The following is a 56,175-nucleotide window of genomic DNA, read 5'->3' as shown; positions in this document are numbered from 1 at the left end:
CGACCGGCGCCGCATCGCGCGGTTGTTACGCAGCCTCGTGGTCGACCCCGGATTGATCGACGACGATCTCGTCGAGCGGTGTTACCGCTGGCGGGTCGACGAGCCGGATCATGCCGCGGCCTGGGCACGGTCGACCATCGTGGCGCGCAGCAACCTGGCCGCGTTGGGCGCGGTGGCGGTACCCGCACTCGTGGTGCACGGCCGCCATGATCGCATGGTGCCGTTGGAAGGGGCACTGCAACTGATCAGCCACCTGCCGTCCGCAGATCTGGTGGTACTGAACAACTGTGGGCACTGGCCACCGTACGAACGTCCCCACAGCTTTGCCAAGGTGGTCGACGGATTCCTCACGTCGTGACCATCCGGCGGCGCGTTCCGGCAGGCGGATCGGTGCCATTGCCGACGGCCGGAGCGATGGCCGAAGCTGCACATCTGAGGCACACGCGACTGTCGTCGGGTGGCCGGGAAAGGTAAATTCATGAGTGAAGTTGTCGCACTTGGATATCTGGGTCTGCACGCGACCGACTTGGATGCGTGGCGTGCTTACGGGACTGAGATCCTTGGCCTGCAAGATGTTTCCGCGCAGAGGAACTGCGATGACCGGACGGTGCTGCTGCGCGCCGACGGACGCGGCTGGCGGCTGGCCATCCATCAGGCAGACACCGGCGGGGCCGCCTATGTTGGCTGGGAGGTCCCGAACGCCGCGGCTCTGGACGCGCTGGCGCAACGGCTGACTGCGACCGGTGTCGCGATATCCGAAGACCCGGACTGTGCCGCCGAGCGTCACGTGGAGGCTCTCGTCCGCTGCACCGATCCAGACGGTCACCGGCTCGAGTTCTTCTACGGCGCGCGTGTGCCGAAACGGCCGTTCGTCTCGCCACGGGGAATCCGGTTCGTGACCGGCGATCTCGGGCTGGGACACGTGTTCTTCTTCGTCACCGATCTCGCCGCAACCAAGGAGTTCTACCTCGACGTGCTTGGCTTCCGGCTCAGTGACACCATCGCGTTCCACGGTCGCAAGGTCCATTTCGCCCACGTGAATCCGCGCCATCACAGCCTCGCGTTCGTCGAGAATGACAAATTGGCTCCGGCACTGGGCCACTTCATGCTTGAGGTCTCCGACATCGACGACGTCGGGCGGACTCTGGACGCGGTCCATGCCGGCGGGTTGTCGCTCACCGAAACGCTCGGACGGCACACCAACGACCTGGCGATCTCGTTCTTCATGAAGAATCCGTCCGGTTCGGAGGTCGAGTACGGCTACGACGGCAGGCTCGTGGACGACGCGACATGGCGGGTTTCCAGTTACGACGCCACCAGCCTGTGGGGACACCACCGTGACTGATGCGCCATCTACCCCGGGCGGGATGGGCCGATGACCGAGACCTACGTCGTGGTCGGTGCCAGTCTCGCAGGCGCCCGTGCGGTCGAGGCGTTGCGCAGTGAAGGTTTCGACGGCCGCATCATCCTGGTCGGCGCCGAGTACCACCTGCCCTACGACCGTCCACCGCTGTCGAAAGAAGTGATCCTTGGATCGAAAGAGCCGGGTGACACCTGCATTCACAAGTCGGACTTCTACTCCCGCAACGACATCGAACTGCTGCTCGGTGTTCGGGCGCGACGTATCGACACCCACGGCCGACGCGTCGAATTGCACGATGGCGTGTCGATCCAGGCCGACAAGGTGCTGTTGTGCACCGGGACCACGCCGCGTCGTCCCGAATTGCCGGGGATGGACCTCGACGGCGTGCGGTTTCTGCGGACTGTCGACGATGCCGTCGCGATACGCGATCAGATGCGGGCCGGGGCCTCCGTGGTGATCGTCGGGGGAGGGTTGATCGGCATCGAACTCGCCGCCTCGGCGCTCGGGCTGGGCAACCGTGTGACGGTGCTCGAACGCGGCGACGCGGTGCTGAGCCGCGTACTGCCCGAACGGATCGCACGGTGCCTGGCGCACTTTCACGCCGAGCAGGGGGTGCGGATGGTGACCAATGCCCAGGTGGCTGCTATCGAAGGTGACAACCGGGTGCGCCGAGTCACGATGACCGACGGGACGACCGTGGAAGCCGACCTGGTTGTCGTCGGAATCGGCGTGGCACCCGCGGTCGACGTGGCGGTCAACTCCGGGATCGACGTGGACAACGGGATCGTGGTCAACGAGTTCTGTGAGACCTCGGTGCCCGGTGTGTACGCGGCCGGCGACGTCGCAAACTCTCCGTGCAGTCACGCCGCTGGACGAATCCGTTTGGAACACTGGCAGAACGCCCAGAATCAGGGCATCGCCGCCGCGCGCTCGATGGTGGGAAAGCGGGTTCCATACCGCGACCTGCCATGGTTCTGGTCGGACCAGGGGAAGACCAACGTCCAGGTCGCCGGGCGGTTGCACCACGAAGACCATGTGGTGTGGCGCGGCACCCCGGAATCAATGGAGTTCACGGTGTTTCACCTGCGAGAGGGCGTCCTCGTCGGCGCCGTCGGGGTGAACCGTCGCCGTGACGTGCGGATGGCCATGAGCCTGATCGACCGGCGAGCCCGACCCGAGCCCTCGATGTTGTCGGACCCCGCAGTCGATCTGCGTTCGATCGAAGACATCACGACATCTGCGGGACAACAGTGAGGGAGGAACGGTCGATGACGGCAGAGGCGAAATCTGAACGCCTGATCCGGGTTTGCGCGGTGGGGGAGCTGGGGCCCGGCGGTGTGAAACGTGTTGACGTCGATCCGCCCATCGCGCTGTACAACGTCGGCGGCACTTTCTATGCGACGGCCGACTGGTGCACACACGACAGATCGTCGTTGGCCGACGAAGGCTTCGTCGAGAACGGGCAGGTCGAATGCGGCTGGCATTTCGCGAAATTCTGTGTGCGGACAGGTGCGGTCACGGCGCCCCCGGCCACGCAGCCGCTCGCAACATACTCGGTTCAAGTGATCGATGACGCGGTCTACGTGGCGGTTTCCGGCTGAACGCGGTCCGTTCCGAAGTCCAGAACGGTTGCATCGACTGGCATTCCGCACGCTGGTTAGCTCAAAAGCAGTCCTCGAAGGTGAAGTGAAGGGAAATCATCGTGGCCGTTGACGCCGACTATCTGCATTCGTTGGTGAACTGGAAGGAAGGGAAGATCGGGCCCGAGATCTTCGTCAGCGACGAGATCTACCGGCTGGAACAGGAACGCATCTTCGGGCGGTCCTGGCTCTTCCTCGCGCACGACAGCATGATCCCGAACCCGCACGATTTCTTCGCCACCTACATGGGCGGCGACCCCGTGCTGGTGACGCGTCAACCTGACGGAAGCGTCAAGGCGTTTTTGAATGTGTGCAGACACCGCGGCATGCGAGTGTGCCGGGCCGAAGAGGGCAACGCGCGTTCGTTCATGTGCACCTACCACGGCTGGACCTATGACAGCGCAGGCAAACTCGTCGGTGTTCCGAATCTCGACGATGCCTATGACAACAAGCTGTCACTGCCTGACAACGGCTTGGTCCAGGTTGCGCAGATCGCCAGCTACAAGGGACTGATCTTCGGCAACTTCGATCCGGACGCGCCGCCGCTGGACGAGTACCTCGGTGCGCTGAAGTTCTACATCGACGGCTGGGTAGACCATGCGGAGGGCGGCATCGAAATCCTGCCCGGCGCCATCAAATGGACCATCAACGCCAATTGGAAGCTGGCGGCCGAGCAGTTCGCCGGCGATACGTACCACGCGACCACCAGCCACCTTTCATCCCTGCTGGCGTTCGGGCCGGGCTTCGACGCCAAGGACGGTGCGCACGTCTCACTGCGGGAAGGGCACGGCGAGAGCTTCCTGTTCGAGCGGCACACCCGGTTCTCGGACGACCCGCTGGGCCAATACAACGAGAACAAGCGGCGGATCGCGCGTGAGCGGGTCGGCGACCGTGCCGACATGGTCGCCAACTTCAACGCGTTCCCGAACTTCGCCGGTCTTCCTGGCTCGGCCAACATCCGGGTCTGGCACCCGAAGGGGCCGACCAAGTTCGAGATCTGGTCCTTCACCGTCGTCGAGAAGGACGCCCCGGAGGAAGCCAAACGCGCCCAGCAGATTTCGGCGTCATTCACGGAAGGCGCGGCCGGTGTCGTGGAAACCGACGACGGCGAGAACTGGGGCATGATCGGCGGCGTACTCGAGCAGGGCTACCAGGCCCGCAAGATGGAGTGGAATTACGAGATGGGTCTGGGTAGCGAGCGGGACGACCCGCAATTCCCCGGCGAATACCATGATTCGTTCTTCGGTGAGGCCGGGCAGCGTGGCTTCTACCGCCGGTGGCTGGAGTTCATGACGGCCGAGGCGTGGCCCGTGATACCTCCCGAGGAGCGCAGCGTCGCGCTACCCGCGGTCGCCATGAGTGATGTGGCAGGCGCCCGATGAGCGTCGGAGAGATGATCCAGCCCACCGGGGTCGCCGATCTCGAGCAGGTCCTGCTGCAGCACCGCGTCGAACAGTTCCTCTACCGCGAGGCGCAACTGCTCGACCACTGGCAGTGGGCCAGCTGGCTCGAACTGTTCGCCGAGGATGTGCTCTATTGGATGCCGGTGCGCCGCAATCGGCTGCGCCGTCAACGGGGCCAGGACGAGGTTCCCGATGGCATCGAGATGGCGCACTTCTACGACGACTTCTCGTCGCTGCAGATGCGGGTGAACCAGATGCACTCGGGCACCCACTGGGCCGAGGATCCGCCTTCCCGGTGCCGTCACCTGGTGACCAACGTGATCCTGCGGCCACGCTCGGAGTCCACGGGCCAAGCCGTCGAATACGACGTCTGGTCCAACTTCCTCGTCTACCGCAATCGGCTCGAATCGGAAACCGACATCTGGGCGGGCGAGCGGCGGGACGTGCTCCGAGGAACCGCCACAGGATTCAAGATCGCCCGCCGCACCATTCTGCTCGATCAGAACGTCGTGCAGTCGAAGAACCTGAGCGTGCTGTTCTAGCGCGCACCGAGGAGACGAAAAACGATGGTAGCCACCGAAATCGAGATACGGTCCGATGCAGAGCTGCATGCCGCTCTGGTTGAGCGGGCCCGCGCACTGGCGCCGGCGATCCGCGACCGCGCCGCACGCACCGAGCAGTTGCGCAGCGTGCCGCCCGAGTCGATAGCCGAGATCGTCGGCGCCGGACTGGGTGGGCGCATGCTCGCCCCGCGGCGATTCGGTGGCGACGAGTTGACCCTCGACACGATGTACGAGGTCGCGGTCGAACTCGGCCGGGCGTGCGCGTCGACAGCGTGGTGTGCGGCGCTGCTGCCGCACGACGCGCACATGGTCGGGTTCTTTCCCCAGCTTGCCCAGGAGGCCGTGTGGTCGGCCGGTCCCGACGTCTGCATCGCCGCATCGCTTGCGCCCGCGGCGACGGTTCGCAAGGTCGACGGCGGATACCGCCTGACCGGCAGGCATGGTTTCGCCAGTGGAGTCGACCACGCCTCGTGGGTCATCGTCAGCGGGCTCATCAAGGAGAGCGGCGGGGCCGCCAACCACCATTTCCTCGTAGGTCCAGGCGAGTTCTCGATCGACGACGATTGGTACGCGGCGGGTATGCGGGGCACCGGCAGCAAGACCATCGTCGTCGAAGATGCCTTCGTCCCCGACGGATTCGCGCTGGCCGCACCCTCTCTGGTGGCCGGCGATGGGCCGGGCAGTGAGGTGAACCACGGATCGCTCTATCGGCAACCCCTCGCGTTGCATGCGGGTCTGACGTTCCTCGGACCGATGGTGGGTGCCGCACTCGACGCCCATGATCACTTCGCCGAGTGGGCCAGGGGGCGCGCACCCACTGCCGCATCGGAAGTCGTCCAGGAAGCCATCGCCCGTACGGCAGCCGATCTGGAGTTGACACAACTGGCCATCAAGCGGGTTCTCGCGGACGCGAGGTCATCGGGCCGCATGGAACTCGCCGACCGGGCCGTCACCCTGCGTGACTACAACCGAGCTGCTGAACTGTTGACCGATGCCGTCGACCGGCTGTTCAAACTCAGTGGTACCTCGGGGTTCCGGGACAGCAGCCCCATGCAGCAGAAGTGGCGCGACATCCACATGATGGCCAGCCACATCTCGTTCACCCGGGCCAACTACCAGCACTACGGCCGGATGGTGCTCGGCCTCGAACGTGACCCCAAGCTGACCGTCTTCTGACGCCGGTCTTCGCAACAGCTACCGCCGAGAAGGATCAACCATGGCCGCAGTTACCCAGTTGAGTTATGTCGTCGGGACGTCCAGCGACGTCGCGTCATGGCAGGAGTACGCGACCGGCGTGCTCGGGATGGAGATCTCCCGCGACAGCGACGACAAGCTGCTGTACGTGCGTGCCGACGATCGGCACCACCGCATCGGGGTGCGGGCCGGCCACGAGGAGGACGTTGCCTACGTCGGCTGGGACGTGGCGTCGAGGGAGGCGCTCGAATCTGCCGCGGCACGTCTGGAGGACGCCGGGGTCGCCGTTACGTCGGGAAAGCCGGATGAGGCCGCCGACCGTCGCGTGATGGACTTCGTCCACTTCACCTGCCCGTACTCGGATGTCCGGATGGAACTGGTGCTGGGACACGAAATGGTGTTCCGGCCGCCGTTTCGCCCGACGAGGGACCTGGCCGGGTTCAACACCGGAGACCTGGGCATGGGACACGTCGTTCTCTATACCCCCGATCTCTACGGTGCCGCTGACTTCTATTGCAAAATATTGGGTTTCGGCGTAACCGACTTCGCCCACCTGCCGAGCTCCGAGCCGTTCGCGGTGTTCCTGCACTGCAATTCGCGCCATCACTCGTTGGCGTTCATGAACATCCCCGGGGCGCCGCGCCGCATCCAGCACGTGATGTTCGAGACGGTCACTATGGACGATGTCGGGCACAGCTACGACGTATGTGCGGATCGTGGGATCACGAGCACATCGACCGGGCGTCATCACAACGATCGGGTGTTCTCGTTCTACTTCCGCAATCCGTCCGGCTGGCACTTCGAGTACGGCTGGGGCTCCCGCACCGTCGACCCGCAGAGTTGGACACCCGAGAACTACACGCTCAAGCCAGGTTTCGCCTGGGGGCACGACGGATTGATGAGGATGGTGTGAACATCGCGATGGGAACCGCAACACGTCCGTACATCGTGGGCCTCGGCGGAACACTGCGGCCGGGCTCATCGACTGAGTCGGCGCTTCGCATAGCGCTGGATGAGGCACGGGCAGCAGGCGCGGACACCGAGCTCTTCGGTGGTGCTGACCTTGCCCGGCTTCCGATGTACGACCCCGAGTCCGAAAACGTCGACGAGGCGCTGCGATTGGTCGAGTCACTGCGTCGCGCGGACGGCGTCATCATCGCGTCGCCCGGATACCACGGATCGGTCTCGGGCCTGGTCAAGAACGCCCTCGACTACATCGAGGACCTGCGCGAGGATGGCAATCCATATCTGTCGGGCCGGTCGGTCGGTTGCGTCACAACCGCCTATGGCTGGCAGGCGGCGGTCACGACACTGCAGACCCTGCGCAGCATCGTGCATGCACTGCGCGGCTGGCCCACTCCGCTCGGTGCCGCGATCAACTCGTCTACGACTCGCATCGCCTACGGCGAGGACCCCGACGAACGGGTGGGCTTTCAGCTGCGGACCGTGGGACGCGAAGTGTGCATGCGCAGCTCGGCGACGCACCCCGCGAGCGGCCTGGCGGCGATCAGCAGCTGAGGCGCAACGGCACATCGACGACGCCCCGTCATACATCGATCCCGCAGTGAAATGCGGGACCAACCGAGGAGATCCAGCAGGCAGATGCCTGAAGACCGTTCACATACCGTCAACGCGCTCCTGGCCGCGTACGACTCTCGGGTGCCCATCGACCCGCTGTCAGAGCATGACCCTGAGTTCACCGTCGAGAAGGCGTACGAACTGCAGTTGCAGCAGGTCTCGACCTGGACCGCGATGGGCAGGGTGATCAAGGGACACAAGGTCGGGCTGACTTCGTCAGCGATGCAGCGACAGCTCGGCGTCGACCAACCGGACTACGGCCACCTGTTCGCGGACATGTTTCATCTCGAATCGGTGCCGATCGACACCCGTAGTTTCATCAGTCCCAAGGCCGGACCGGAGATCGCGTTCGTCCTCGACCGCGATCTGAGCGGGCCCGGTGTCACGACCGTGGACGCGCTGCGGGCAGTGGGGTACGTGATGCCGGCGCTGGAGATCATCGATTCGCGGATCCGCGACTGGCGAATCACCCTGCCGGACACGATCGCCGACAACGCGTCATCGGGCGGAGTGGTACTCGGTTCGACGCCGGTTGCCCTGCGCGGTCGCGACTTGCGGCTGACGGGTTGCGTGCTGTCGACCAACGGTGAGGTCGCGTATACCGGGGCCGGGGCAGCCGTGCTCGGCTCGCCGGTCAACGCACTGGTGTGGCTTGCGAACACTCTCGGCGCTCTCGGTGTGACGTTGGAGGCCGGCTCGGTGGTCCTCCCGGGTTCGCTCACCGCTGCCGTGCCCGTTACGGCGGGCACGACCGTCACCGCGTGCTTCACGGGAATCGGTTCGGTGACGGCATGTTTCGCCCAGGTGGGGGAGGCGCGGCAGTGATCACCGTAGCGATCGGCGCCGCCGCTTGTATGGAAGGGACGGTGGCATGAGTACGGAACCGGAGTGGAATGTGCAGACAGCCGCCGAGGTCCTGCTCGATGCCGAGAAGACCCGGGCGGACCGAGGACCCATCACGGGCGACTGGCCGGGACTGGATCTGGACACCGCCTACGACGTGCAGGCCGAGTTGATGGCCCGCAAGGTGGCGGCCGGGCAACACATCGTCGGCGTGAAACTCGGTCTCACGTCACGGGCCAAACAACTACGCATGGGCGTGGATTCGCCGTTGACGGCATGGCTGACCGACGCGATGAGCTTGCCGCTCGGCGTGCCCGTACCGACCGCTGAGTTGATCCACCCTCGCGTCGAGCCCGAGATCGTCTTCGTGCTCGGCAGGGATCTGACCGGTCCGGGTGTGACTGCGGCCCAGGCCATGGAATCCGTCGACGCGGTTTACGCCGGCCTTGAAGTGATCGACAGCAGATTCACCGACTTCAAGTTCACGTTGCCCGACGTCGTCGCCGACAACGCATCCTCCGCCCGCTTCGTGATCGGCGGTCGCAAGTGCCGCCCCGCCGATATCGATCTGGCGTTGGAGGCCTGTGTGCTGCAGGTCGACGGGGAGGTGGTGTACACCGCGGCCGGTGCAGCCGTGCAGGGCCATCCAGCTGAGGCCCTCGCACTGGCTGCCAACGCGCTGGGCCGGCGGGGCGTCGTGTTGCGAGCCGGTTGGACCGTGCTGACCGGCGGGCTGACCGACGCGGTGTTCATCCGGCCCGGCCAGCAGGTGAGCGCCGAGTTCACAAATCTGGGCGCCATCGTGCTCGGCGCGGTGTAGTGGCAGCGGCGGTCACAACTGGGCAAGGACGATCGCTGCGATGAGGACCGCCGCGCCCATCAACTGAAGTGGCTGCAGCGATTCGCCCAGGAACACGTAACCCAGCACCGTTGCACACAGTGGAGAAATCAAGGACAGCAGCGAGACCACGAAGGCGGGCAAGCGGGATATTCCGCGAAACCACAACGCGTAGGCGACGACAGCGCCAATGACACTCAGGTAGAGGAATGCGACCGTATTACCCCAGCTCAGTTCGGGAAGGGTTTCGTTCATCAACGTGATTGGCAGCAGCACGATCCCGCCGAAAACGAGCTGCCAGCCGGTGAACGACAACAGCGTGACATCGGACGGCCGGCCCCAACGCTTGGTCAGCACGATGCCGACGGCCATACACATGGCCCCGATAACGCCGGCCAATACACCGATGGTGTCCAGGGCGGCGCTCGGACCGAGCACGAGAAGTGCCACGCCCACGATTCCGAGCACGCACGTGGCGATGTGCACCGGTCGGATCCTGTCCTTGAGTACAACTGCGCCGAGCATCAACACGAACATCGGTTGCGTCGACATCACCAGCGCGGCCATCCCGCCTGGCAGGTGGTACGCCGCAAGGAACAGCAAGTAGAAGAATGCGCCAATGTTGAGAACGCCGAGAACCATTGCCCGCCACCACCAAATGCCGCGGGGGAGGGTTCGGCCGATCGCAAGCAGAACAATCCCCGCGGGCAGGGCCCGCACCGTAGCCGCCAGCAGCGGCCGATCGGGTGGCAGAAACTCGGTGGTGACAAGATAGGTCGTTCCCCAGATCGCCGGTGCCAACCCGGTAAGGGCGACGGTGGCCACGGAACGTTGGCCGGTCACTTCTGCGCCCTTGACACGCTTCGGCCGCATGACGTGGAGCCAGCTGGGTCGGCTTCGGGCTCAATGTCTGCCGGCAGATACGGATCACCGATGTCATCCGAACGCGGCTGACGGGCGTGGACGAAATATGCTGACATATCAACGACTTGTCGTGAGTGGCCGCCGTGTAAAGGCGATTCGCAGCGCCGGGATGCACAGCAAGTAGGCCGCGGACGCGCCTATCCACACCCATCCGTCCCACCTCTGTGCGGTTGCCGCGTAGAGGGAAGCGAACAACAGCGGACCGACGATTCCGGTCAAGCTGGTCAAGCTGGCCATGGCCCCCTGGAGTCGTCCCTGATGTCGATCATCGACCTGGTTCGTCAACAGTGTTTGCAACGCCGGCATGCCGACACCACCGAGCGCCAACAGCAGAGAGATTGGCAGGATCATCCAACCCAGCCCTGCAGCCGACAGGGCGAGCAGGCCGATGGCGTCGAGTGAAATACCCACCACGACGGCATGATTGCTACCGAGGCGAGTCGACAGCGGGCCGGACAGCGATGCCTGAGCAAGCGCGTGAATGGCGCCGAACGCGGTCAGTGAAAGCCCGACGTGAGTGGGCGTCCAGTCGAATCGATGCTCGGTGAACACCGCCCACATCGTCGCTGGAGCCTGGCCGACGAACTGCATGATGAAATACACGAACAACAGCGAAGGCAGGACCGCTCCGCCGGGTGACCGCGGCATCCGCCATCCAGGTGCCGGGGTGCCGGCCGGGATCGCCAAATGTGCGTCCGTGGTTCGAGTTTCGCGGAGTGCGAATACGGCGACGATCAGGCCGAACGAGCTGAGCGCCGCAGCCATGAGAAAGGGTAGATGCGGCGACACCGAACCGAGGACGCCACCGATCGCCGGCCCGGCGATCATGCCGCCGCCGTAGCATGCACCCATCAGGCCGTAGCGGCCCGCCCGCTGGTCACCTTCTGAGATGTCGGCCACCACCGAACCGACGACAGCAGTTGTTGCCGCAGTCAAACCTGCGATCGCCCGCCCGACGTAGAGCATCCACAGCGTGGGAATTGTGGCCATGGCGAGGTAGTCGATGCAGGCCCCTGCCAGGGAAGCCAGCAGGACCGGTCGACGTCCGAACCGATCGGACAACCAGCCGAGTATGGGTGCGAACACCAGCTGCATCGCGGCGTATATCGCGACCAGTACACCGATTTGGACCGCCACCGCCGACGGCGCAACGTGCAGGCGCAGTAATGCCGGCAGAACTGGCATCACCAGTCCAAGGCCTATCGCGTCCAACGTCGCAACAACCATCACGACGGTCAGCGTGGAGTCGCGAACAAACCGGGGAGTCACTTTATCGACGATAAATTGATCGGTGATAAGCTGTCAAAGCGATATTGAGACTTGATGGGAGGGCGCCGTGCGCCTGGATCGGCGACGGATCATCGATGCGGCGTTCGCGTTGATCGACGAGGCTGGTCTCGACGGCCTGAGCACGCATCGGCTCGCTGCCGTGCTTGAAGTCAAACAGCCCGCGCTGTACTGGCATTTCCCGACCAAGAAGGCACTGCTTGAGGCCCTCGCCCAGGAGATGATCGACCGCTATCACACCCGGCCGCTGCCGATGGCCGGCGAGAGTTGGCGCGAGTTTCTGTTCAGCAATGCGCGTAGCTTTCGTCGCGCGCTGCTGAGCGTGCGAGACGGCGCACGACTGCATGCCGGCACGCGGCCGAGTACCGGCGCAGTGGAGCATCCGGAGCGGCAGATCCAGTTTCTCACCGAGGCGGGCTTCTCGGCCGAGGCTGCGGCGTATTCGCTCATCGCGATAAGCCGCTATGCCGTCGGTGCGGTCCTCGAGCAGCAAGCCGAGAGTGAGAAGCCGGGGGACATCGACGAGAGTGCTGAGGGGCTCCCGGGATTGCTCGCGCGGCTGGAAGCCGCCGGCCCGGACGTGGAATTCGAGTTCGGTCTCACCGCGCTGATCGACGGTATCGAAGGGCAACTCGCGACGGCCGTTTCGCAGATCGGCCGACGGCGCACGACCTGAGATTCATCGATACCGCGGTGACCGCATACAGAGCGGTCCATCCGCGCAGCTCCTACCCCCACCTACCGAGCGCAGAAATTGGTCGGTCCTCGCGAGTCCGCTAAGGCGAGCATCCCACCAAGCCACCAGGTTGCCCTTGGCCGCACCGTAAGCCACCGGGTGGGGGGCTCGTCCAATCATGATGTACCGCAGGGTATCCGAACACGCATCGTCGTCTGCGAGCCCCTCAGAATCCGGGAGGACGCCGAAACCCGCCGATGACCTCCGCCAGGCACTGCACAAACCGGACCGCGGTGCGGTCGTGCAGATAAGGCGCGATCACCTGGATGCCGACCGGCAGCCCGGCGCGAGTGACTCCGATCGGTGCCACCGCGGCCGGCAGATGGTTGAGCGATGCGGGGGACACCCAGGTGAGCATCTCTCGGTACGGCCGGTCCTCGCCGTTTATTCGTAGTGTCCGCACTGTCCAGGCCGGGTCGGGACGGTGATCGTGAGGAAATGCCGCCGTCGGGCTCACCGGACAGATGAGAACGTCGATGTCGCAGAAGAACTCGGCCCAGCGACGGCGTGACAGTTGGCGACGTTCATCGAGCGCATGCCAATCGCGGAAACGGACCGTCAGCTCCGCGGCGAACCCGGCTGCGTCTTCGGCTGCCAGACCTACGAGCCTGCGGTATGCCGGATCTGGCTCGATCAGCCCGCTTTGTGCCATCAGCAACGGCCGGTAGAGCGCCATCGTCTCCTCAAGCCCGACCGGCCCTCCGCGTTCGACCACCACGGCGCCTTCGGACCTCACCGCTGCCAGCGTTGTCTCCATTGCCGCGACGAGCTCAGAGTCAACCGGGCAGAACGGGTCATCGAGCCATGCCGCGACGCGGAACTCATGCAGGTTGTGTGCCCTCGCGGGCGGCAGATCCAGTCGCCATGCGGGCATGTCGTCGCGGTCAGGTCCGGCGAGGACGTCGAGGCCCAGGTCCAGATCGTCAGCGTGCCTGCCGAGGGGGCCGAGCACCGCCATGTCGAACTCTGCCAGCGAGCCGGGACGATGTCCCGAGACGCTCCCGTGCCTGGGCACGATCCCGTACGACGGGCGCAGACCGTAGACGCCACAAAAATGGGCAGGCACCCTGATCGAGCCCGCGGTGTCACCGCCGAGCTCCAGGCCGGTCAACCCTGCCGCGAGTGCCGCCGCCGAACCGCCCGACGAACCACCGGGTCCGCGCGTCAGGTCCCAGGGGTTGTTCGTTGTCCCGTATATCTTGTTGTAGGTCTGCCAGTCTCGGGCATCGGCAGGAAGATTCGACTTCCCGAAAATGATCGCGCCCGCGTGCCTCAGCCTCGCGACGGCCTCCGCGTCGACGGTCGAAGTATGGTTTCCCCACCGTTCGGAGCCGCCGGTCGTTCGCATCCCGGCGACTTCGATACTGTCCTTGACGGTCACGGGAACACCGTGCAGGCGCCCTAGGGGTTCACCGCGGGCGACCTTGCGATCGGCATCCCGCGCCGCCGCTCGTGCGCGCTCCTCATCCTTTGCGATGATCGAGTTCACCTGAGGGTCAACACGTTCCACTCGATCCAGGTAGAGGTCGAGTAGCTCGACGCTGGACACCTCTTTGGCCGCAACGGCAGCTGCGAGCTGACTCGCGGAGCGAAATGCCAGATCCTTCACGTGAACCTCCCAAAAACCTGATCCGGCGCGCGCCGGCATCGACAGCTGTCTACGTTCGTCGAGGATTGCGTCGGCTGCCAGTGCGGTGTTCTGTCAGATGGCCCACCAGAACGCGGCGGTGCCGGATGCACCAAATGCGCTATCCTGACCGGCAATCCGAGGTGCGGCGACCCTCGAGATTGTCAGCATCGCTTACCGTGAGACGTGACATCGCCTGCGGTTCTGGGTGTTTCATCCTAGTACCGGGTGGTTGCTGCGAAACACCCCACGAGGATCGCGGACTCGTTTGACGTCTCGCAGTCGGGCGAGTGTCGCTTCGTCGAAGGCGTCGGCGGCGCCCTGTTCGGGGGTGAGGAAGTTGAACGGGACTTTACCCGTATTCACTCCTGCCAGCGTGTCGAGGTAGGCGTTGGTGCGAGTTGTCAGGGCCGCACCCATCTGTGGGTTCATCTGGGCGCCAATGAAATTGACTATGTACGGCGCATCGACAGTCCCGGCGGGAATGGCGCAGGGGCGTTGCAAGGCGCCGCCCAGGTGGCGGATCTGAACGGTCATCAGTGGTTCGATCGAACCGGTGAGCAGCGTGTCGAGAAAGCGGTCGGGCAATTCGGTGACGAGGACGCCCTGTTGCCGCGACGGGGCGGGTTCTGTGGGTTCTTCGACGATGGTGCCGATATCGGTGACGGCCAACACGCGCCGGGTGTCCGACAGGACTCCACCGATGCGATCGAGTGGGTGGAGCAGGGCGGCACCTGCATCGGCCGGACCGAGGTAGGTCGTGTCGATGCGGACGAGGGCGGGCGCGCCGGGGAAGCGGGTGAGACTGCACCATGCGGTGAGCTCATCGGGCGCCGACGCGGTGATGTCACGAAACGCCGAGATCACCGCGGCGGCCTGGCTCGCGGGCCAGATCATGGTGCCCCCGTAAAGCGATGGTGCTGGTTTGAGGGCGAATTCGACCGATGTCACGAACGCGTAGTCGCCGCCGCCGCCACACAGAGCCCAGAACAGGTCGGGGTCGGCGTGGTCGGTGACGGTCGAGCGGTTGCCGTCGGCGGTGATGACCTCGAAGGCGGTGACGCTCTCGGCTGCCCAGCCGTATTTGCGGCTGAACCAGCTCAGACCGCCGCCGAGCGTGTAGCCGGTGACGCCCACGACGGGTGAGCTGCCCGCGACTCCGGTCAGACCGGCCGGGCCGGCAAGCGCCTGAACCTTGCCCCACGAGACACCGGGCCCCACAAGGGCGATTCTGTTCGCGGTATCCACGTGGATCTCGTCGAGGGCTGCGGTCCGGACGAGGATCGTGCCGTCCAGGGAGTTGGAGGCACCGTGGCCGCTGGGTTGCACGGCGATGGGCACGCCCGCATCCCGCGCGAAGCGCACCAACGCGGCGGCATCGTCGGCGTCGGCCACGTCGACCACGGCCCGCACCGACTGATCGACCGTCAGATTCCATGGTGTCCGGGCGGCGTCGAAGCCGGCGTCGCCGTCCAGCAGGACACGGCCACGCACAGCTGAACGGAGACCGGCCACGCTGTCCGCCCGCGCGTACGGCCGCCCGACCGTCAACGCCGCCGCCGCGAGCCCGCCGCCGATGAGGAAGTTCCGGCGGGAAAACGTCGTACCCATCATTTATCCGCGGGCTCCAAGGTCTGCGAAGACGGATGCGTGCGGGAAATACGCTGTCGCAGTGTCATTTCGTCAATCTCAGCTCGTACTTCTCGTCGGGAGTCGCGACACCGGAGACGGTGAGTTCACCTCTCGCATCGGCGTACTCGCCGGTCCCACCGGTGATGGCCATGGTGAACGGCGCGAGAGTATGAGGAGTCAGGCTCCGAGCGAAGATCTGTCCGTCATCGAGGTTGATGGTCAGTTCGCAGTAAGTCATCGGCTTGTCGGGTGTGACATTGGTGAAGAAGCAGGCCCCGCCGTCGTATCCGACCTGTTTACCGTCCACCGAGAGAATGTCCGAAAAGATGTCCATGTCGCCGACATCCATACCGGGCTTACCGAAATCATGCTTCGCCACGTGATCGTTCTTCACGTCCAGCACCAGCGTGACCGGGTCGGACGACGCCTGGGAATCTGGTGCATCGATCGCAAGCCACACACCCACGCCTACCACCGCCAGACCGATGGCCGTAAGACTTCCGATGGTGACCGTTTTCGATAGTCCTGTCACAAGTACCTCCCAGATAAATGCGACGGATCACGTGTAGTCCCGCGCACGTGAACAACAATGCGGGAGAACACTTGTCGGCGTCCAACATCGAAACCTGCTGACTGTTATCACTCTCGGTGATGGAATGCGGCAGCCGAAGTGGTGGAGATGCCGAATGGGTGCGTGCCGAACAACCACGGCACCAGGATCAAGGGGTCGCGCTTGGATCCTCAGCGCGAAAGTTGCTGTCCTCCAGCCCGGTCCGCAGCAACGACCACGCGAGGCGGCGGGCTTCCGTGGCCCGCTCGTGCAGCAGACGCTGAACGGCGGGAATCGGATTCGACTTCGGCTTGCGGCCGTCGACCACACTGGCGTGAACGTCCTCGGCGACCTGGATCGCCATGAGGACGGCCTCGTTGACCCGATCCAGTGCGAGATGCAGCCGGTCGTCCTGGCTGAGCAGGTGAGCGTTGTCGAGCTCGACCGAGACATCGGTGACGACGTGACTGATCTGCTCGAAGATCACGTTCATCGCCTTCTCCCGTTCATCGCGGTCGTCGAGGTGCAGGCATCGCGCGCCCTCGCTCCACAGCGTGGCCAACATGCGCGTGTGGGCACCGATGCTGCGCGACACCTCGATCATCGCCTGCTTCTGCAGCTGCTCCAGCAGATGGCCGCGTTCGACGCGGGCCAGTTCCTGCTGCGCGGCCAACTCGGCGCGGTGCAGCTTCTGCTGAGATTCTATCTCGGCCCGGTGCCATTTCTGGGTCAGGGCGAGTTCGAGTGCGGATCGTTCGTCGGCAGCCGCGAGCTCGCGGCGCAGACGTTCGGCCGCGTCGGCGGCGTCCTGCCGGGCTAGGCGGGCGATGTTGAGGGTCTGCCACATCGTCACCATGACGACGACGAAGACGACGGCGCCGAAGAACCATTCCGACTTGCTGCCGAGTTCGCCAGGGCCCAGAAAAATGAACCACGCGATGGCGGCGCTGCCGGCGACGCCGCAGACCAACCACCCGATACCGGGCAGGCCGTCGGCCGGACGGCGCTTGCTCGGGTGTTCGCGGCCGGGTGTCACCATCGGTATCGGTTCCGTTCGGTCACTCACGTCGTCGAGCTCCGAAGGTCCGGCGGCCCTTGTCGATTCAGTAACGCCGGTCATGTGACCTCCCATCGACCGAGCCTCCCACCGTGCAGCGTTCAGATTATGGCCACCCGTGTCGATCGGCACCAGGGGTCACCTCGCCCCTACCGATGACGAGACGCGCCGGACCCGCTAATGTCATCCCGTGCTCGGTGTGAGCGGCGCTACTTCGACCGCGTCCTCGCCTGAGACGTCAATGCATTTGACTGCCTGGAGAATTGAGGGCCCATGGGACAGAACGCCTCGCTGGAAGGTGATTCGTCAGTCATCGTCAGTCTCTCCGAGGCGGCGATGCACATGTACTCGGCCGCGATCGACGCACTGCCGTTCCCGGAGGACAAGAAGTTCCACAAGCGCGCCGACGTCGTGCTCTCGGGCATGCGCAAGTTGCGTGCGGCGCTGACGGAAGCAGCGAGCAGCAATCGCCCTTCGCCGGCGGTCATCGTGGCGCTCAGCGGAGTTCGGCAACGCTACGACGCACTCATGGCGCACGCCGCCGCGGCGCCTGGCTCGTCTCTCGGGCAGCAGATCTACGTCACGCGCATCCACGCCAAGCTGTCGGCTCAGGAAGTTGCCAACGGCGCCGGCCTGCGGGACGGCCTGCTGGACGAACTCGAGGCCGGTGCCACGCCGACCGACGATGAGGCAGCGAAGATCCGCGACACCATCGCCGCCCTGGGCGGGTTGCCCGGTTCCGACCACGGCCCCGACGAGGTGGCTCCCGTGGTCGAGTTCGGGCAGCACGAGGACAACCACGTCAACGACTGGGATGACGCACTTCTCGCCGAGAACGCGAGCTGAGCGGCAAACCCTGCGCCGCAGCGGGTTTCGGGCCGGGCAGCAAACAGATCCGCGCTCAGGCTTCTGTCGGTGTCGTCCACACCTTGTCGATGCTGATCCGTAGGCGTGTGTTGTAAGCCGCCATCGCCTCGGTCAGGCCGAACTTCTCGGCGTCGGCGGAGTACTTGGCCCAGTACGCCTCGTCTCCGCGTGGATCGCTGTCGGTGGCGTCGACGGACGCGGTGCCGCCGATCGCGATGATCCCGGCGCCGTTCCCGTCGGAGTCGAGGTTGAGACTCACGCGTGGTTGCGCGGTGATGTGCCTAACCTTGGCCGCTCCCGGCATCGTGTACACGACGATGTCGGTGCCGTCGAAGTAGAACCACACGAGCCGGGGAACCGGCTGTTCGGATCTGGCGACCGTCGTCAGCCAGCCGTAGTGGTCGGATGTCAGGCGTTGGGACACTTCCGGTGTCAGCTCGGTACTCATGTCGCGAATGTAGTCTCGCGACATGACCCTCGACTTGACCGTTGACGAACTTCTCACCACCACCCGATCGGTGCGCAAACGACTCGACTTCGAAAAGCCGGTGTCGCGCGAGGTGCTCATGGAGTGTCTCGACCTGGCCCTACAGGCGCCGACCGGATCGAATGCGCAAGGCTGGCAATGGGTTTTCGTCGAGGACCCCGCAAAGAAGAAGGCATTGGCCGACATCTACCGGACCAACGCCAACCCTTATCTCGACCTGCCCAAGCCCGAGCGGGGCGACATCCGCGACGAGCAGATCGATGCGGTCACGAGTTCGGCCAAGTATCTCAACGAGAACTTCGAGAAGGCGCCGGTGCTGCTGGTGCCGTGTCTGGAAGGCCGCCCGGACGGTGCACCCGCCGGCATGAGTGCTTCGTATTGGGGTTCGCTGCTGCCCGCGGTGTGGAGCTTCATGCTCGCGTTGCGGTCACGCGGCCTCGGTTCGGCGTGGACGACGCTGCATCTGCTCGGCGACGGCGAGAAGCAGGCCGCCGAGGTGCTCGGCATTCCGTTCGACCAGTACGCGCAGGCGGGGTTGTTCCCCATCGCCTACACCAAGGGCACCGACTTCAAGAAGGCGAAGCGGCTGCCCGCCGAGCAGTTCGCGCACTGGGACACCTGGTGAGCTGACGCTTACACGGCGCCGGTGAAGCCGTGCTGGCGCCATGCTTCGTACGCGGCGACGGCGGCGGCGTTGGACAGGTTCAACGACCGCCTGCCCGCCAGCATCGGGATCCGCACGCGCGCGGTGATGTGCGGATCGGCCAGCGTCTCGTCGTCGAGCCCGGTGGGTTCGGGTCCGAACATCAACACATCGCCCGGCTCGTAGGCGATGTCGGCGAACGACGCCGCCGCATGTGCGGTGAAGGCGTACACCCGCGCCGGCATCAGCACCCGCCAGGCCGCGGGTAGATCGTCATGTACGGTCACCGACGCGAGATCGTGATAGTCGAGGCCGGCCCGGCGCAGTTTCGGCTCGGACAGGTCGAAGCCGAGCGGCTGCACGAGGTGCAGTTCGCAGCCCGTGGCCGCCACCATGCGGATCGCATTGCCGGTGTTCGGCGCGATCCGGGGTGAGTAGAACATCAGCCTGAACAAGCGCCCTCCTGGTTCATCCGCGTGATCGGCAGATTACGGCCAGCGGCGCATCGGCAGGCATTCGCCATTCGCGGCATCGCCGATCCGGTCAACCACGTCGGGCGGACACGGAGATCAGCGTGCCTGCCGATTGTCGTTGTGAGTGAAGGGAAGCGAACCCGCCCGCGGTGAATGCCTATATACAACAGCGATCACGTCAATGTTTGCTCGATTACCACACAACTGCGCTACAGCTCGGTCACGAACTCTGTCTGTTCAGTAAGAATTGTGGAAACGCTCGCGGCTGGCTGTCATACTCGTGCAATTGCCAGGCGTTTGACGCCCGCCCGAGCGTGGGCGGAAACAGCAGGAAGCCTTATGAATCACGCCCCAGGACTGAAATGCGGCCGCGCCGCCGATAGCACGGTTGGGCGCCGATGACCGCCTTCACCCAGCTGAAACAGGCAGATGGCACGCTCGTCGAATTCACCCCGACACCAGCTGCGCCGGCCAAGCGCCCCGCCCGCTGGTCACCGGCGAATTGGCCGGTTCGACGCAAAGTTATCGCGATCGTTTTGGTGCCGCTCATTCTGGCCGCCACGTTCGGTGGATTGCGGATCTACTCCAGTGCGACCGAGGCTTCCGACCTTCGGCTCGCCGCCGATCGCGCCGAATTGATCCCCGACATCAGTAACTACATGGCCGCGTTGGAAGACACACTCGTCGCGGCGACCGAGGGCGGCGACGGCCAGGACGCATTGGCCACGTTCAGCGCGCGCAAATCTGATCTTCAGCAACGGGTGGACTCGACCGAGGTCGTCGAGGACGTCAACCAAGCGGTCGACAACCTTCTCGGCAAGGGCCAGGAACTTGTCGACGCCGTGATGTCGAACTCCATCGACCTGCGTCAGCGCATCATCAGTTACGCGCCGCTGCTGCTCACCGCGGAGGCCGCGGTGACCGGGTCGGCCCACAGCGACGACCAGCAGGTGCAAGCGCAGGTCGAGGCGTTGGCCCGGGCGATCGGCGCCCGCGGTCAGATGGCGATCCAGCAGATGATGGTCAACCGCGGCGCCGATGAACCCGAGCCGGTCCTGCGCACCTCGATGATCACGATGGCAGGCACGGAGCCGTCGACGGTCGCCGCCTTGACGAAGTTGCTGGGCGGTGCCTCCGAAGAGGCTGCGACGCTGCGCGCCGAGATGGTCAAGCGCATGGCCATGATGTCGAATCCGGGGATTCCGCTCGTCGGGAATCAGGAGCTGCTGGCGTCGCTGCAGACGACCAACGCGATCGCCGAGCAGATCATCGCCGACACGACGACGGCCATCCCGGCGGCCGTGGAAGCCGAGGCGGCCGACGCGCGCAACGACGCGATCCGCGACGCGGTTCTGGTTGCCGCGGCCGTCATCAGCGCATTGGTGATCGTGTTGCTGGTCGCGCGCTCGCTCGTGCGGCCGTTGCGCACCCTGCGTGACAGTGCGCTCAAGGTCGCGCACGAGGACCTGGCTAAGGAGATCGAACGCGTGCGCGCGGGCGGGGAGCCCACGCCCATCACGCCGCTGCCGGTGCACACCACCGAGGAGGTCGGCCAGGTCGCCCATGCCGTCGACGAGCTGCACGAGCAGGCCGTGTTCCTCGCCGGTGAGCAGGCTCAGCTGCAGCTGCAGGTCTCGGACATGTTCGAGACGCTGTCACGGCGCAGCCGGTCCCTGGTCGATCAGCAGCTGAACCTCATCGACCAACTGGAACGCAACGAGGACGATCCCGACCGCCTGGAGAGTCTGTTCCGGCTGGACCATCTGGCTGCGCGGATGCGACGAAACGGCGCGAACCTGCTGGTGCTGTCGGGCTCCAAGGTGGCGCGCGAACATACCGAGCCGGTGGCGATCGACACCATCATCAATGCCGCGGCCTCGGAGGTCGAGGACTACACGCGCGTCGTGACCGCGACCGTCGTCGACGCCGAGCTCGTCGGGTCGGTGGCCGGCGACCTCATCCACCTGCTCGCCGAACTGCTCGACAACGCGCTGCGCTATTCGCCGCCGATCTCGCAGGTCCGGGTGTCGGCAGTGTTCGCGGGCAACGGCGCGCTCGTCATCGAGGTCAGCGACGTCGGCCTCGGTATGACCGATTCCGATCTGCGGGTCGCCAACATCCGTCTGCAGTCCGGTGGCGAGGTGAACCCGTACACCGCGCGGCACATGGGCCTGTTCGTGGTCGGCCGCCTGGCGACCCAGCACGGTCTGGTGGTGCGCCTGCGCAGCACGATCGCCGAGGAGCCGAGCTCGGGCACCACCGCAGGCGTGTACGTGCCCGCCGAGCTGCTGGTGCGTGACGGCGTGACAGGCGGGGCTCCGGCCGAGATGCCCTACGGCACCCCGGTGGACGCGCATGCCGGGATCGCGGCGGCCCTCTCACTCGACGCCGAGCCGGGCGGCACGGCCGAGCAGTCCGAACACCACCTCAACGGTCACGCCGCCGACGTCCCGTTCGGCCTCCTGCCGCAACGCAGCCCGGGAGCCAGCGGAATCTCGGAGATGCCTGGCAGCCTCGCGCCCGCCGAACCCGCGGCGGCAGCGGATACGCCCGAGGCCGCGGAGGAACCGGCCGGCGAATGGCCGCAGCAATGGCCCGCCGACCCGAACGAAGCCGATCGCCCGGCACCTCCCAACGCGGTGCCCACCAACACCGCGTCGTTCTTCGCCTCACGCACTGCGGCCACCAACGGCGTGCATCCGCCGGCCGAGCTGGCCGAGACGTACGAACCCGAGCAGCCCGCCGAAGAACCCGCGTCGACCTCGGGCGACGGCGACGCGATCTACCAATCGATGCTGTCGGAGTTCGCGATCGATCCGGCCACTCACGTGCGCAGCTCGGATCTGGACTGGAAGACGGTGTGGGAGAAGGGCTGGTCGGTCGCCGCCGCGGCCCAGGACGCACCCGTCGAGCAGCACACCGAAGAGGGGCTGCCGATGCGTACACCGGGTGCGCGTTTGGCGCCCGGTGGCGTGGCCGCAGTTACCGGTGTGCCAGATGAGCCGAACGGCCGTCACCGCAACGGTGGTGCTCACCGAAACGACAACGGTGCCGAGGCGGTAGCATCGGCGGACGAACCTGACAGCGGCATTTTCGCGGTGTTTCAGCCACGCGACCCCGAGGCTGTCCGTGCGAGCATGAGCAACCATTTCAGCGGGGTGCACGCCGGCCGGTTGCATGCCCGAGAGACCAGAGGAACCGATAACGAATGACCCGTCCGACGCAGCGCGATTCCCTGGACTGGCTGGTGTCCAAGTTCGCAAGCGAGGTTTCCGGGGTGTCCCACGCGGTACTGGTGTCGGCCGACGGCCTGCTGATGGCGGCCAGCGAGCACATGCCGATCGAGCGCGCCGATCAGCTCGCCGCGGTGGCATCAGGCCTTGCCAGCCTGGCCACCGGTGCCGCCCAACTGTTCGACGGCGGCTACGTGATGCAGTCCGTGGTCGAGATGGAGAACGGCTATCTGCTCTTGATGCGGGTGGGTGACGGCTCGAACCTCGCGACGCTGGCCAGCCGCTCGTGCGACATCGGCCAGATCGGCTACGAGATGGCAATCCTGGTGGAACGTGTGGGCGCCGTGGTGCAGTCGTCACGGCGTACACCCCAACCTTCGTGAGCGGCCAGTGGACGAACTCGAACCCGCCGATCGACCGAGCTTGGTTCGGCCTTACACGCTGACCGCCGGTCGCACCGACACGCGCGTCCATCTGCCGTTGGAAGCGCCGGTGGAAACGCTCGACACGCCAAACGATCCGCGTTGGCCTGGGCGCGATGTGCGCGGTCAGATCGTAGAGTTATGCACCGACAGTCCGTCGGTGGCAGAAATCGCAGCACATTTGTCCCTACCGCTCGGCGTGGCGCGCGTGCTGATCGGGGACTTGGTGACGCAGGGTTATCTACGGGTGCACACCACCCTCGACGATTCGGCGACCTTCGACGAACGCCGCGAACTGATAGGAAGGACCCTGCGTGGCCTACGAGCACTCTGATAGGCGCTCATCCTCCTCAGGGTCTTCGCGCAAGCGCTCATCCTCTACGAAAATCGTCATCTCCGGCGGGTTCGGCGCGGGCAAGACGACATTCGTGGGCGCGGTGTCGGAAATCATGCCGCTGCGCACGGAAGCGTTGGTCACCAACGTGTCCGAAGGTGTCGACGCGCTCGACGGTACCCCCGACAAGCGCACCACCACGGTCGCGATGGACTTCGGCCGCATCACCCTCGACGAGGACCTGGTGCTGTATCTGTTCGGCACGCCCGGGCAGCGCCGGTTCTGGTTCATGTGGGACGACCTGGTGCGCGGGGCGATCGGCGCGATCATCCTCGTCGACGTGCGCCGCCTGCAGGACAGCTTCGCCGCGGTCGACTTCTTCGAAGCCCGCAAACTGCCGTTCATCGTCGCGGTCAACGAGTTCGACGGCGCGCCAAAGCATCCCACGCAAGCGGTGCGTAAGGCGCTGGCGGTGCCCGACCACATTCCGGTGATCACCGTCGACGCGCGCGACCGCAATTCGGCGAAAGCCGCGCTGATCGCGGTCACGGAGTACTCGCTCAACACGCTCACCGCGCTTCCCGGCTGAGGCGTGGCCACTGCCGAACAGGTCTGGGTGGACCGTGAGTTCACCGGCCAGGATTTCCGCGATGACGATCTCAGCCGGTTGCGCACTGAGCGCGTCGTGTTCACCGACTGCGACTTCCGAGGCGTCGACATGTCCGAGTCCGAGCACTCCGGATCGGCGTTCCGCAACTGCACATTCCGCCGGGCCACCCTGTGGCACAGCACATTCACGAACTGCAGCCTGCTCGGGTCGGTGTTCACCGAATGCCGGCTGCGGCCGATCACACTCGTCGAGTCCGACCTGACGCTCGCCGTGCTCGGCGGCTGCGATCTGCGCAATGTCGACCTGTCGGATTGCCGGCTGCGAGAGGCCAGCCTCGTCGGCGCGGATCTGCGCAAGGCGGTCCTGCGTCAGGCCGACCTGACCGGAGCGCGGGTGCAGGACGCCAAGTTGGACGAGGCCGATCTCCGTGGCGCCCGCGTCGACCCGACGTTCTGGACCACCGCCAAACTCCGTGGCGCCAAAATCGATATCAGCCAGGCGCTGGCGTATTCCGCCGCGCACGGTCTGGACGTGCACGGCGGGTGAACTTCCCTCGCCACAACCCCGAATGTCACGCTGGCGTGGCTCTCGAGTCCGAGAGCCACGCCAGCGTGACAAAGAAAGGCTCAGCCGCCCTTCAGGCGGATCTTCCAGCGCACGAAGCCCACGTAGAACACCGACAAGGCGGCCAGCATGGCCATGTCGAACAGCCAGGTGCTCGAGGTGTGTTCCCAGTGTGAGTCTTTCGGCGTGAGCGGCCCCGGCACGAGCCGGATCAGGTCCACCGTCGATGCCGACGCCGCGAAGCCCCAGCGGGCCGGCGTGATCCACGACAGCTGATCGAGCCCGACGCGGCCGGTCACCGGGATCATGCCGCCGGAGAACACGAGCTGGCTCATGATCGCGACCACGAGGAGGGGCATGATCTGTTCGCTTGTCTTGGCCAGTGCCGAGAGCGCGAGGCCGACCATTGCCGCGGTCACGGTGGTGGCGGCCATGCTGAGGAACAGTTCCAGTGACCGATTTCCGATAAAGACGCCGCGGTCGACAGCGCCTTCGCCCCAGCCCTTGCCTGCGATGGTGATGGTGGTGACGATCGCCGACTGGATGATCGCGAATATCGAGTACACGCAGACCTTGGCCAGCAGATACGCCGATGTCGACAACCCGACCGCCTGCTCGCGCAGGAAGATCGCGCGCTCGCCGATGAGGTCGCGGATCGTCAGGGCAGTGCCCATGAAGATCGCGCCGACGTTGAGCAGCACCAGGATCTGGCCCGGTTCGTTGGGTGCGTCGCCCATCGGGTTGGGTACGCCGAAGCCGACGGTGCCCGGCACCGAAAGCGACAGCGTGCCCATGATGAACGGCAACAGCGCCAGGAAGATGAAGTACCCGCGATCGGACACGATGAGCCGCATCTGTCTTCGCGCGATCGTCGAGAACTGGCGTTTCAGACTGGTTTTCGCCGGTTTGCCGAGATCGGCCGGTTTCGACGACGCCGGGGCGGGCGGTGCCGGAGGCGTGCGTGCGAGGTAGCGGCGGTTGGCCTCGGCCGGGTCACCCGCGACCGTGCTGAAGATGTCGGCCCAGTTGGTGGTGCCGAGTTCCGGGCCGATCTGGCTCGGCGGCCCGCAGAACGCGGTCTTGCCGCCCGGAGCCAGCAGCAGCACCTGATCGCACACGTCGAGGTAGGTCAGCGAGTGCGTGACGACGAGCACCACACGGCCCGCGTCGGCGAGCTGGCGCAGCATGGTCATGACCTGGCGGTCGAGCGCCGGGTCCAGACCTGACGTCGGTTCGTCGAGGATGAGCAGCGACGGACCGGTCAGCAGTTCCAGCGCGACCGATGCGCGCTTGCGCTGTCCGCCGGACAGCTTGTCGACGCGGGTGTCGAGATGCTTGGTCATCTTCGAGCTCCTCGAGCACCTGCATGACGACCTGTTCGCGGTCGTCCTTCGTGGTGTCGGGCGGCAGCCGCAGCTCGGCGGCGTACATCAGGGCCTGCCGGACCGTGAGCTGCCCGTGCACGACGTCGTCCTGCGGGACCATGCCGATACGGGACCGCAGCGAGGCGTACTCGGCGTGGACGTCGTGGCCTTCGAACGTGATCGTGCCGCTCGTCGGATGCGTGTACCCCGCGACCTGGCGCGCGAACGTCGACTTACCCGCACCCGACGGGCCGATCACCGCGGTGAGAGTGCCCGGCCGCGCGTCCAATGAGATGTTGTCGAGCAGGGTCTTGTTGCCCTCGATCGTCCACGTCAGGCCGCGCACCTCAAGGCCGCCGGTGCGGGTGTCGGCCTCGGTTTCGGTGCCGCGGGCCAGCGTGCCACCGCTGAAGACGAGGTCGACGTTGCCGATCGTGACGACGTCGCCTTCGTGCAGCACGGCCGACTCCACCCGGGTGCCGTTGACGAAGGTTCCGTTGATGCTGCGTTCGTCGCGGATCTCGGTGCCGCCGGGCATCGGGATCAACGTGGCGTGGTGGCGCGAGGCCAGCACGTCGGGGATGACGATGTCGTTGTCGGTCGCGCGGCCGATCTTGATCGCACCCGCGGGCGCCGGCGCGGTCTTACCTGGCCGCAGGATCTTGAGCATGCTGGTCGCGAGGTTTCCGACCTGCTCATTGCCGCGCCCGGCGGACGGACTCATCGTGGTCGGCGCCTGCGATGAGCTGGGGGCCGGCGTACGCACCGGCTGCGACTGGTAGGACTGCGGCCCGCTGGGATAACCGGTCTGCGGCCCGCTCGGGTAGCCGGTCTGGGGACCGCTGGGATAGCCGGTCTGTGGCCCGTTCGGGTAACCGGCCGGGGGACCGGCGGGATACCGCTGCGGGCCCGTTTGGTAGCCGGGGCGCGGCGGGCTCGGCGGCTGGGTGTAGGGCTGCTGCCAGCCGCCGCCGGTCGGCGCCTGGGTGGGCCACGACGTGCTGGGGCGGCTCGCGACGGGCACGGCGGCCGTCGGGGTGCGGCCGGCCGAACCCTGGTGGCGGCCCACCTCGAACGTCAACTGCGGACCGTCCGGGTTACCGATGTTGAGGACTTGACCGTCCTGGATGTCCACCGACGGCACCCGGCGGCCGTTGACGTACATGCCGTTGAGGCTGCCGTTGTCGATCGCGACCCATCGGCCCTGGTCGAACCGCAGCACGAGGTGTGCGCGCGAGATCAGCGGGTGGGCGATGCGGACATCAGCACGCAGGTCCCGGCCGATGACAACATCGTTGCCGGGGGCGAAGGTACGGGTCGACCCCTCGTACCGAACGGTCAGCGCAGGTGGGGATGGTCGGCTCATCGCGATCAACTCTATCGGTACTTGTCACGGGGACCGCTGCGCCGCGAAGGTGTCGCGTCGTGTGACGATGGCCGGCGTGGGTCGCGAAGAGATAGCCGAACGCGTCCGTACCGTGCTGCGTCCGGCGGCGATGGTGCTGGCGGGGCTGGCGGTGGTGTTGCTGGTGTGGGCCGCGGTGCTCGCGACGTGGGCGCGACTGGCCGCGCCGCGCAGCGTGGCGGAGGGCGCCTGGTATCTGGTCAACGTGCACCGCTGGGGCGAGGCGTTGCCGAACCGGATGGCCCTCTCGGTGACCGTGATCGCGTTGCTGTTGATCGCCGCGATGGCTTACAGCGTTTGGCGGGGGCGCACCGGCCGGGATCTGTCGGCCACGCCGGTCGGGGCGGCGGCGGTTGCGGCGCTGTTGTTCATCGCCTACGTCACGCAGGACATCCCGGAGTACTACCGGGCGGCGATGTCCGGCGCGCCGGTCACCGCGGCATTGCCCGCGGGGATGGCCTCATGGTGGTTGTGCCTGGGTGGCGCGGCGGCCGCCTTGTTGGCGGCCAGGGCCTTTCCACGGTTGGAGCGCGGTGCCCTGCGATGGCTGGCGCTCGGTGCAGTGATCGCTGTGGTGGTTGCCTCGGTGGTCACGGTGGTAGCGCTGCGGACCGGCGATGACGGGCGCTACGTCGACGCCAGCACCGCGGCCTCGATCGACGCCCCCGCGGCGCCCACCGCGCTGCGGCAGCGTGCGTTCACCGTTGCGGTTGCAGACGCGTTCACCGACCTGGATCTGCCGAGGTATGAAATCGATGCGGCCGGTGCCGGTTTCGTGGTGTATCGCGATCACCGCATCACGGCCTATGGTGCCGACGGGAAGGAACGGTGGCACTATGCCCGCACCGGCCCGGGGGAGGTCTCAGTCGACCGGATGCGGGTGGTCGACAACGGGGCCACGGTGCTGGCGTTCATCGGCGGCGGACTGGTCGGCCTTGACGCCATGACCGGGGAGCAGCTGTGGACCAGCGCGGACGAGGACCTCGTCGAGGCAGCGCGCGGTCGTTTCGAGCGTGCGTCCGGGCCGTACGTGGTGGGTTGGAACGATGAACAGGTCTGGACGCGATATGACAGCCGCACCGGCCGGTTGATGTGGCGGGTGACCGCACCGCATCCGGATTGCGGCATCGTCGAACCGGTGGTGAGTTCCTCGGGCGTGTTGTCGCTGGTGCAATGTGAGGACGGCAAAGTCTGGTTGACCGTGCTCGATCCCGAAACCGGCGAAACCGGCTGGGACAGCATCGTTCTGGATGCTGCCGTGGACCCGGCAATCCCGCCGCCGGATCGCATTCTCAATCGCGTGGTGCTGCCTGCCAACGGTGTCGGCGTGTTCCTCAACTTTTTCGGGCCTGCTGCGCCGGAGGGCCCGATGTATGCCAATGTCGCCGACCGGTCCATCACCCGGTTTTCGGCGCTCGATCGTCCCGCCGAATCACCCGGTTTCAGCGACGATTTCATCGTTTCGGAAAATCCGGCCAACCGTTTGGCCCTGTTCGGTGCGGATGGACACCGGCGGTGTCAGGTCGGTGCCGACGTCGACCCGGTCCGGACGAAGGTGCCCGGGCGAGCCCTGGACCGGCCGGGTTTCGTCACGATGTCGGACAACTTCGTCGTCGCAGACCGCTCGGGCTCCCTTCGGACCTTCGACAGCACGACGTGTGCCCAGACCGCATCGGTGCCCGCCGAAGCCGTGGAGGGCTTGGTGCCGGTCCCCGGAGCGGTGCTGGTGCTGCGACGCGACGGCAACACGCTGCAGATCGACGGCTACCGGGCGGATTAGTCGGCGTAGGCCAGGTTGGGCACCGCCTCGTCGGGATAGCGGTCTTGCGGTTCCCAGACATCCCAGGTCTGCACGGCCCAGAACACCGCGAACACCAGGATGAGGACGATCTCGACCACGAACACGCCGAAGTGGACATCGCGGATGAGGAGCACGACTGCCACCACGACGGTGGCCAGCATGAGCGCTGCGATCGTCGCGTAGAACCGGGCAAGGCGCTGGCGCACAGCAGCTCTGGCGTAGCACGCGTGATAGACCGCTACGAGCGTGATGGCCAGGAACATCGCGACGGCGGCGATGACGTGTGCGTGGTCGGCGAACCAGTCCCACAACATCAGCACCGCGCCGGCGACGGTGATCACCACAAGTACTGCGGGTAGCCACTTTTCGATCCGCAACAGCGCGGTGGCCACGCGCTTCCACAGCGTGGCGGCCTCGGCGCAGGCAGGTTGCGACGCGGTGGGCGGCGATTGCGACGGGCGCCAGCGGTCCAGCGCGAGGTACAGTGCCGCACCGGCCGCGGTTGCCACGAACAGCGCCGTGACGTTGTTGGCGACCCCGCCGAACGGATCGGTCTCGGTCGGCAGCCACGGCTCACACACGTCGACGGCGCCGGTCGGGATCAACGCCACGAGAAAGGCCATGAACCCCGAGAAGTTCAACAGCGCCTCCTCGCCGGTGCGGCTGCCCTTGTAGGCGACGAGGCAGATACCGATCGCGCACACCGCGGCGAGGAACACCGCGTGCGTACGGGTGTAGTAGAACGCGCTGATGGACCCCTGCAGGCAGCTCTGCCCCCAGGTGAGCCCCACCGAGACCAGAAGGAAGACCACCAGCGCGACCAGGCTCACCCGGACGTAGCGATAGGTGACCATGATGTCGCTGGCGGCCATGCATTGGTTATCTCACGAGCGCGTCCGGGGCTCCAGTCACCACGCAGTGGGTATGGCTGTAGATCGTCGGCATGCACCGGTTGCAGTGTGTGCACAGCGATTTGATCGAGTGCGCCTCGCCGTCGGCCTTGATGCGGTTGATCAGATCGGGTTCGGCCAGCAGGGCGCGGCCCATCGCGACGAAGTCGAAACCCTCGGCCATCGCGAGGTCCATGGTGTCGCGGTTGGTGATGCCGCCCAGCAGGATCAGCGGCATCTTGAGCTCGGCGCGGAACAACTTGGCATCCCGCAGCAGGTAGGCCTCACGGTAGGGGTACTGGCGCAGGAAGTTCTTGCCCATCATCCGCACGCCCCACCGGATCGGCGGTTTGAACGCACCCGCGAATTCCTTCACCGGCGCGTCGCCGCGGAACAGATACATCGGGTTGACCAGCGAGCTGCCCGCGGTGAGTTCGATCGCATCGAGCGCGCCGTCCTCCTCGAGCCACTTGGCGGTCTGCAGCGATTCCTCGGTGGAGATCCCGCCGCGCACGCCGTCGCTCATGTTGAGTTTCGCGGTGACGGCGATCTGACCCGGCGCGTAGGCGTCGACGGCCTGACGGACCGCGCGCACCACGCCGCGGGCCACCTTGGCCCGGTTCTCCAGTGATCCGCCGAACTCGTCGGTGCGGCGATTGATCAGCGGGCTGAGGAACGAGCTGGCCAGATAGTTGTGACCCAGGTGAACCTCCACGGCGTCGAATCCCGCGTCGATGGCCAGCCGGGCGGCGTTGGCGTGCGCCTCCATCACGTCGCGGATGTCGTCGCGCGTGGCCTTCTTCGCGAACCGCATCGACAACGGGTTGAAGAACCGCACCGGGGCCAGTGCATGCGCCTTGTTGGTCCGGGCGTTGGCGACCGGCCCGGCATGTCCGATCTGGGCGCTGATCGCCGCACCTTCGGCATGGACGGCGTCGGTCAATTTGAGCAGCCCGGGTATGGCCTCCGGGCGCATCCAGATCTGCCAGCCGTCGGTCCGGCCGCCCGGCGACACCGCGCAATAGGCGACCGTCGTCATGCCGACGCCGCCCGCGGCGGGGAGGCGGTGGTAGTTGATCAAATCGTCGGTGACCAGGGCATTGGGTGTGGACGCCTCGAATGTGGCGGCCTTGATGATGCGGTTGCGCAGGGTCACCGGGCCGAGCTTGGCCTCACTGAATACGTCAGTGAACACATTGGGCTGAGTGTTCATGGCAGCTGAGCCTGCCACAATGTCAGGCGTGGGTGCGATGACTCTGGACGGTAAGGCCACACGCGACGAGATCTTCGTCGATCTCAAGCAGCGCGTTGCGAAGTTGACCGAATCGGGCCGCACGCCCGGGCTCGGCACGGTGCTGGTCGGCGACGACCCCGGATCGCAGGCCTATGTGCGCGGTAAACACGCCGACTGCGCGAAGGTCGGCATCAACTCCATCCGCCGCGACCTGCCCGCTGACATCACCCAGGCCCAGCTCGACGACACCATCGACGAGCTCAACGCCAACCCGGACTGCACGGGCTACATCGTGCAGCTTCCGCTGCCCAAGCATCTCAACGAGAACGCCGCGCTCGAGCGCATCGACCCGGCCAAGGACGCCGACGGGTTGCACCCGACCAACCTCGGCCGGCTCGTGCTCGGCAAGGAGGCTCCACTGCCGTGCACACCGCGAGGCATCGTGCATCTGCTGCGCCGGTTCGACGTGCCGATCGCGGGCGCGCACGTGGTGGTGATCGGCCGCGGCGTGACGGTCGGTAGGCCCATGGGCCTGCTGCTCACCCGGCGCTCCGAGAACGCCACCGTGACCCTGTGCCACACCGGCACGCGCGATCTGCCCGCGCTCACCCGCCAAGCCGACATCATCATCGCCGCGGTCGGCGTGCCGCACATGGTGACCGCCGACATGGTCAAGCCGGGCGCGGCGGTCGTCGATGTCGGTGTCAGCCGCGTCGACGGCAAGCTGAGCGGTGACGTCGCGCCCGACGTGTGGGACGTGGCCGGTCATGTGTCGCCCAACCCCGGCGGCGTCGGACCGCTGACCCGCGCGTTCCTGCTGACCAACGTCGTAGAGCTCGAAGAGTCGAAACTGGCGTGACCTTAAAGGAATTCGCCCGCAAGGTGTTCGCCGGCCAGTGGCCGATCCTCGTGGTCGGCCTGATCTTCATCGCGGCGTTCGCTCTTGTGGTGGCGGGTTACTGGCGCCGTGGCGCCCTCGTGATCGGTATCGGCGTCGGTGTCGCTGCCGCATTGCGGCTGGCGCTGACCGACGACCGTGCTGGTCTGCTGGTGGTGCGCAGCAAAGGCATCGACTTCGTCACCACCGCGACCGTGAGCGCGGCCGTGCTCTACATCGCGTGGACCATCGATCCGCTGGGCACGAGCTAGCCGACCGCCGCGAACAACGCCGCCCACTGCGTCGCGGTCAAGTCCTTGGGCAGCGCAGCCGGGTTGATCCCGTTGTCGCGTAACCAGTGCCGGGGCACGCGGCGGCCGATGATCTGCGCGATACCCCGGCCGCGCCCGGTGAACACCTGGTGCACCAGCGCCTGATATCGCCGGCGATCGGCAGCGTCGATCATCGGATGGGCGCGACGGGTGATGATCAGCAAGCCGGCGTCCACGGTCGGGCGTGGCCGGAAGGCGTTCGCGGAAACCTTTCGCGCCAAACCGAATTCGAACCACGGCCACCACTGCGCCGTCATCATGGTGGCGCCGCCGACCCCGGCGCGGCGGCGCGCCACCTCCCATTGGACGAGCAGCACGGCATCGGTCCAGCCGGGCCCGTGCAGCAGGCGCCGCAGCATCGCGGTGGTGAGGTGGAAGGGCAGGTTGCCGACTATCACGTGCGGGGTGCGGGGCAGTCGAAAGCGCAGGAAATCGGTGGCCACGACCTTCGCCGAGGTATGGCCGGCGAGCCGCTCGGCGCGCCGGCTGTCGATCTCGATCGCGGTCAACGGCCGCCCGAGCCGCTGCAAAGGCACGGTCAGCGCGCCGTCGCCGGCCCCGACTTCGACGATGGGACCGGTTGTGCGCGAGATGATTTCGACGATGTCGGCGACCACGCGACGATCGCACAGGAAATTCTGGCCGAACTCATGCCGGCCGTGAGATGGGGAAGACACGGTTTCTCCGCAGACGCAGGGACAAAGCTGCTGCGGCGGATGTGTCGAGACAGAGCAGATCCGCCGCTAGGCGATGCGAATGCGGATGAAGAAGGTCGCTGCTGACATGGCAGCCACCGTAGGGGCGTGTGCGTGGGGGAGCAACCGATTTTCCGAGAGAGTTGCCCAATGTGCAATATTGCCCGGTGTGCAATATTTGGCTAGGGTGGTGGCCGTGGGACTACGCGAACGCAAGAAACTCGACACCCGGCGGGCGCTGAGCGACGCCGCATTGACGCTCACCTTCGATCGCGGCCTGGAGAACGTGACGCGCGAGGACATCGCCAAGCTGGCCGGCGTCTCGCTGCGGACGTTCAACAACTACTTCACCGGCAAGTACGAGGCGCTCGCGTACCGCCAGATCGAACGCCTCAGGCGCAGCATCGATCTGCTGCGGGAGCGTCCGGTCGGCGAACCGTTGTGGACGTCTATCGCCGAGTCGGTGATCGCGCCGCTGGACGACGAACTCGGGGACGTGGGCGGCGCCGACAGTGCGGTACCGACGCGCCAGCAGCTCGTCGAGATTCGAAAGTTGCTGATGATCCCCGAGATTCGCGATGCGACGTTTCGGGGCATGTTCGACGAATGGGTCGCCGCGATCGCCGAACGCGCCGGCACCGAACCGTCGGACATGTACCCACGCCTCGTCGCAGCCGTCGTGCGTGCGGTCGGCGATGTCGCGATGGACGAGTATGCGGCCGCTGATCCGCCGGTGCCGTTCGCATCGTTACTACGTGAGGGTTTCGCGGCGGTCGCCGCGGGACTGCCCGAACCCGGAAGGAAACCATGACCGAGAAAACCGACGTCGTCATCTCCGGAGCCGGGCCCAACGGCCTGCTGCTCGCCGGTGAACTGGCGCTGGCCGGCGTCCGGCCGGTCGTGCTGGAGCTGCTTCCCGAGCCCAGCCCCGAACTCAAGGCCAACGGTATTGTCGGGCAGGCGAACCGGGCTCTCGATCTGCGTGGCCTCTATCAGAAACTGAGCGGATCGCCGCAGCCGCCGCAGCCCATGAACGGCTACATCTTCGCCGGCATGCAGGTGCCGTTCGCCGATCTGGCCGAAAACCCGATGTACGGCATGCTGATTCAGCAACCGCGTGTGGTGCGTGAGCTCGTGGACTGGGTGAGCGATCTGGGTGCCGAGATTCGGTGGGGCCACGAACTGACCGGCATCGTGCCCCGGGCCGACGGTGTGGCGGTGACCGTGGCGACGACGCACGGGCACTACGAGATCGACACCACCTACCTCGTCGGCGCCGACGGCGGGCGCAGCCCCGTGCGAAAGGCGGCCGGAATCGGCTTTCCCGGCCTCACGACCGACGTCGTCGCGCGCGTCGGCCATGTCGCCGTGCCCGATGAGTTCCGGGCAGGAGACGGCGGCCTGCGCATCCCCGGAATCGGACGTCTACCGTTCGGCCACAACAGGTTCGACCGCGGCGTTCTGATCTATGCCGAGTTCGAACCGGGACGTTCTATGGTCGGCACGGTCGAATACGGCACCCTGCTGCCCGACGATGCGCCGCCGCTGACCATCGCCGAACTGCGCGAGAGTGCGGCCCGCGTGCTCGGTACTGACCTGCCGATGGAACCGCCGGCCGGGCCCGGGCCGCATGCCTTGCGGCGCATCAACGGTCAGAACACCCGGCAGGCCGACCGGTACCGCGCCGGCAACGTGTTCCTGGTCGGCGATGCCGCGCATGTGCATTCGGCGATGGGCGGGCCCGGTTTGAACCTGGGCATGCAGGACGCGATGAACCTGGGCTGGAAACTGGCCGCCACGGTGCAGGGGTGGGCGCCGCCCGGCCTGCTCGACAGCTATCACACCGAGCGGTATCCGGCCGGCGAGCGCGTGATGACGCACTCGATGGCTCAGGCCGCCCTGATGGCTGCCGGGCCCGAGGTGGCGGCACTGCGAACACTTTTCGGTGAGCTGCTGTCAACGCCGGACGGCGCCGCCCACATCGCGAACGTGCTCGCCGGATCCGATGTGCGCTACGACGTGGGTGACGATCATCGGCTGTCCGGGCGGTTCATGCCGGATCTGGTGCTCGACGACGATCGGCGGGTGGCTGAACTCATGCGTTCGGGCCGCCCGCTGCTGCTCGACCTGGCCGGCGGCACGGTCGCCGATGCGACCGAGGGTTGGCGTGACCGCGTGGACGTCGTGGTGGCGACCAAACACCAGGCGCCTGCGGCCGCTCTGCTGATCCGCCCCGATGGCTACATCGGCTGGGCTGCCGACGATTTCGGCGATTCCGACCGGGATCGGCTGCACGCTGCGCTGCACCGCTGGTGCGGCAGGCCGGATCCGGTGGCCGACGAACTCAGCGCCTGAGCGCCCGGCGAACCGCGGCGGGGTGGCGGGCGATCTTCGGTCCGAGCAGGAGTGCGAAGACCGCGATCGCGAGCAACGGCCGTAGGTGGGGGCGTAGGCGCATGATCCGACCGGTGTCATCGAGTTCGAACACCAGCGCATCGGTGATGGTGATGCCGGCGATCCGGGCCTCGCTGACCGCCACCCGCGTTCGGCCGTCGCCGATCACCTCCTGCCACCTCAGATCGCGCAGGCCGCCGTACACCTCGGCGAGCAGCAGCCGCAGGTCTTCGCGGCCGCGGAACACCATGCGGCCCGACAGCGGCGACACCAGCTCCGCGTCGGGCGCGAGGGTGCCGACGAGCCGGTCGATGTCCTTGGCGCGGGTGGCTTCGCAGAACGCGGCCACCGAATCCGTAGTTGTCTCGCTCACCGTTACCCCTTACTTGCTTTTTGCAAGTTACCTAATCAGAGTCAATGGTGAAAAGCAATGGACTACTGTTGGCCCATGCCTAAACAGTCCTTCGGCGACATCTCGTGTTCGATCGCGCGGGCCGTCGACGTCGTGGGCCAGCGGTGGACGCCGTTGATCCTGCGCGACCTGTTCGCTGGGCTCACGCGCTTCGAGGACATCCGGCGCGACCTCGGCATCGCATCGAACGTCCTGACGGCACGCCTCGACGAGCTCGAAAGCCATGGCATCGTCGAACGCCGCCAGTACCAGACCGCACCGGTGCGCTATGAATACCTGCTCACCGAAAAGGGACGGGATCTGTACCCGGTCATTGCGACACTGGTGGCGTGGGGGGACAAATGGCTGGCGGGAGCCGACGGGCCACCGGCGCTGTTGCGGCACAACACCTGCGGTCGCATCACCACGGCGAAAACGGTCTGTGCCGAGTGCGGCGAGGTGCTCGACGCGGATACGACCACGGCCACGCCCGGCCCCGGCGCGATGATCGGCCCGGGCACTGCCGTCATCGGCGACTTCATCGCGCGCTAAGCCAGCGTCGCGCGAATGCACACCGTGACGTACGGCAGTGCCAAGCCGGTCGTGTTGGCCAGCGCCGGGTGGGTGGCCAGCAGTTCGCGAACCTGGCCCAGCGTGCGGGTGCGGACCTGCTCGGGTGAGGTGATGCAGTAGCTGCGGGAGGCCACCAGGTCGATGAGGGCTTGCGGCGTCAGGTAACTCGTCCACTCCACCTGGTGCCGCTCGGTGTCGGCGAACGGCTCGGGCAGTGTCACCTGGTGATTGAACGGATCGTCCTCGTGGCCGATGATGCGGCCCAGATCCTTGACCCAGCCGAGCCGCTCGTCGCGGGTGTTCCACACCAGCCCCAACCGGCCGCCGGGCCGCAGTACCCTGCTGACTTCCTTGACCGCGCGCTCGGGATCGAACCAGTGCCACGCCTGGGCCACCAGCACGGCGTCAACGCTGTTGTCCGGCAACGGGATTTCCTCTGCCGTTCCCAGCAGCGCCGGGGTGTCCGGCAGGGAGTTCGACAGCAGTTCCAGCATCTCGGCGATCGGGTCGACCGCTATCACGTCGAGTCCGCGTTCGACCAGTCGCGTGGTGAGTTTGCCGGTGCCTGCACCCAGATCGAGCACATCGTGCGCGTCGCCCGGAAGCAGCCAGTCGATGGCCTCGGGCGGATACGACGGGCGGCCGCGTTCGTAGGCGGCGGCCTCCGAGCCGAATGACAGGGAACGTTGCTGCCGAGAACTGGTCACCTTTGTGCAAGCTCCAATGTTCGGCGGATCAACTTGCCGACCAGTTCGGTCTCGACCAGGAAGCCGTCGTGGCCGTAGGCCGAGTCGACCACGTCCAGGTCGCTACACCCGGGCAGTAGGTCGGCGAGTTCCTCTTGCAGGCGGATGGGGTAGAGGCGGTCGGAGGTGATACCGCCGACCACGGTCGGCACGGGGCAGCTTCGCAGCGCGGCCCGTACCCCGCCGCGGCCGCGGCCGACATCGTGGCTGGACAACGCGTCGCTCAGGACGACATAGGTGCCGGGATCGAACCGGGCAGCCAGCTTGCCGCCCTGGTACTCCAGATAGCTCTGCACCGCGTAGCGGCCGCCGGCGACCGGATCCTCGCCACCCTGGGCCTCGTTGCGGAATCGGGTGTCGAGTTCCTCTTCGCCGCGGTAGGTCAGGTGCGCGAACCGCCGGGCGATCTCCATCCCCGCCGTCGGCGCCCGGCCCGTGCCGTAGTAGTCACCGCCCTGCCAGTCGGGGTCGGCCTTGATCGCGGCGACCTGGGTGGCCTGGGTGCCGATCTGGTCGGCGGTCGCGCGTGCCCCGACGGCCAGGACCAGTGCGGCCCGCACGTCGTCGGGATGTCCGACGATCCACTCCAGGGCACGGGCTCCGCCCATCGACCCACCGATCACCGCGGCGACCTCGGTGATGCCGAGCGCGGTAAGCGCGGCCCGATCGGCCGCCACCTGATCGCGGATGGTGATCTGGGGAAACCTTGAGCCCCAAGGCTTTCCGTCCGGCGCGAGGGAGCCGGGCCCGGTCGAGCCGCGGCAACCGCCGAGCACGTTCGTCGCGATCGCGCACCAGTGGTCGGTGTCGATCGGGGCGTCCGGCCCGGCCACGCCGTCCCACCAGCCCGGTGTCGGGTGGTCGTCGTCGGCGGGTCCGGTGACGTGGGAGTCGCCGGTCAGTGCGTGCAGCACCACCACCACGTTGTCGCGGTTGGGTGACAGCTCGCCCCACCGCTGCACGGCGATCGTGACGTCGGGCAGGACGGTGCCGTTCTCGAGGGTCAGCGCGCCGATGTTCACCAGGCCGATCTCGCCTTCTGCGGGCAAGGGCTGGGTCTGCACGGGAGGTTCTTCGGTGATCGTCACTGGGCTCGTCTCACGCAACTCACACCGTGGACGCCGTCTGCGAGGCACCACTGAACGGACGGGCGGCGGCGAATCCCTGCTCGAGGTCGGCCAGGATGTCGTCGATCCCCTCGAGGCCGACGGCCAGCCGGACCAGGCCGGGCGTGACACCCGTGGACAGCTGCTCCTCGGCGGTCAGCTGCTGGTGGGTCGTCGACGCGGGATGGATGACCAGCGAGCGGACATCGCCGATGTTGGCGACGTGGCTGTGCAGCGTGAGCGCGTTGACGAATGCCTTGCCTGCCTCGATACCGCCGGACAGTTCGAAGGCCAGGACCGCGCCCGTGCCCTTGGGCGCGATCTTGCGACCGAGCTCGTACCACGGCGAGGTGGGCAGACCGGCGTAGTTCACCGACGTCACGTCAGGGTGACCCGCCAGGTACTCCGCCACTCTCTGAGCATTGGCCACGTGCCGTTCAACACGCAGCGACAGCGTCTCTAATCCCTGTGCGATCAAGAACGCGTTGAACGGCGCGGCCGCCGAACCGAGGTCGCGCAGCAGCTGCACGCGCGCTTTGAGCGCATACGCGGGCGCTCCGAGCTCGGCGAACACCACGCCGTGGTAGCTCGGGTCCGGCTCGGTGAATCCGGGGAACTTGCCGTTCGTCCAGTCGAACGTGCCGCCGTCGACGATCACGCCCGCGATCGCCGAACCGTGCCCGCCCAGATACTTCGTCGCCGAGTGCACGACGATGTCGGCGCCGTGGGCGAGCGGCTGGATCAGATAGGGCGTCGCGATGGTGTTGTCGACGATCAGCGGCACGCCGTTGTCGTGTGCGACGGCGGCGACCGACGGAATGTCGAGCACGTCGATCTGCGGGTTGGAGATCGTCTCGGCGAAGAAGGCCTTGGTGTTCGGCTGCACTGCCGCGCGCCAGGAGTCCAGATCATCGGGGTTTGCCACGAAGCTGACCTCGATGCCGAGCTTGGGCAGCGTGTAGTGGAACAGGTTGTATGTGCCGCCGTAGAGCCGCGGACTCGACACGATGTGGTCGCCTGCGCCGGCGATGTTGAGGATGGCAAACGTCTCGGCGGCCTGTCCGGACGCCAGGAACAGCGCGGCGACGCCGCCTTCGAGCGCCGCGATGCGCTGCTCGACGACGTCGGTGGTCGGGTTCATGATCCGCGTGTAGATGTTGCCCGGTTGTTCCAGGCCGAACAGCGCGGCGGCGTGCGCGGTGTCGTTGAATGTGTACGACGTCGTCTGGTAGATCGGCAGCGCGCGGGCGTTGGTGGCGCTGTCGGGGGTCTGGCCTGCGTGGATCTGCTTGGTCTCGAACGACCACTCTGCGGCGTTGTCCGGGGTGCTCATGGGTGTGTTGTCTCCTGCGAGATGAAGGGGAAGTCGATTACCGGGCGTCCTGCCTGCGCATGGCAGCAGGCGGACACCAACAGGTCACGGACAACAGCACATGGATGGCCTCCATCAGGTTTCCCTGTCTCTCTGGGGGCCCGAACCTACGGACCCGCGCTTGCCTTACAGCCGCTACGGCTGCTCAACCTGGTCATCACCCGGGGCACCCCACCGCGGTTGGAGGGTTGCCGGCCAGCAAGCCGGGGCTTGACGCTGGCGCTCATGACCGGCCTGCAGCTTATCTCACGCGCCTCACCGGGTGCCAGTGGGATGGTTTCCGGGGCGTCGTGGCGCGCCCGTTCCGGTTACTGACGAGTAGCCAATGTTGGATGCTCGCGCGCCATTCGGCCCTTGTAGTGTTGCGTTCGCGAGCCAACGCTCGGCACTGCTTGACGTGCGCCCACAAGGCGCGCGAAGCGAAGTTCGGCAAGATCTGACCGAAAGTGACGTCGGGAGAACATCAATGAGCGCCCAGCAACCGACCATCATCTACACGCTGACCGACGAGGCGCCGCTGCTTGCGACGTACGCCTTCCTGCCGGTGGTCAGCACCTTCGCTGAAGCGGCCGGTATCGACGTGAAAACCAGCGACATCTCCGTCGCGGCGCGAATCCTGGCCGAGTTCAGCGACTACCTGACCGACGAGCAGAAGGTCCCGGACAACCTGGCCGAGCTGGGGGCGCTGACCCAGGACCCCGAGGCCAACATCATCAAGCTGCCCAACATCAGCGCCTCGGTGCCGCAGCTGCTCGCCGCGATCAAGGAACTGAAGGGCAAGGGCTACAACCTGCCCGACTACCCCGGCGAGCCGAAGAACGACGAAGAGAAGGCCATCAAGGATCGGTACGCCAAGGTCCTCGGCAGTGCGGTGAACCCGGTACTGCGCGAAGGGAACTCGGACCGGCGCGCCCCCAAGGCCGTCAAGGAGTACGCGCGCAAGCACCCGCACAGCATGGGCAAGTGGTCGCAGGCATCGCGCACGCACGTCGCGACCATGAAGAAGGGCGACTTCTACCACGGCGAGAAGTCGATGACGCTGGACCGTGACCGCAAGGTCCGCATGGAGCTGGTCACCAAGCGCGGCGAGACGATCGTGCTCAAGCCCGAGGTGAAGCTCGACGACGGCGACGTCATCGACAGCATGTTCATGAGCAAGAAGGCCCTGTGCGAGTTCTACGAGGCCGAGATGCAGGACGCCTACGAGACCGGCGTGATGTTCTCGCTGCACGTCAAGGCCACCATGATGAAGGTCAGCCACCCCATCGTGTTCGGCCACGCCGTCAAGGTTTTCTACAAGGACGCGTTCGCCAAGCATCAGAAGCTGTTCGACGAGCTCGGCGTCAACGTCAACAACGGCCTGTCCGATCTCTACAGCAAGATCGAGTCGCTGCCGGCGTCGCAGCACGAAGAGATCATCCGGGACCTGCATGCGTGCCATGAGCACCGGCCCGAGCTCGCGATGGTCGACTCGGCCAAGGGCATCTCGAACTTCCACTCACCCAGCGACGTGATCGTCGACGCGTCGATGCCCGCGATGATCCGGCTGGGCGGCAAGATGTACGGCGCCGACGGCCGCACCAAGGACACCAAGGCCGTCAACCCGGAGTCCACCTTCTCGCGGATCTACCAGGAGATCATCAACTTCTGTAAGACCCACGGCCAGTTCGACCCGACGACGATGGGCACCGTTCCCAACGTCGGTCTGATGGCGCAGAAGGCCGAGGAGTACGGCAGCCACGACAAGACCTTCGAGATCCCGGAGGACGGCGTGGCCAACATCGTCGACAACGACACCGGCGAGGTGCTGTTGACGCAGAACGTCGAAGAAGGCGACATCTGGCGCATGCCGGTCGTCAAGGACGCCCCCATCCGCGACTGGGTGAAGCTGGCCGTCACGCGGGCGCGGCTGTCGGGCATGCCGGTGGTGTTCTGGCTCGACACGGAGCGTCCGCACGAGGCCGAGCTGCGCAAGAAGGTCAAGACCTACCTCAAGGACCACGACACCGAGGGCCTGACCATCCAGATCATGCCGCAGGTGTGGGCCATGCGGTACACCATCGAGCGCGTGATCCGCGGCCAGGACACCATTGCCGCGACGGGCAACATCCTGCGCGATTACCTCACCGACCTGTTCCCGATCCTCGAGCTGGGCACGAGCGCCAAGATGCTCTCGATCGTGCCGCTCATGGCCGGTGGCGGGCTGTACGAGACCGGTGCCGGCGGTTCGGCGCCCAAGCACGTCCATCAGCTCGTCGAGGAGAATCACCTGCGCTGGGATTCGCTCGGCGAATTCCTCGCACTGGGGGCGAGCCTCGAAGACATGGGCAACAAGTCCGACAATCCGAAGGCCAAGCTCTTGGCCAAGACGCTCGACGCGGCGACCGGAAAGTTGTTGGACGAGAACAAGAGCCCGTCACGCAAGACCGGCGAACTCGACAACCGCGGCAGCCAGTTCTACCTCGCGCTCTACTGGGCGCAGGAGCTCGCGAACCAGACCGAGGACAAGGAACTGGCCGAGCACTTCGCACCGCTGGCCAAGTCGCTTGCCGAGAACGAGGAGACCATCGTCTCCGAACTCAACGAGGCACAGGGCAAGCCGGTCGACATCGGCGGTTACTACTACCCGGACCGCGAGAAGACCGCCGCGGTGATGCGGCCGAGCAAGACCTTCAACGAGGCGCTCGCGTCCGCGCAGGGCTGAGGTTTACGGTGGCCCGCCCCGGCAAGACAGGGGCGGGGTTTCCGATCTAACCGGTAGCTCGGGCCGGGTCGGTGTGAAGCTCGATGAAGTCGGTGATCAGGCTCGTGATCCGGTCCGGCGCCTCGAACATCGGGACATGTCCCACGCCGTCGAGCCGGGTGATCACCGATCCCTTCGGCAGGTGCTCGATGAAGTGCCGGGTGAACCGCGGCTCGGGCAGTACGCGGTCTTTCTCGCAGATCACCAGATGCGTGGGCGTGCAGGAGTTCGGCAGTTCCATCAGGCCCGCGGTGGTCAGGGCCTTGATCATCAGCTTGTAATAGGCCGGGCAGTGCGCCAGGTCCTCGATCAGGTCGGCCCGGTCGCTGTCGTTGAGCACGTCCGGCGTTGCGCTGACGGCCAGGTAGGAGATCTGGCGCGTGAACGGCAACCGCTGGAGCCGTTGGCCAAGCAGCGTCGTCGCGAGCACGATCGGAAGCCCCGCCAGGAACTTCCCGATGATCTCGTACTTCGCGAGGGTGAAGCGGGTCCAGCCACCCGCGGGCGCGATGCCGGTGAGCGTACGGGCCCGGCCGCGGCGCTCCAGTTCGAACGCGACCCAGCCGCCCAGCGAGTTCCCGACGATGTGGGCTGTCGTCCAGCCCAGTTCGTCGAGTTGCCGCTCGACATCGTCGGCCAGCGCCCTGACGTCGAGCAGGAACGGAGCGGGCGCACCGCCGTTGTGACCTGCCATGGTCGGGGCGAACACCTCGTAGCGGCCGGTGTCCGCGAGCTGCGGGGCGACGTACTTCCACACGCTCTGCGACAGGAGGAAGGGGTGCAGCAGCAGGATCGGTTCGCCCGATCCGAGATGGATGGGTGCGCGACGTTCGGCCATGACGCCCGAGATTAAAGTGATACCGCCGGTACTGCAAGTGGCCTGTCGGGGCGGATCGGTAGGGTCTGCGCCGTGGCTTCTCCGGGTTCGCTGACCGTCAGCACGATCAACGTCAACGGCATCCGCGCTGCGGTCAAGCAGCGCTCGACCGAAAACCTCGGCCTGTTGCCGTGGTTGAAGGAAACCGACGCCGACGTGGTGTGCCTGCAGGAGACCCGGGCCGACGACGAACAACTCGCCGATGCGTTGGCGCCTGCGCTGGCCGACGGCTGGAATCTCGCGTCGGCCGATCCGCATCTGAAGGGCCGCAACGGCGTTGCGGTGCTGTCACGCCATCCGATCGACGCCTCGCGGTTGCTGGTATCCGACGAGTTCGAGGCACATGGCCGCTATCTCGAGGTCGACACCGCGGGCACCACGGTGGTGAGCGTGTACTTCCCGACGGGCGAGGCCGAGACCGACCGCCAGCTCGAGAAGGAGCGGTTCATGGGCACGGTCGCTGCGCGGATGGCGCTGCTCCTGGCCAATGATGCTGTGGTGTGCGGGGATTGGAACATCGCGCACACCGAGAACGACATCAAGAACTGGAAAGGCAACGTCAAGAAGGCCGGCTTCCTGCCCGCCGAGCGGGCATGGCTGACCGAGTTGTTGGCCACCGGCTGGGTCGACGTCGTACGCGTGCTGCATCCCGACGTCGCCGGGCCCTACAGCTGGTGGTCATGGCGCGGCAAGGCATTCGACAACGACGCCGGCTGGCGCATCGACTACCACCTCGCGAGCCCCACCCTCGCGGCCCGGGCGACGGCGGCTCGCGTCGACCGGGCCGAGGCCTATGCGCTGCGCTGGTCGGACCATTCGCCCGTGACCGTCACTTACGGCTGACGCCAGTCCGCGCGCCGGCCGAGGTGGGCGAGGATCCGCTCGAAATCGGTTGTCGCGTGGGCGTTCACAGCGCGGCCGAAGGGTGCGCCCGCGGTTTCGCGGAAGTCACCGTCCGGGATCGCCTCCACAAGCGGCAGGACCGCGGCGATGACGTCGTCGGGCAGGTCGTAGGGAACGCCCAACGCCGCCGCGACATCCCAGCCATGCACGACGTAGTCGACGAAATGGAATCCGATCGCGAGCGCGCCGGGAAACGTCGCATTGGGTCCGAATTCGGGTAGGGCGAACGTCGCCTCGGTGACGCCATCGGTGGCGAACGCGTCGAGGACGTCGTGCGCGGCCGCGGCGTATGCGGCTTTCGGGTCTGCGCGCACCGCGCCTGCGACGGTCTCGGGTCGCCAGACCGCTTCGTCGGAACCGTTGCCGCGCGCGGCCGCCGCGAACCCGCGGTGCTGGACGGTCATGTGGGCGAGCAGTTCGGCGAGATTCCAGTCCGCGCACGGAGTGGGGCGGCCGAGGTCGGATGCGGCGACGGTGTCGACCAGGTCGATGGTGCGCAGGATGGCGATGCGGTGGTGGGGGCGGATGTCCGCGTCAATTGTGTGCATACGCTTACGATAAGCTCGAGCACATAATTATGCAATGCCTACCATGACGTGGTGCCACGACGTCCTGACCTGGCAGCCATGCTGGCCCCGCTGCTGCGTGAGCTCATCGATGCCGAGATGCCGGTGCTCGAGGCGCACGACGTGACGATGTGGGGCTACGTCGTGCTGTGCGCGCTGGACCGGTCGTCGATGCGCACGCAGGCCGCGCTCGCCGAGGCGATCGGCGCCGACAAGACGCGCATCATCCGCACGCTCGACGAACTGCAGCAACGCGGGCTCATCGACCGTCAACCCGACCCCGATGACCGCCGGGTCCGGCTGCTGGCGATCACCGCCGCCGGCCGTGATCTCAAGGATGCGGTGCAGGCCGAGATCCAGCGCGGCGAGGAGCGATGGCTCGGTGAACTGTCCACCGACGACCGGAAGGTGTTCCTACGGGTGCTGGCACAGCTGACCCGCGAAGAAAGCGGATGACACCAGTGCGAAAATCGAATACATCATGACTAGCGGAAGCAAACAGGTCGTCTTCTCGGGCGCCCAACCCACCTCGGACTCACTTCATCTCGGCAACGCATTGGGCGCGGTGACGCATTGGGCGCAGTTGCAGGACGGCTACGACGCGTTCTTCTGCGTCGTCGACCTGCACGCGATCACCATTCCGCAGGATCCCGAAACGTTGCGCCGGCGCACCCTGGTCACCGCCGCGCAGTACCTCGCGCTGGGCATCGATCCGGCCCGCAGCACCGTGTTCGTCCAGAGCCATGTGCCCGAACACACCCAACTCGCTTGGGTGCTGGGCTGTTTCACCGGCTTCGGCCAGGCGTCGCGCATGACGCAGTTCAAGGACAAGTCGCAGAAGCAGGGTGCGGACGCGACGACCGTCGGCCTGTTCACCTACCCCGTGCTCATGGCTGCCGACGTGTTGCTCTACGACACCGACGTCGTTCCGGTCGGCGAGGATCAGCGGCAACACCTCGAACTCGCCCGTGACGTTGCCCAGCGGATCAATGCCCGGTTCCCGGACACCTTCGTGGTGCCCGAGGCGATGATCCCCAAGGCAACCGCCAAGATCTACGACCTGCAGGACCCGACGGCGAAGATGAGCAAGTCCGCGGCAACGGACGCCGGCTTGATCAGCCTGCTCGACGATCCCAAGGCAACGGCGAAGAAGATCCGCTCCGCGGTGACCGACAGCGAACGGGAGATCAGGTTTGACCCGCAGGCCAAACCGGGTATTTCCAACTTGCTGACCATCCAGTCCGCAATCACCGGAACCGATATCGAGAAGCTCGTCGAGGGCTACGCCGGCCGCGGGTACGGCGATCTCAAGAAAGACACCGCTGAGGTGGTCGTCGAGTTCGTCACCCCCATCAAGACACGGGTCGACGAACTGCTGGCTGACCGGGCCGAACTGGAGTCGATTCTGGCTGCGGGCGCGGATCGCGCAAAACAGGTGTCGGGCAAGACTCTCGCACGCGTCTACGACAAGATAGGGTTTCTTCAGCAAACGTCGTAAGCGCCAGGGGAGGGGCGGCGGTGGACGAGCAGGAGAAACCGGGGATTCTCGATCGGCTGCGCGCCCGTTATCCGTGGTTCGACCACGTGATGCGTGCCCAGCAGCGATACACCGACTGCAACGGCAACTTCTACGCCGCCGGCATCACCTACTTCACGATCTTCGCGTTGTTCCCGTTGCTGATGGTCGGGTTCGCCGTCGCCGGTTTCCTGTTGTCTCGCCGGCCCGAACTGCTTTCTGAGATCGAGGACCGGATCCGCGGCGCGGTGTCCGGCGATCTGGGCCAGCAACTCGTGACGCTCATGAACTCGGCCATCGATTCGCGCGGCACCGTCGGCGTGATCGGCCTCGCGACGGCGGCCTGGGCCGGTCTGGGCTGGATGGCAAACCTGCGCGAGGCACTCAGCCAGATGTGGGAGCAACACCACCCCGAGGGCGGATTCGTCGGCAACAAACTCTCGGACCTGCTGGCGCTCGTCAGTGCGTTCCTCGCCATGGTCGTCACGATCGCCCTCACCGCACTCGGCGATCCGGCTTTGATGCGCCGGGTGCTGGAATGGGTCGGCCTCGGCAACCTCGCGGGCATCACCGGCGGGCTGCGGATCGTGTCACTCCTCGTGTCGATCGGGATCTCCTGGCTGCTCTTCACCTGGATCATCGCCCGGTTGCCACGCGAGTCCGTCCCGTTCCGCAGTTCGATCCGCGCGGGTCTGCTCGCGGCGGTGGGCTTCGAGATCTTCAAGCAGGTGGCGTCGATCTACCTGCAGTCCGTCCTGAGCGGGCCCGCGGGCGCGACGTTCGGCCCGGTGCTCGGTCTCATGGTGTTCGCCTATATCACCGCGCGGTTGATCCTGTTCGCCACCGCATGGGCCGCGACGTCCAGGGAAAGCCTGGAGGCCGCGCCGGTCGAGCCGCCGGACCCCGCCCTGATCACCACCCGCGTGCAGGTGCGCGACGGCGTCGGTCTGCCCGGTGTCCTGGCCGCGGCGGCTGCGGGAGCGGTTGGAGCACTGGGCTTTTCACGGTTCATTCGGCGCTAGCGATTGCGCGATTTCCCGCCATTGTCACGCCAGAGTGATGCCGGCGTTCGGCAGCCACTCCAGCGTGACAATGGTGCGATTACGGCGCTAGTGGCTGACGACCTTGAGGCCGACGATGCAGCCGACCACGCCGAGCATGAGCAACACCTTGATCACTGACGCGGATTCACCGCCGGTCAACATCGCATAGGTGACGGTCAACACCGCACCGATGCCAACCCAGACCGCATAGCTCGTGCCCGGAGGCAGGCTTCGCATCGCGATGGCCAGGCCGATCATCGACAGGATCAGGGCAACGCCGAACACCACGGATGGTCCGAGTCGCGTGAAGCCTTCGGTCTTGCTGAGCGCAGTCGCCCAGACCGCTTCCAGAACGCCTGAGACGACGAGAATCAGCCAAGCCATGACGCACCTCCCAAGGCCCGTCTTGTCGCTGGCCGGGTACGGTGCCGCCTCGTCCGGTGCCATGTGCTGGCGATATTCATTGTAACAACGACGTAACATGCCTGGCTGTGACCTTGGCAACCATTTGGTCGACGGCCATGGGCCTCGACGTACCGATCGTCAACGCACCGATGGGCGGGGCAGCAGGAGGCCGGCTGGCCGCCGCGGTGTCGACCGCGGGCGGTCTCGGCATGGTCGGGATGGGCAGCGCCGCCACGCCTGACCAACTGCGACGCGAACTCGCGATCCTGCAAGGCCTCGACCGCCCCTTCGGCATCGGCCTCGTGCACTGGGTGATGGTGGACCGGCCGGAGCTGTTCGAGATCGCACTGGCCGCACAGCCAACCCTGCTCAGCGTCAGCTTCGGCGATGACTGGGACTGGGTGCGTCACGCCCACGATGCCGGAGTCAAAGTCGCCACGCAGGTGCCCACGGTCGAGGCGGCGCGTCGTGCCGCCGATGCCGGTGTCGACGTCCTCGTGGCCCGCGGGGCGGAGGGCGGCGGGCACGGTGAACCCACGGTCGGCACGTTGCCGCTCCTGGCCGAGGTACTCGACGCGGTGGAGTTGCCGGTGCTGGCCGCCGGCGGGATCACGTCACCGCGCAGCGTGGCCGCGGTGCTCGCGGCCGGCGCCGCCGCGGCCTGGCTGGGCACCGTATTCACCACGTGCGCCGAGGCGTTGACGCCGGACGCTGCTCGTGACGCGCTGTTGGCGGGCACCGAGACCGAGCTCACCCGCGAATTCGACGTCGCAGCCGGATATCGTTGGCCGCCAACAATTCCCGAGCGAGTGCTGCGCGGTTCATCGGTCAACGCCGGGCAGGGTGTCGGGATGGTGAACCAGGCACTGCCGGCGGCGGAGACGATCGAGCGGCTCTGCTGGGGCGCCGAAGCGCTGTTGCGGCGGTGGGTGTAGACGCTCGCCGAACGTTGGCTTGTGTTCGAGATCTCGCGGAAGATTCGTACATAAGCCAACACTGGGCGAGGAGGACTATGTCGGGAAGACCGCCGTCCAGACTTCGGCTGGCTCTGGTGGGCGCCGTAGCCGCCGTCGGCTTCGCACCCCTGGCCGCCGCCATTGTCGCTGCGGTGTACCGGTTTCCGATCCCGTTCGCCGAGTACGTGACGGGTGTCGGCGGGATGCCCGCGGCGGCGCTGGCATCGGTGTTCTACCTTGCGCTGGGTGGCTTCGTCGTTCTTGGTGCGTTTGGCGCCGCGGCCGGTGCGTTGTTGGCTAGGACGGCCGCGGCCACGCGCCATGCCGTCGCGGCGTCTTTTGCGATCGCCGTAGTCGGCGCGCTGTCCTTGGCCCTACTCGAATACGTCATCGGGCCATGGTGAGCTCGACGATCTGTACTACCTTGCCGGCGCCGTCTTCGGCGTCCAGGGCATGGGCGAGGCGCTGCGCATTGTCTTTGAACCTGCTCTGCGACAATGCCTCACGTATCGCGGCTGCCAGTGCGTCAACCGTGAGCCGCCGTTGCGAGATCGGGGCCGGTCCTACGCCCAGCTCGAAAAGCCGCCTGGCCCAGAACGGTTGGTCGCCGTAACCGGCGGGTACGGAGACGGTCGGAACGCCGGCGCGTAACCCGGCTGCCGCGGTGCCCGCGCCACAGTGGTGGACGACGGCAGCAGCGTGCGGGAAGAGCCAGTCGTGTGGCACGTCGCCGACGGCGATCACGTCGTCTCCGGAGACGTCGAGCCCGGCCCAGCCCGCCTGGATCACGCCGCGGGCGTCGGCAGCTCGAACCGCTTGTGTGACAAGGTCGGACAGCCGCTCGGCCTCGGCCTTACTGTTGACGGTGCTGCCGAAACCGATGACCACCGGAGCCGGCCCCGCCTGCAGGAAATCCGCGAGATCGGCGGGCGGTTGCCATCCGGCCGGGCGGGCCGGCCACCAGTAGCCGACGACGTCGATGCCTGGCCGCCAGTCGGCAGGCCGCGGCAGGACCGTGGGCGAGTAGCCGTAGAGAATGGGCCACTGCGCTTCGGTGCGGCGTCGTCGCAGTGCCCTCGCCGACGCCTTCGGCAGACCGAGTTCGTCGCGAAAACCGTTGACCGTCTTGTTGTACAGCCGATCGATCACCGCTTCGGCGAGTCGGGCGGCCGACTTGTTCCCGTAACTCCCGGCGCTCCAGGCTCCCAGCACGGCAGGCGGATGGTCCGCGGTGGCCGACAACGGCTGCAGCCGAACGCCGACGCTCGGGATGTCGAGCGCCTCGGCCAGCGGATGGCCGACCAGTTCGGCGAACGGCGAGAGCATCAGCAGGTCGAGCGGCTCATCGCGCAACGCGACAAGCACATCCTCGCCCAACGCCCGCATGCCGCTTGGTGCGAAAAATGCCGCCATGGCCTTCGCGGCCTCCCGCGGGGCGACGTCCGACAGATCGGCGGCGTGGTCGTCCAGCCCACGAAACTCCAAGCCGCAGAAGGTCACAAGGTCATTGAACGCCGCATACGCGACCACGATGACTCGGTGCCCGGCCTCTTGCAGGCGCACACCCAGACCGGTGAGTGGAGCGACGTCGCCGCGGCTTCCGATGGCGATGATGCCGATGGTGCTCATGGCTCAGTCGCCCGTTCGAAGAGTGCGACCACCTGTTCGCCGTAGCCGACGACGTCGTAGTCCGGATCGCGGGCATATTCGGCGGCGGCGCTGTCGAGCGCACCGCGGAGTGCGTGCTTCATGAACACCGGTGACAGTTCGCGGAATTCACCGCTCTTGAGACCGTCGTCGAAGATCGTCTGGGGATCCAGCGCGGCGAGATCGCCGACCGGTGGATGTTCCTGTACGGCTTTTGCGGCCGCTTGATCCAGTCGCAGGCCGTTCTCGTCACGGAAACCGGCCATCAGCTCGAGCATCGCGACCGCAGTCGACCGGTTCGCGGCGATGAACGCGATGTTGGCCCGGATGTAGGCCGCCAGCTTGGCTGACGCGGACGTCTCGGCGACGACGGTGGGCACGATCACCGCCGCACCGCGCTCGAAGATGTCGACGAATACCGCCTCGATGATCTCGGCCTTCGTCGTGAAGTGATACAGCACAACGCTTTTGGCGACGCCAATGTGTGCGGCGATGCGGGCGAGCGAGGTCTGGGCATACCCGGACTCCGCGATCACCTCGGTCGCCGCGTCGATGATCTGGCGGCGTCGAGCTTGTTCGGTAAACGTCTTCGCGCGTTCCGACCGCATGGTCCGAGATTAGACCGATCGGTCAGATCTTGGCAAGACTCTTTCGCCGAGCAGACGCGTGGGTACCCGAAACAAGACGATTTCGGGTACCGGAGCGTCTGCTCGCGAAACTCAGCGGATGGCGCGCCGATTCAGTTGCCGAGCACCGAGGATCAGCATGAACACGATGATCGACCCGACGACGCCCACGCCCACGCGCACCGGGAGCGCATCGGCCGGCGGGATCACCCCGGCGGCCTGAGCTGCCGACGGCTCTTCGGGTTTGGGCGGTTTCAGTGACGGATCGGGGTCGACGAGCGTGCCGACCTTGGTGCCAGGCGCGGTCGCAAAGCCGTAATCGAGAAGGCGGGCGGCCTGTTCCCACGGCGCGATCGGCACCCGCGTGCCTCTCAGCAGCACCGCGACCAGGCGCCGGCCGTCGCGTTCGGCGGCCCCGACGAACGTCTGCCCGGCATCGTCGGTGTAACCCGTCTTGCCGCCGAGGGCACCCGGGTAGTTGTAGAGCAGCTTGACGTCGTTCTCGACCGGATACGGCGGATTGCCGTCGCGCCCAGGGAAATCGAATGACTTCGTGGCGACGATGTCGGCGAACACCGGGTTCTGCCAGGCGTAGCGGTAGAACAACGCGACGTCATAGGCCGAGGTGCTCATCCCCGGACCGTCCAAGCCAGAAGGGGTCGCGGCGCGGGTGTCACGGCCGCCGAGCTTGCCCGCAAGAACGTTGATCTTCTGCATGGCGGTGTCCATGCCACCGAGCTGGGCGGCCAACGCATGGGCGGCGTCATTGCCCGAGTGCATCAGCAGCCCGTGCAGCAGGTCATTGATCGTGTACTGGCCGCCCGGGCCGACACCCACGCGGGTGCCCTCGGAGTTCGCATCGTCCTGAGTGCCGGCCACGCGCTTGTTGAGGTTCAGTTCGTTGAGCGAAGCCATGGCCACCAGCACCTTGATGACGCTGGCGGGGCGGTGGCGGCCGTGCGGATCCTTGGCGGCGATGACGTCGCCGGTGTCGAGGTCGGCGACCACCCAGGCTTCGGCGGACACGTCGTTGGGCAGCGGTGGCGTGTCGGCCGCGGTGATGACACCGCAACCCGACAGTGCATCACCGCCAACAGTCTTGGCGGGAACCGGCAGCGGTCCGGGCGTGGGATCACCCGGTTTCGGCACCTCGGAGGCGTCGACGGCAGGGGGTGTGGTGACGCGGTAGGGGCAGTCGGGCGCCGGGTCGGCGCCTGCCACGCCGGCACCCATCAACGCCGGACCGGCCAGCATCGCCAGTGCCGCCAGCGCGCCCAGCCCACGCTGTGAAGTCCTCCGCAAGGTCGCCATCGTGTCCGAAGGTTAGGCGATCCGGCCCGGATTTCCGGTTTGCCACGCTGTGACAAGTGTGACTGGTGTTAAAGATGGGTATACGCGAGCGCCGGATACTCGATCGTCGACATCCACAGTCGGCCGCCCGACTCGCACACGCCCGTGACGACACCGAACTCCGGGTGCTTGCATCGAACACCGCTGACCGCCGCACCGCTATCGGGGTCGAACGCGACCACCCACACCTGGGATTTGATCCGGGGCTGAAGTGCGTCCGGCAACCGCCAGATCAGTTGACGCAGGAGGGGTGAACGGGGCGCGAGCTTTTCGGCGGCCGGATTGATCGGACTCACCAGGGCCACCCAGATGCGTCCGTCGGATCCGGTGGAGATGTTGTCCGGCATGCCCGGCAGATTCACGGCCAGGGGTGTGACCGTGCCGGCTTGTGGGCCCGTGAGCCAGTACTTGGAAAGCCGTCGGCCCTGAGTCTCGGCGAAAACCAGCGCCGACTCGTCGGCGGTCGCCGTGACGCCGTTCGTGAAGTACAGCCCGTCGACGAGCGTGGTGACCGCGCCGTCGGTGCCGAGGCGGAACAAACTGCCGCTGCCGCGAGCCTCCAGGACCGCGCCGCCGAAATGCTCATAGTGAAACCGGCTCGTCGACTCCGTGAAATATATTGTGCCGTCCGCTGTTTCGGTAACGTTCGAGCAGAACATCAGTGGACGGCCCTGCACTGATTCCACCAGCGTGGACAGCATGCCCGTCGCCGGATCCAGCGCGAGCAGCCCGCGGTGGCTGTCGCAGATCAACACACGCCCGTCACGGGCGACGTGCATGCCGAGCGGCCGGCCGCCGGTTTCGGCGACGACGGTGGCGCCACCGTCGGGGGAGACCCGAACGATGCGTCCGTCGACCAACCCCGTCCACAGGTGCCCGTCGGCATCGGCGACGACGTCTTCGGGTCCGTCCCCTGGCATGGGCACGATGGTCAGCTCGGCCGGGCCGAACTCGGGAAGGTCGTCGACGGGCGGTGGGGTCCAGCGGACGGGATCGATCGGCGGTTTGCGTGACACGCCGATGACGCTACGCCCGAAATGAGAACGGCCGGGCGGATTTCCGCCCGGCCGTCCTGACATCTAGCCCTTTACAGCATCTTGCCCGCTTCGCTGAGCACGCCGTGCAGGATGTCGTAGATGGCGTCGAACTCGGCCTGCCCGCTGATCAGCGGCGGCGCGAGCTGCACGACTGGGTCGCCACGGTCGTCGGCTCGGCAGTACAAGCCCGCTTCCCACAGCGCGGGCGTGAGGAAGCCGCGCAGCAGCCGCTCGGACTCTTCGTCGTTGAACGTCTCCTTGGTGGTCTTGTCCTTGACCAGCTCGATGCCGTAGAAGAAGCCCTCACCGCGCACGTCGCCGACGATCGGCAGGTCGTAGAGCTTCTCCAGGGTGGACTTGAACGCCGGCGCCATGGTCTTGACATGGTCGTTGAGGCCCTCACGCTCGAAGATGTCGAGGTTGGCCAGCGCGACCGCCGACGAAACCGGGTGTCCGCCAAAGGTATAGCCGTGCCCGAAGGTGGTCTTGCCGTCGTTGAACGGCTCGAACAGACGGTCGCTGGCGACCATCGCGCCGAGCGGCGAGTAGCCCGACGTCAGGCCCTTGGCGCTGGTGATGATGTCAGGGACGTAGCCGAAGTCGTTGCACGCGAACATCGAACCGATCCGGCCGTAGGCGCAGATCACCTCGTCGGACACGAGCAGCACGTCGTACTCGTCGCAGATCTCGCGGACCCGCTCGAAGTATCCGGGCGGCGGCGGGAAGCAGCCACCGGCGTTCTGCACGGGCTCCAGGAAGACTGCGGCGACGGTGTCGGGACCCTCGAACTCGATGGCCTCGGCGATGCGGTCGGCGCAGTAGCGGCCGAACGCCTTCTCGTCGTGCGCGTATTCCTCAGGGGCACGGTAGAAGTTGGTGTTCGGGGCGCGGAACCCACCGGGGGTCAGCGGCTCGAACGGGGCCTTGAAGGCCGGGATGCCGGTGATCGCGAGCGCGCCCTGCGGCGTGCCGTGGTAGGCGATCGAGCGCGAAACCACCTTGTGCTTACCGGGTTTGCCGGTCAGCTTGAAGTACTGCTTGGCGAGCTTCCATGCGCTCTCGACGGCTTCACCGCCGCCGGTCGTGAAGAAGACCCGGTTGAGGTCGCCGGGCGCGAAAGAGGCCACGCGCTCGGCCAATTCGATCGCCGGCGGGGTCGCATAGGACCACAGCGGGAAGAAGGACAGGGTCTCGGCTTGCTTGGCGGCGGCCTCGGCCAGTTCCTTGCGGCCGTGCCCCACCTGAACGACGAACAGGCCCGACAGGCCGTCGATGTAGCTCTTGCCCCGGTCGTCGAAAATTCGTACGCCCTCGCCGCGGGTGATGATCGGCGGGGTGATGCCTTCCCCGTGCCGGGCGAAATGGCCCCACAGGTGGCGGTTTGCCTTGGCGCCCAAGTCTGTGGACGTTGCTTCAGTGATATCTACGCTAGTCATCGCGTTCCCCAATTGTATTGCTGCTTAACGAGTTTCAAGTAAACAAGGGTTTCGGTGGATATCACTCCCGGTAATGCGCGGATTTCGGTGTTGAGTAGTTCGAGCAGGCTGTCGTCGTCTTCGCAGACCACCTCGCAGATGGCGTCGAAGGAACCTGCGGTCAGCACGACGTAGTCGACCTGCTCGATGTGAGCGAGCTTTTCGGCGAGCTTGGTGGTGTCCCCGGTGCAGCGGATGCCGATCATCGCCTGGCGCGCGAATCCCAGTTGCATCGGATCGGTGACGGCGACGATCTGCATGACACCGGCGTCGACCATCCGCTGCACGCGTTGGCGCACCGCGGCCTCGGAGAGGCCGACGGCCTTGCCGATTCCGGCATAGGAACGGCGGCCGTCCTGCTGCAACTTCTCGATGATCGCCTTCGACAGCTCGTCGAGCTGGAAGGCACCCGGTCGAGAGTGGTTCACGCGCAAGGGGACGGGCGCCAGCTCGTGACCATCAGGGTTGGTCATGCACCGATTGTGCACGGAATCCGTCGTTTGGGGCAACCGTATCGATGAAATCGTTTGTTTGAGGGTGCCTATGCCAGTGGAATACGTAGCCGAACCCTTGAAGCATCGGTTAGCGTTGGGCCATGAGTGTGGCGGTGAATGTTGCGAGCAGTTGGATCAATGGTGCCCCGGCGTCGACCACTGGGCCTACCCATTCCATCATCGATCCGGCGACCGGGAACACGGTTGCCGAATATGCGTTGGGTACGCCCGCCGATGTGGACACCGCGGTAGCCGCGGCCCGGTCCGCATTGCCCGGATGGTCGTCCGCAACGCCCGCGGAGCGCTCGGCGGTGCTGGCCAAACTCGCCAAACTGGCCGACGAGAACGCCGAGCAGCTGGTGGCCGAAGAGGTCAGTCAGACCGGTAAGCCCGTCCGGCTGGCATCGGAGTTCGACGTCCCGGGCAGCATCGACAACATCGATTTCTTCGCGGGCGCGGCGCGCCATCTGGAGGGCAAGGCGAGCGCGG

General features: G+C 66.3%; 57 protein-coding genes, 1 pseudogene and 2 riboswitches (2 of these 60 running past the window's edge). Of the genes and pseudogenes, 33 read left to right on the top strand and 25 right to left on the bottom strand.

What is annotated here, in order from left to right; translation table 11 throughout:
* The 11 genes from ACOI2T_RS28055 to ACOI2T_RS28005 all read left to right on the top strand — a co-directional run.
* Positions 1-358, top strand: the 3' portion of a protein-coding gene (locus tag ACOI2T_RS28055) for an alpha/beta fold hydrolase (protein ID WP_409504648.1). 515 nt of this gene lie to the left of the window's left edge; only the last 358 of its 873 coding nucleotides appear in the window; its start codon lies beyond the left edge, outside the window; it ends in the stop codon at positions 356-358.
* Positions 359-478: 120 nt separating this feature from the next.
* Entirely contained in the window at positions 479-1,345 is an 867-nt protein-coding gene (locus ACOI2T_RS28050; protein WP_409504647.1) for a VOC family protein, read from the top strand.
* 30 nt (positions 1,346-1,375) lie between these two features.
* Entirely contained in the window at positions 1,376-2,617 is a 1,242-nt protein-coding gene (locus tag ACOI2T_RS28045; protein ID WP_409504646.1) for an NAD(P)/FAD-dependent oxidoreductase, read from the top strand.
* A gap of 14 nt (positions 2,618-2,631) precedes the next feature.
* A complete protein-coding gene (locus ACOI2T_RS28040) occupies positions 2,632-2,964 on the top strand; it encodes a non-heme iron oxygenase ferredoxin subunit (RefSeq protein WP_409504645.1) in 333 nt (110 codons plus the stop codon).
* Between the two features lie 101 nt (positions 2,965-3,065).
* Positions 3,066-4,385 (top strand): aromatic ring-hydroxylating oxygenase subunit alpha, encoded by a 1,320-nt coding sequence (locus tag ACOI2T_RS28035; RefSeq protein ID WP_409504644.1) that lies wholly within the window; start codon positions 3,066-3,068, stop codon positions 4,383-4,385.
* A complete protein-coding gene (locus ACOI2T_RS28030; protein WP_067842873.1) occupies positions 4,382-4,948 on the top strand; it encodes an aromatic-ring-hydroxylating dioxygenase subunit beta in 567 nt (188 codons plus the stop codon). Before ACOI2T_RS28035 ends, ACOI2T_RS28030 begins: the two co-directional genes overlap by 4 nt.
* Positions 4,949-4,972: 24 nt before the next feature.
* Positions 4,973-6,145 carry an acyl-CoA dehydrogenase family protein gene (locus tag ACOI2T_RS28025; protein WP_409504643.1) on the top strand — a complete coding sequence of 391 codons (1,173 nt, stop codon included), beginning with the start codon at positions 4,973-4,975 and terminating at the stop codon, positions 6,143-6,145.
* Between the two features lie 40 nt (positions 6,146-6,185).
* Complete coding sequence (locus ACOI2T_RS28020; RefSeq protein WP_067842879.1) at positions 6,186-7,076, top strand: VOC family protein; 891 nt, start codon at positions 6,186-6,188, stop codon at positions 7,074-7,076.
* An 8-nt stretch (positions 7,077-7,084) separates the two neighbouring features.
* Entirely contained in the window at positions 7,085-7,681 is a 597-nt protein-coding gene (locus ACOI2T_RS28015) for an NADPH-dependent FMN reductase (protein WP_409504642.1), read from the top strand.
* Between the two features lie 84 nt (positions 7,682-7,765).
* Complete coding sequence (locus tag ACOI2T_RS28010; protein ID WP_409504641.1) at positions 7,766-8,566, top strand: 2-keto-4-pentenoate hydratase; 801 nt, start codon at positions 7,766-7,768, stop codon at positions 8,564-8,566.
* A 46-nt stretch (positions 8,567-8,612) separates the two neighbouring features.
* Positions 8,613-9,404: a 2-keto-4-pentenoate hydratase gene (locus ACOI2T_RS28005; protein WP_409504640.1), complete on the top strand. Its 792-nt coding sequence runs from the start codon at positions 8,613-8,615 to the stop codon at positions 9,402-9,404.
* 12 nt (positions 9,405-9,416) lie between these two features.
* On the opposite strand, the gene ACOI2T_RS28000 is transcribed toward ACOI2T_RS28005, so the two are convergent.
* Positions 9,417-10,247, bottom strand: a complete 831-nt coding sequence (locus ACOI2T_RS28000; protein ID WP_409504639.1) for an EamA family transporter — start codon at positions 10,245-10,247, stop codon at positions 9,417-9,419.
* A gap of 156 nt (positions 10,248-10,403) precedes the next feature.
* A complete protein-coding gene (tet, locus tag ACOI2T_RS27995; RefSeq protein ID WP_409504680.1) occupies positions 10,404-11,573 on the bottom strand; it encodes a Tet(A)/Tet(B)/Tet(C) family tetracycline efflux MFS transporter in 1,170 nt (389 codons plus the stop codon).
* Between the two features lie 109 nt (positions 11,574-11,682).
* On the opposite strand from tet, the gene ACOI2T_RS27990 reads away from it, so the two are divergent.
* Complete coding sequence (locus ACOI2T_RS27990; RefSeq protein WP_409504638.1) at positions 11,683-12,309, top strand: TetR/AcrR family transcriptional regulator C-terminal domain-containing protein; 627 nt, start codon at positions 11,683-11,685, stop codon at positions 12,307-12,309.
* 226 nt (positions 12,310-12,535) lie between these two features.
* Here the strand turns inward: ACOI2T_RS27990 and ACOI2T_RS27985 are convergent, their stop codons facing one another.
* The 4 genes from ACOI2T_RS27985 to ACOI2T_RS27970 form a co-directional block, all read right to left on the bottom strand.
* Positions 12,536-13,978 (bottom strand): amidase, encoded by a 1,443-nt coding sequence (locus tag ACOI2T_RS27985; RefSeq protein ID WP_409504637.1) that lies wholly within the window; start codon positions 13,976-13,978, stop codon positions 12,536-12,538.
* Positions 13,979-14,209: 231 nt separating this feature from the next.
* Complete coding sequence (locus ACOI2T_RS27980; protein ID WP_421874854.1) at positions 14,210-15,610, bottom strand: FAD-binding oxidoreductase; 1,401 nt, start codon at positions 15,608-15,610, stop codon at positions 14,210-14,212.
* A 61-nt stretch (positions 15,611-15,671) separates the two neighbouring features.
* Positions 15,672-16,094 carry an allene oxide cyclase barrel-like domain-containing protein gene (locus tag ACOI2T_RS27975; protein WP_421874852.1) on the bottom strand — a complete coding sequence of 141 codons (423 nt, stop codon included), beginning with the start codon at positions 16,092-16,094 and terminating at the stop codon, positions 15,672-15,674.
* Between the two features lie 253 nt (positions 16,095-16,347).
* Positions 16,348-17,244 carry a hypothetical protein gene (locus ACOI2T_RS27970; protein WP_409504634.1) on the bottom strand — a complete coding sequence of 299 codons (897 nt, stop codon included), beginning with the start codon at positions 17,242-17,244 and terminating at the stop codon, positions 16,348-16,350.
* 264 nt (positions 17,245-17,508) lie between these two features.
* Here ACOI2T_RS27970 and ACOI2T_RS27965 point away from each other — a divergent pair, with 264 nt between their 5' ends.
* Positions 17,509-18,081: a forkhead-associated protein gene (locus tag ACOI2T_RS27965; protein WP_067842899.1), complete on the top strand. Its 573-nt coding sequence runs from the start codon at positions 17,509-17,511 to the stop codon at positions 18,079-18,081.
* A gap of 55 nt (positions 18,082-18,136) precedes the next feature.
* Here ACOI2T_RS27965 and ACOI2T_RS27960 read toward each other — a convergent pair whose 3' ends face one another.
* The gene (locus ACOI2T_RS27960; protein WP_409504633.1) at positions 18,137-18,550 is read right to left on the bottom strand and encodes a TIGR03667 family PPOX class F420-dependent oxidoreductase; all 414 of its coding nucleotides are present in this window, start codon (positions 18,548-18,550) and stop codon (positions 18,137-18,139) included.
* 22 nt (positions 18,551-18,572) lie between these two features.
* On the opposite strand from ACOI2T_RS27960, the gene ACOI2T_RS27955 reads away from it, so the two are divergent.
* Complete coding sequence (locus tag ACOI2T_RS27955; protein ID WP_067842902.1) at positions 18,573-19,214, top strand: nitroreductase family protein; 642 nt, start codon at positions 18,573-18,575, stop codon at positions 19,212-19,214.
* An 8-nt stretch (positions 19,215-19,222) separates the two neighbouring features.
* Here ACOI2T_RS27955 and ACOI2T_RS27950 read toward each other — a convergent pair whose 3' ends face one another.
* Positions 19,223-19,687 carry a tRNA (cytidine(34)-2'-O)-methyltransferase gene (locus ACOI2T_RS27950; RefSeq protein ID WP_067842905.1) on the bottom strand — a complete coding sequence of 155 codons (465 nt, stop codon included), beginning with the start codon at positions 19,685-19,687 and terminating at the stop codon, positions 19,223-19,225.
* A gap of 416 nt (positions 19,688-20,103) precedes the next feature.
* On the opposite strand from ACOI2T_RS27950, the gene ACOI2T_RS27945 reads away from it, so the two are divergent.
* From ACOI2T_RS27945 to ACOI2T_RS27925, 5 genes are read left to right on the top strand one after another with little or no spacing between them, the layout of a single operon-like run.
* Positions 20,104-22,917 (top strand): ATP-binding protein, encoded by a 2,814-nt coding sequence (locus tag ACOI2T_RS27945; RefSeq protein WP_409504632.1) that lies wholly within the window; start codon positions 20,104-20,106, stop codon positions 22,915-22,917.
* Complete coding sequence (locus ACOI2T_RS27940) at positions 22,914-23,321, top strand: roadblock/LC7 domain-containing protein (protein WP_067842908.1); 408 nt, start codon at positions 22,914-22,916, stop codon at positions 23,319-23,321. The genes ACOI2T_RS27945 and ACOI2T_RS27940 overlap by 4 nt, the downstream gene beginning before the upstream one ends.
* Before the next feature lie 7 nt (positions 23,322-23,328).
* Entirely contained in the window at positions 23,329-23,694 is a 366-nt protein-coding gene (locus tag ACOI2T_RS27935; protein ID WP_067842911.1) for a DUF742 domain-containing protein, read from the top strand.
* Positions 23,675-24,283: a GTP-binding protein gene (locus ACOI2T_RS27930; RefSeq protein ID WP_409504631.1), complete on the top strand. Its 609-nt coding sequence runs from the start codon at positions 23,675-23,677 to the stop codon at positions 24,281-24,283. Before ACOI2T_RS27935 ends, ACOI2T_RS27930 begins: the two co-directional genes overlap by 20 nt.
* Before the next feature lie 3 nt (positions 24,284-24,286).
* Positions 24,287-24,850: a pentapeptide repeat-containing protein gene (locus ACOI2T_RS27925; protein ID WP_409504630.1), complete on the top strand. Its 564-nt coding sequence runs from the start codon at positions 24,287-24,289 to the stop codon at positions 24,848-24,850.
* A gap of 80 nt (positions 24,851-24,930) precedes the next feature.
* On the opposite strand, the pseudogene ACOI2T_RS27920 reads toward ACOI2T_RS27925, so the two are convergent.
* A pseudogene (locus tag ACOI2T_RS27920) lies at positions 24,931-27,604 on the bottom strand (FHA domain-containing protein).
* A 61-nt stretch (positions 27,605-27,665) separates the two neighbouring features.
* Between ACOI2T_RS27920 and ACOI2T_RS27915 the strand changes: the two are divergent.
* Entirely contained in the window at positions 27,666-29,417 is a 1,752-nt protein-coding gene (locus ACOI2T_RS27915; protein ID WP_409504679.1) for a BamB-related PQQ repeat family beta-propellar protein, read from the top strand.
* On the opposite strand, the gene ACOI2T_RS27910 is transcribed toward ACOI2T_RS27915, so the two are convergent.
* Positions 29,414-30,310 (bottom strand): diphosphate--fructose-6-phosphate 1-phosphotransferase, encoded by an 897-nt coding sequence (locus ACOI2T_RS27910; RefSeq protein WP_409504628.1) that lies wholly within the window; start codon positions 30,308-30,310, stop codon positions 29,414-29,416. The genes ACOI2T_RS27915 and ACOI2T_RS27910 overlap by 4 nt on opposite strands.
* A 7-nt stretch (positions 30,311-30,317) precedes the next feature.
* A complete protein-coding gene (locus ACOI2T_RS27905) occupies positions 30,318-31,541 on the bottom strand; it encodes an NADH:flavin oxidoreductase (RefSeq protein WP_409504627.1) in 1,224 nt (407 codons plus the stop codon).
* Positions 31,542-31,569: 28 nt separating this feature from the next.
* On the opposite strand from ACOI2T_RS27905, the gene ACOI2T_RS27900 reads away from it, so the two are divergent.
* Both ACOI2T_RS27900 and ACOI2T_RS27895 read left to right on the top strand, forming a co-directional pair.
* Complete coding sequence (locus tag ACOI2T_RS27900) at positions 31,570-32,421, top strand: bifunctional methylenetetrahydrofolate dehydrogenase/methenyltetrahydrofolate cyclohydrolase (protein ID WP_409504626.1); 852 nt, start codon at positions 31,570-31,572, stop codon at positions 32,419-32,421.
* On the top strand, positions 32,418-32,711 hold the full coding sequence (locus ACOI2T_RS27895) for a DUF3017 domain-containing protein (RefSeq protein WP_067842934.1): 294 nt from the start codon (positions 32,418-32,420) through the stop codon (positions 32,709-32,711). The genes ACOI2T_RS27900 and ACOI2T_RS27895 overlap by 4 nt, the downstream gene beginning before the upstream one ends.
* Here ACOI2T_RS27895 and erm read toward each other — a convergent pair.
* A complete protein-coding gene (erm, locus tag ACOI2T_RS27890) occupies positions 32,708-33,448 on the bottom strand; it encodes a 23S ribosomal RNA methyltransferase Erm (protein ID WP_409504625.1) in 741 nt (246 codons plus the stop codon). The two genes, ACOI2T_RS27895 and erm, sit on opposite strands and share 4 nt — an antisense overlap.
* A gap of 214 nt (positions 33,449-33,662) precedes the next feature.
* Between erm and ACOI2T_RS27885 the strand changes: the two genes are divergently transcribed.
* On the top strand, positions 33,663-34,277 hold the full coding sequence (locus ACOI2T_RS27885) for an acyl-CoA-like ligand-binding transcription factor (RefSeq protein ID WP_084356413.1): 615 nt from the start codon (positions 33,663-33,665) through the stop codon (positions 34,275-34,277).
* Complete coding sequence (locus ACOI2T_RS27880) at positions 34,274-35,821, top strand: FAD-dependent monooxygenase (RefSeq protein WP_421874846.1); 1,548 nt, start codon at positions 34,274-34,276, stop codon at positions 35,819-35,821. The genes ACOI2T_RS27885 and ACOI2T_RS27880 overlap by 4 nt, the downstream gene beginning before the upstream one ends.
* On the opposite strand, the gene ACOI2T_RS27875 is transcribed toward ACOI2T_RS27880, so the two are convergent.
* On the bottom strand, positions 35,811-36,233 hold the full coding sequence (locus ACOI2T_RS27875) for a nuclear transport factor 2 family protein (protein WP_409504623.1): 423 nt from the start codon (positions 36,231-36,233) through the stop codon (positions 35,811-35,813). The genes ACOI2T_RS27880 and ACOI2T_RS27875 overlap by 11 nt on opposite strands.
* Before the next feature lie 75 nt (positions 36,234-36,308).
* Here ACOI2T_RS27875 and ACOI2T_RS27870 point away from each other — a divergent pair, with 75 nt between their 5' ends.
* Positions 36,309-36,803 (top strand): winged helix-turn-helix transcriptional regulator, encoded by a 495-nt coding sequence (locus ACOI2T_RS27870; protein ID WP_409504622.1) that lies wholly within the window; start codon positions 36,309-36,311, stop codon positions 36,801-36,803.
* On the opposite strand, the gene ACOI2T_RS27865 is transcribed toward ACOI2T_RS27870, so the two are convergent.
* From ACOI2T_RS27865 to ACOI2T_RS27855, 3 genes are read right to left on the bottom strand one after another with little or no spacing between them, the layout of a single operon-like run.
* Positions 36,800-37,531, bottom strand: a complete 732-nt coding sequence (locus ACOI2T_RS27865; RefSeq protein ID WP_409504621.1) for a class I SAM-dependent methyltransferase — start codon at positions 37,529-37,531, stop codon at positions 36,800-36,802. The two genes, ACOI2T_RS27870 and ACOI2T_RS27865, sit on opposite strands and share 4 nt — an antisense overlap.
* Positions 37,528-38,658: a homoserine O-acetyltransferase MetX gene (gene metX, locus ACOI2T_RS27860; RefSeq protein ID WP_409504620.1), complete on the bottom strand. Its 1,131-nt coding sequence runs from the start codon at positions 38,656-38,658 to the stop codon at positions 37,528-37,530. The genes ACOI2T_RS27865 and metX overlap by 4 nt, the downstream gene beginning before the upstream one ends.
* A gap of 19 nt (positions 38,659-38,677) precedes the next feature.
* Positions 38,678-40,009 carry a bifunctional o-acetylhomoserine/o-acetylserine sulfhydrylase gene (locus ACOI2T_RS27855; protein ID WP_085146808.1) on the bottom strand — a complete coding sequence of 444 codons (1,332 nt, stop codon included), beginning with the start codon at positions 40,007-40,009 and terminating at the stop codon, positions 38,678-38,680.
* Between the two features lie 151 nt (positions 40,010-40,160).
* Positions 40,161-40,279, bottom strand: a riboswitch (SAM riboswitch).
* A 235-nt stretch (positions 40,280-40,514) separates the two neighbouring features.
* Here ACOI2T_RS27855 and ACOI2T_RS27850 point away from each other — a divergent pair.
* Positions 40,515-42,752: an NADP-dependent isocitrate dehydrogenase gene (locus tag ACOI2T_RS27850; RefSeq protein ID WP_067842959.1), complete on the top strand. Its 2,238-nt coding sequence runs from the start codon at positions 40,515-40,517 to the stop codon at positions 42,750-42,752.
* A 46-nt stretch (positions 42,753-42,798) separates the two neighbouring features.
* Here ACOI2T_RS27850 and ACOI2T_RS27845 read toward each other — a convergent pair whose 3' ends face one another.
* Positions 42,799-43,629, bottom strand: a complete 831-nt coding sequence (locus ACOI2T_RS27845; RefSeq protein WP_409504619.1) for an epoxide hydrolase EphH — start codon at positions 43,627-43,629, stop codon at positions 42,799-42,801.
* A gap of 72 nt (positions 43,630-43,701) precedes the next feature.
* Between ACOI2T_RS27845 and ACOI2T_RS27840 the strand changes: the two genes are divergently transcribed.
* Positions 43,702-44,511 (top strand): exodeoxyribonuclease III, encoded by an 810-nt coding sequence (locus tag ACOI2T_RS27840; protein ID WP_409504618.1) that lies wholly within the window; start codon positions 43,702-43,704, stop codon positions 44,509-44,511.
* On the opposite strand, the gene ACOI2T_RS27835 is transcribed toward ACOI2T_RS27840, so the two are convergent.
* Complete coding sequence (locus ACOI2T_RS27835; protein WP_409504617.1) at positions 44,502-45,119, bottom strand: TIGR03086 family metal-binding protein; 618 nt, start codon at positions 45,117-45,119, stop codon at positions 44,502-44,504. The genes ACOI2T_RS27840 and ACOI2T_RS27835 overlap by 10 nt on opposite strands.
* A 78-nt stretch (positions 45,120-45,197) precedes the next feature.
* Here ACOI2T_RS27835 and ACOI2T_RS27830 point away from each other — a divergent pair, with 78 nt between their 5' ends.
* Genes ACOI2T_RS27830 through yhjD form a run of 3 tightly spaced genes read left to right on the top strand, consistent with a single transcriptional unit; the run spans position 45,198 to position 47,675 of the window.
* Positions 45,198-45,593 carry a MarR family winged helix-turn-helix transcriptional regulator gene (locus ACOI2T_RS27830; protein WP_409504678.1) on the top strand — a complete coding sequence of 132 codons (396 nt, stop codon included), beginning with the start codon at positions 45,198-45,200 and terminating at the stop codon, positions 45,591-45,593.
* Positions 45,594-45,618: 25 nt separating this feature from the next.
* The gene (gene trpS, locus ACOI2T_RS27825) at positions 45,619-46,635 is read left to right on the top strand and encodes a tryptophan--tRNA ligase (RefSeq protein WP_067842970.1); all 1,017 of its coding nucleotides are present in this window, start codon (positions 45,619-45,621) and stop codon (positions 46,633-46,635) included.
* Positions 46,636-46,655: 20 nt separating this feature from the next.
* Positions 46,656-47,675, top strand: a complete 1,020-nt coding sequence (yhjD, locus tag ACOI2T_RS27820) for an inner membrane protein YhjD (protein WP_409504616.1) — start codon at positions 46,656-46,658, stop codon at positions 47,673-47,675.
* A gap of 87 nt (positions 47,676-47,762) precedes the next feature.
* On the opposite strand, the gene ACOI2T_RS27815 is transcribed toward yhjD, so the two are convergent.
* Entirely contained in the window at positions 47,763-48,080 is a 318-nt protein-coding gene (locus tag ACOI2T_RS27815) for a DMT family transporter (protein ID WP_409504615.1), read from the bottom strand.
* 12 nt (positions 48,081-48,092) lie between these two features.
* Positions 48,093-48,156: riboswitch (guanidine-III (ykkC-III) riboswitch) on the bottom strand.
* 61 nt (positions 48,157-48,217) lie between these two features.
* On the opposite strand from ACOI2T_RS27815, the gene ACOI2T_RS27810 reads away from it, so the two are divergent.
* A complete protein-coding gene (locus tag ACOI2T_RS27810) occupies positions 48,218-49,036 on the top strand; it encodes a nitronate monooxygenase (RefSeq protein ID WP_409504677.1) in 819 nt (272 codons plus the stop codon).
* A 116-nt stretch (positions 49,037-49,152) separates the two neighbouring features.
* Complete coding sequence (locus ACOI2T_RS27805) at positions 49,153-49,461, top strand: hypothetical protein (RefSeq protein WP_409504614.1); 309 nt, start codon at positions 49,153-49,155, stop codon at positions 49,459-49,461.
* On the opposite strand, the gene ACOI2T_RS27800 is transcribed toward ACOI2T_RS27805, so the two are convergent.
* The 6 genes from ACOI2T_RS27800 to ACOI2T_RS27775 form a co-directional block, all read right to left on the bottom strand.
* Complete coding sequence (locus ACOI2T_RS27800; protein WP_421874841.1) at positions 49,445-50,686, bottom strand: glycosyltransferase; 1,242 nt, start codon at positions 50,684-50,686, stop codon at positions 49,445-49,447. The genes ACOI2T_RS27805 and ACOI2T_RS27800 overlap by 17 nt on opposite strands.
* Complete coding sequence (locus ACOI2T_RS27795) at positions 50,683-51,312, bottom strand: TetR/AcrR family transcriptional regulator (RefSeq protein WP_409504612.1); 630 nt, start codon at positions 51,310-51,312, stop codon at positions 50,683-50,685. The genes ACOI2T_RS27800 and ACOI2T_RS27795 overlap by 4 nt, the downstream gene beginning before the upstream one ends.
* A 111-nt stretch (positions 51,313-51,423) precedes the next feature.
* Entirely contained in the window at positions 51,424-52,641 is a 1,218-nt protein-coding gene (locus ACOI2T_RS27790; RefSeq protein WP_409504611.1) for a D-alanyl-D-alanine carboxypeptidase family protein, read from the bottom strand.
* A 68-nt stretch (positions 52,642-52,709) separates the two neighbouring features.
* Positions 52,710-53,696 carry an SMP-30/gluconolactonase/LRE family protein gene (locus ACOI2T_RS27785; protein ID WP_409504610.1) on the bottom strand — a complete coding sequence of 329 codons (987 nt, stop codon included), beginning with the start codon at positions 53,694-53,696 and terminating at the stop codon, positions 52,710-52,712.
* A gap of 71 nt (positions 53,697-53,767) precedes the next feature.
* On the bottom strand, positions 53,768-55,153 hold the full coding sequence (locus ACOI2T_RS27780; RefSeq protein WP_067842997.1) for an aspartate aminotransferase family protein: 1,386 nt from the start codon (positions 55,151-55,153) through the stop codon (positions 53,768-53,770).
* Positions 55,150-55,665 (bottom strand): Lrp/AsnC family transcriptional regulator, encoded by a 516-nt coding sequence (locus tag ACOI2T_RS27775; RefSeq protein WP_067843000.1) that lies wholly within the window; start codon positions 55,663-55,665, stop codon positions 55,150-55,152. The genes ACOI2T_RS27780 and ACOI2T_RS27775 overlap by 4 nt, the downstream gene beginning before the upstream one ends.
* A gap of 122 nt (positions 55,666-55,787) precedes the next feature.
* Here ACOI2T_RS27775 and ACOI2T_RS27770 point away from each other — a divergent pair, with 122 nt between their 5' ends.
* Positions 55,788-56,175 carry the 5' portion of a gamma-aminobutyraldehyde dehydrogenase gene (locus tag ACOI2T_RS27770; RefSeq protein WP_409504609.1) on the top strand. 1,103 nt of this gene lie beyond the right edge of the window, so the window shows 388 of its 1,491 coding nt (coding positions 1-388); the start codon lies at positions 55,788-55,790; the stop codon falls past the right edge of the window.

Origin of the sequence: Mycolicibacterium wolinskyi str. Jessa 2025 (assembly GCF_049241375.1) — a bacterium.
GTDB classification, from domain to species: Bacteria; Actinomycetota; Actinomycetes; order Mycobacteriales; family Mycobacteriaceae; genus Mycobacterium; species Mycobacterium wolinskyi.
This window is presented reverse-complemented; position numbering and strand designations above follow the sequence as displayed.

Bases quoted from the DNA above. Each gene is read 5' to 3' on its own strand.
- ACOI2T_RS28050 (WP_409504647.1), top strand. From the start codon at position 479: ATGAGTGAAGTTGTCGCACTTGGATATCTGGGTCTGCACGCGACCGAC.
- ACOI2T_RS28045 (WP_409504646.1), top strand. From the start codon at position 1,376: ATGACCGAGACCTACGTCGTGGTCGGTGCCAGTCTCGCAGGCGCCCGT.
- ACOI2T_RS28040 (WP_409504645.1), top strand. From the start codon at position 2,632: ATGACGGCAGAGGCGAAATCTGAACGCCTGATCCGGGTTTGCGCGGTG.
- ACOI2T_RS28030 (WP_067842873.1), top strand. From the start codon at position 4,382: ATGAGCGTCGGAGAGATGATCCAGCCCACCGGGGTCGCCGATCTCGAG.
- ACOI2T_RS28025 (WP_409504643.1), top strand. From the start codon at position 4,973: ATGGTAGCCACCGAAATCGAGATACGGTCCGATGCAGAGCTGCATGCC.
- ACOI2T_RS28020 (WP_067842879.1), top strand. From the start codon at position 6,186: ATGGCCGCAGTTACCCAGTTGAGTTATGTCGTCGGGACGTCCAGCGAC.
- ACOI2T_RS28015 (WP_409504642.1), top strand. From the start codon at position 7,085: ATGGGAACCGCAACACGTCCGTACATCGTGGGCCTCGGCGGAACACTG.
- ACOI2T_RS28010 (WP_409504641.1), top strand. From the start codon at position 7,766: ATGCCTGAAGACCGTTCACATACCGTCAACGCGCTCCTGGCCGCGTAC.
- ACOI2T_RS28005 (WP_409504640.1), top strand. From the start codon at position 8,613: ATGAGTACGGAACCGGAGTGGAATGTGCAGACAGCCGCCGAGGTCCTG.
- tet (WP_409504680.1), bottom strand. From the start codon at position 11,573: ATGGTTGTTGCGACGTTGGACGCGATAGGCCTTGGACTGGTGATGCCA.
- ACOI2T_RS27980 (WP_421874854.1), bottom strand. From the start codon at position 15,610: ATGATGGGTACGACGTTTTCCCGCCGGAACTTCCTCATCGGCGGCGGG.
- ACOI2T_RS27965 (WP_067842899.1), top strand. From the start codon at position 17,509: ATGGGACAGAACGCCTCGCTGGAAGGTGATTCGTCAGTCATCGTCAGT.
- ACOI2T_RS27960 (WP_409504633.1), bottom strand. From the start codon at position 18,550: ATGAGTACCGAGCTGACACCGGAAGTGTCCCAACGCCTGACATCCGAC.
- ACOI2T_RS27955 (WP_067842902.1), top strand. From the start codon at position 18,573: ATGACCCTCGACTTGACCGTTGACGAACTTCTCACCACCACCCGATCG.
- ACOI2T_RS27945 (WP_409504632.1), top strand. From the start codon at position 20,104: ATGACCGCCTTCACCCAGCTGAAACAGGCAGATGGCACGCTCGTCGAA.
- ACOI2T_RS27940 (WP_067842908.1), top strand. From the start codon at position 22,914: ATGACCCGTCCGACGCAGCGCGATTCCCTGGACTGGCTGGTGTCCAAG.
- ACOI2T_RS27915 (WP_409504679.1), top strand. From the start codon at position 27,666: ATGGCCGGCGTGGGTCGCGAAGAGATAGCCGAACGCGTCCGTACCGTG.
- ACOI2T_RS27910 (WP_409504628.1), bottom strand. From the start codon at position 30,310: ATGGCCGCCAGCGACATCATGGTCACCTATCGCTACGTCCGGGTGAGC.
- ACOI2T_RS27905 (WP_409504627.1), bottom strand. From the start codon at position 31,541: ATGAACACTCAGCCCAATGTGTTCACTGACGTATTCAGTGAGGCCAAG.
- ACOI2T_RS27880 (WP_421874846.1), top strand. From the start codon at position 34,274: ATGACCGAGAAAACCGACGTCGTCATCTCCGGAGCCGGGCCCAACGGC.
- ACOI2T_RS27870 (WP_409504622.1), top strand. From the start codon at position 36,309: ATGCCTAAACAGTCCTTCGGCGACATCTCGTGTTCGATCGCGCGGGCC.
- ACOI2T_RS27855 (WP_085146808.1), bottom strand. From the start codon at position 40,009: ATGAGCACCCCGGACAACGCCGCAGAGTGGTCGTTCGAGACCAAGCAG.
- ACOI2T_RS27850 (WP_067842959.1), top strand. From the start codon at position 40,515: ATGAGCGCCCAGCAACCGACCATCATCTACACGCTGACCGACGAGGCG.
- ACOI2T_RS27845 (WP_409504619.1), bottom strand. From the start codon at position 43,629: ATGGCCGAACGTCGCGCACCCATCCATCTCGGATCGGGCGAACCGATC.
- ACOI2T_RS27835 (WP_409504617.1), bottom strand. From the start codon at position 45,119: ATGCACACAATTGACGCGGACATCCGCCCCCACCACCGCATCGCCATC.
- ACOI2T_RS27830 (WP_409504678.1), top strand. From the start codon at position 45,198: ATGCTGGCCCCGCTGCTGCGTGAGCTCATCGATGCCGAGATGCCGGTG.
- trpS (WP_067842970.1), top strand. From the start codon at position 45,619: ATGACTAGCGGAAGCAAACAGGTCGTCTTCTCGGGCGCCCAACCCACC.
- ACOI2T_RS27815 (WP_409504615.1), bottom strand. From the start codon at position 48,080: ATGGCTTGGCTGATTCTCGTCGTCTCAGGCGTTCTGGAAGCGGTCTGG.
- ACOI2T_RS27810 (WP_409504677.1), top strand. From the start codon at position 48,218: ATGGGCCTCGACGTACCGATCGTCAACGCACCGATGGGCGGGGCAGCA.
- ACOI2T_RS27800 (WP_421874841.1), bottom strand. From the start codon at position 50,686: ATGAGCACCATCGGCATCATCGCCATCGGAAGCCGCGGCGACGTCGCT.
- ACOI2T_RS27795 (WP_409504612.1), bottom strand. From the start codon at position 51,312: ATGCGGTCGGAACGCGCGAAGACGTTTACCGAACAAGCTCGACGCCGC.
- ACOI2T_RS27790 (WP_409504611.1), bottom strand. From the start codon at position 52,641: ATGGCGACCTTGCGGAGGACTTCACAGCGTGGGCTGGGCGCGCTGGCG.
- ACOI2T_RS27780 (WP_067842997.1), bottom strand. From the start codon at position 55,153: ATGACTAGCGTAGATATCACTGAAGCAACGTCCACAGACTTGGGCGCC.
- ACOI2T_RS27775 (WP_067843000.1), bottom strand. From the start codon at position 55,665: ATGACCAACCCTGATGGTCACGAGCTGGCGCCCGTCCCCTTGCGCGTG.